This is a genomic window from Acidimicrobiales bacterium, from assembly GCA_033344915.1.
Classification (GTDB): Bacteria; Actinomycetota; Acidimicrobiia; order Acidimicrobiales; family Aldehydirespiratoraceae; genus JAJRXC01.
In genome coordinates, this window is sequence record JAWPML010000001.1 from 1 (window position 1) to 55756 (window position 55756).

60 protein-coding genes (1 of these 60 cut by a window edge) are annotated in these 55756 nt (G+C 70.7%); 30 read left to right on the plus strand and 30 right to left on the minus strand.

The genetic code is table 11. The features are described from left to right. Window positions 1-585, plus strand: a 585-nt coding sequence (locus R8F63_00005; GenBank protein MDW3216962.1) for an alpha/beta hydrolase fold domain-containing protein, incomplete at its 5' end; no start/stop codon positions are given. 19 nt (window positions 586-604) lie between these two features. Here R8F63_00005 and R8F63_00010 read toward each other — a convergent pair. Further along, window positions 605-1333 (minus strand): DUF429 domain-containing protein, encoded by a 729-nt coding sequence (locus tag R8F63_00010; protein MDW3216963.1) that lies wholly within the window; start codon window positions 1331-1333, stop codon window positions 605-607. Window positions 1334-1378: 45 nt separating this feature from the next. Here R8F63_00010 and R8F63_00015 point away from each other — a divergent pair, with 45 nt between their 5' ends. Further along, window positions 1379-1807, plus strand: coding sequence for a nitroreductase/quinone reductase family protein (locus R8F63_00015; protein ID MDW3216964.1), 429 nt, complete (start codon window positions 1379-1381; stop codon window positions 1805-1807). A 3-nt stretch (window positions 1808-1810) separates the two neighbouring features. On the opposite strand, the gene R8F63_00020 is transcribed toward R8F63_00015, so the two are convergent. Continuing rightward, a complete protein-coding gene (locus R8F63_00020) occupies window positions 1811-3031 on the minus strand; it encodes an MFS transporter (GenBank protein ID MDW3216965.1) in 1221 nt (406 codons plus the stop codon). 52 nt (window positions 3032-3083) lie between these two features. After that, window positions 3084-3575 (minus strand): hypothetical protein, encoded by a 492-nt coding sequence (locus R8F63_00025; protein ID MDW3216966.1) that lies wholly within the window; start codon window positions 3573-3575, stop codon window positions 3084-3086. A gap of 65 nt (window positions 3576-3640) precedes the next feature. On the opposite strand from R8F63_00025, the gene R8F63_00030 reads away from it, so the two are divergent. From R8F63_00030 to R8F63_00050, 5 genes are all read left to right on the plus strand, one after another. Next, a complete protein-coding gene (locus tag R8F63_00030) occupies window positions 3641-5233 on the plus strand; it encodes a glycerol-3-phosphate dehydrogenase/oxidase (protein MDW3216967.1) in 1593 nt (530 codons plus the stop codon). Further along, window positions 5233-6624: an FAD-binding oxidoreductase gene (locus tag R8F63_00035; GenBank protein MDW3216968.1), complete on the plus strand. Its 1392-nt coding sequence runs from the start codon at window positions 5233-5235 to the stop codon at window positions 6622-6624. Before R8F63_00030 ends, R8F63_00035 begins: the two co-directional genes overlap by 1 nt. Then, on the plus strand, window positions 6621-7913 hold the full coding sequence (locus R8F63_00040; GenBank protein ID MDW3216969.1) for an FGGY family carbohydrate kinase: 1293 nt from the start codon (window positions 6621-6623) through the stop codon (window positions 7911-7913). The genes R8F63_00035 and R8F63_00040 overlap by 4 nt, the downstream gene beginning before the upstream one ends. 62 nt (window positions 7914-7975) lie before the next feature. Beyond that, window positions 7976-10300, plus strand: coding sequence for a CocE/NonD family hydrolase (locus R8F63_00045; protein ID MDW3216970.1), 2325 nt, complete (start codon window positions 7976-7978; stop codon window positions 10298-10300). 37 nt (window positions 10301-10337) lie between these two features. After that, a complete protein-coding gene (locus R8F63_00050; GenBank protein ID MDW3216971.1) occupies window positions 10338-11312 on the plus strand; it encodes a TerC family protein in 975 nt (324 codons plus the stop codon). Here the strand turns inward: R8F63_00050 and R8F63_00055 are convergent, their stop codons facing one another. From R8F63_00055 to R8F63_00065, 3 genes are all read right to left on the minus strand, one after another. After that, entirely contained in the window at window positions 11313-12413 is a 1101-nt protein-coding gene (locus tag R8F63_00055) for a magnesium transporter CorA family protein (protein ID MDW3216972.1), read from the minus strand. Between the two features lie 139 nt (window positions 12414-12552). After that, window positions 12553-13449 (minus strand): hypothetical protein, encoded by an 897-nt coding sequence (locus tag R8F63_00060; protein MDW3216973.1) that lies wholly within the window; start codon window positions 13447-13449, stop codon window positions 12553-12555. 107 nt (window positions 13450-13556) lie between these two features. After that, complete coding sequence (locus R8F63_00065) at window positions 13557-14471, minus strand: YihY/virulence factor BrkB family protein (protein ID MDW3216974.1); 915 nt, start codon at window positions 14469-14471, stop codon at window positions 13557-13559. 104 nt (window positions 14472-14575) lie between these two features. On the opposite strand from R8F63_00065, the gene R8F63_00070 reads away from it, so the two are divergent. Beyond that, window positions 14576-16384: a M3 family oligoendopeptidase gene (locus R8F63_00070; protein MDW3216975.1), complete on the plus strand. Its 1809-nt coding sequence runs from the start codon at window positions 14576-14578 to the stop codon at window positions 16382-16384. Here R8F63_00070 and R8F63_00075 read toward each other — a convergent pair. Further along, window positions 16381-16854 carry a hypothetical protein gene (locus tag R8F63_00075; protein ID MDW3216976.1) on the minus strand — a complete coding sequence of 158 codons (474 nt, stop codon included), beginning with the start codon at window positions 16852-16854 and terminating at the stop codon, window positions 16381-16383. The two genes, R8F63_00070 and R8F63_00075, sit on opposite strands and share 4 nt — an antisense overlap. A 68-nt stretch (window positions 16855-16922) precedes the next feature. Here R8F63_00075 and R8F63_00080 point away from each other — a divergent pair, with 68 nt between their 5' ends. Continuing rightward, the gene (locus tag R8F63_00080; GenBank protein MDW3216977.1) at window positions 16923-17819 is read left to right on the plus strand and encodes a TIGR03564 family F420-dependent LLM class oxidoreductase; all 897 of its coding nucleotides are present in this window, start codon (window positions 16923-16925) and stop codon (window positions 17817-17819) included. Between the two features lie 93 nt (window positions 17820-17912). Next, window positions 17913-18356, plus strand: coding sequence for a DUF4262 domain-containing protein (locus R8F63_00085; GenBank protein ID MDW3216978.1), 444 nt, complete (start codon window positions 17913-17915; stop codon window positions 18354-18356). A 66-nt stretch (window positions 18357-18422) separates the two neighbouring features. On the opposite strand, the gene R8F63_00090 is transcribed toward R8F63_00085, so the two are convergent. Continuing rightward, entirely contained in the window at window positions 18423-19256 is an 834-nt protein-coding gene (locus tag R8F63_00090; GenBank protein MDW3216979.1) for a DUF1932 domain-containing protein, read from the minus strand. A gap of 53 nt (window positions 19257-19309) precedes the next feature. On the opposite strand from R8F63_00090, the gene R8F63_00095 reads away from it, so the two are divergent. The 4 genes from R8F63_00095 to R8F63_00110 all read left to right on the plus strand — a co-directional run bounded on the left by R8F63_00095 (window position 19310) and on the right by R8F63_00110 (window position 23580). Then, complete coding sequence (locus tag R8F63_00095) at window positions 19310-19726, plus strand: hypothetical protein (GenBank protein ID MDW3216980.1); 417 nt, start codon at window positions 19310-19312, stop codon at window positions 19724-19726. Between the two features lie 119 nt (window positions 19727-19845). Next, the gene (locus tag R8F63_00100; protein ID MDW3216981.1) at window positions 19846-20004 is read left to right on the plus strand and encodes a hypothetical protein; all 159 of its coding nucleotides are present in this window, start codon (window positions 19846-19848) and stop codon (window positions 20002-20004) included. A gap of 50 nt (window positions 20005-20054) precedes the next feature. Then, window positions 20055-22163, plus strand: coding sequence for a hypothetical protein (locus tag R8F63_00105; GenBank protein ID MDW3216982.1), 2109 nt, complete (start codon window positions 20055-20057; stop codon window positions 22161-22163). A 49-nt stretch (window positions 22164-22212) separates the two neighbouring features. Then, the gene (locus tag R8F63_00110) at window positions 22213-23580 is read left to right on the plus strand and encodes a hypothetical protein (protein ID MDW3216983.1); all 1368 of its coding nucleotides are present in this window, start codon (window positions 22213-22215) and stop codon (window positions 23578-23580) included. A gap of 13 nt (window positions 23581-23593) precedes the next feature. Here R8F63_00110 and R8F63_00115 read toward each other — a convergent pair whose 3' ends face one another. From R8F63_00115 to R8F63_00125, 3 genes are read right to left on the minus strand one after another with little or no spacing between them, the layout of a single operon-like run. Further along, on the minus strand, window positions 23594-25126 hold the full coding sequence (locus R8F63_00115) for an AMP-binding protein (protein ID MDW3216984.1): 1533 nt from the start codon (window positions 25124-25126) through the stop codon (window positions 23594-23596). 24 nt (window positions 25127-25150) lie between these two features. Further along, window positions 25151-25741, minus strand: a complete 591-nt coding sequence (locus tag R8F63_00120; protein ID MDW3216985.1) for a hypothetical protein — start codon at window positions 25739-25741, stop codon at window positions 25151-25153. Then, on the minus strand, window positions 25738-26676 hold the full coding sequence (locus R8F63_00125; GenBank protein MDW3216986.1) for a carbon-nitrogen hydrolase family protein: 939 nt from the start codon (window positions 26674-26676) through the stop codon (window positions 25738-25740). The genes R8F63_00120 and R8F63_00125 overlap by 4 nt, the downstream gene beginning before the upstream one ends. Window positions 26677-26701: 25 nt before the next feature. On the opposite strand from R8F63_00125, the gene R8F63_00130 reads away from it, so the two are divergent. From R8F63_00130 to R8F63_00145, 4 genes are all read left to right on the plus strand, one after another. Beyond that, entirely contained in the window at window positions 26702-27070 is a 369-nt protein-coding gene (locus R8F63_00130; protein ID MDW3216987.1) for a S4 domain-containing protein, read from the plus strand. Window positions 27071-27143: 73 nt separating this feature from the next. Then, window positions 27144-27539, plus strand: coding sequence for a hypothetical protein (locus R8F63_00135; GenBank protein MDW3216988.1), 396 nt, complete (start codon window positions 27144-27146; stop codon window positions 27537-27539). Further along, window positions 27536-27754, plus strand: a complete 219-nt coding sequence (locus R8F63_00140; protein ID MDW3216989.1) for a helix-turn-helix transcriptional regulator — start codon at window positions 27536-27538, stop codon at window positions 27752-27754. Before R8F63_00135 ends, R8F63_00140 begins: the two co-directional genes overlap by 4 nt. Then, entirely contained in the window at window positions 27751-28605 is an 855-nt protein-coding gene (locus R8F63_00145; protein ID MDW3216990.1) for a penicillin-binding transpeptidase domain-containing protein, read from the plus strand. Before R8F63_00140 ends, R8F63_00145 begins: the two co-directional genes overlap by 4 nt. Here the strand turns inward: R8F63_00145 and R8F63_00150 are convergent. The 4 genes from R8F63_00150 to R8F63_00165 form a co-directional block, all read right to left on the minus strand. Then, window positions 28602-30893 carry an MMPL family transporter gene (locus tag R8F63_00150; protein MDW3216991.1) on the minus strand — a complete coding sequence of 764 codons (2292 nt, stop codon included), beginning with the start codon at window positions 30891-30893 and terminating at the stop codon, window positions 28602-28604. The two genes, R8F63_00145 and R8F63_00150, sit on opposite strands and share 4 nt — an antisense overlap. A gap of 75 nt (window positions 30894-30968) precedes the next feature. Continuing rightward, window positions 30969-32372, minus strand: coding sequence for an HAD-IG family 5'-nucleotidase (locus R8F63_00155; protein ID MDW3216992.1), 1404 nt, complete (start codon window positions 32370-32372; stop codon window positions 30969-30971). Beyond that, entirely contained in the window at window positions 32369-32821 is a 453-nt protein-coding gene (locus R8F63_00160) for a hypothetical protein (protein MDW3216993.1), read from the minus strand. The genes R8F63_00155 and R8F63_00160 overlap by 4 nt, the downstream gene beginning before the upstream one ends. Window position 32822: 1 nt before the next feature. Beyond that, window positions 32823-33242, minus strand: a complete 420-nt coding sequence (locus R8F63_00165) for a PPOX class F420-dependent oxidoreductase (protein ID MDW3216994.1) — start codon at window positions 33240-33242, stop codon at window positions 32823-32825. Window positions 33243-33325: 83 nt separating this feature from the next. Between R8F63_00165 and R8F63_00170 the strand changes: the two genes are divergently transcribed. Both R8F63_00170 and R8F63_00175 read left to right on the plus strand, forming a co-directional pair. Further along, entirely contained in the window at window positions 33326-33802 is a 477-nt protein-coding gene (locus R8F63_00170; GenBank protein MDW3216995.1) for a hypothetical protein, read from the plus strand. Continuing rightward, the gene (locus R8F63_00175; protein ID MDW3216996.1) at window positions 33802-34176 is read left to right on the plus strand and encodes a hypothetical protein; all 375 of its coding nucleotides are present in this window, start codon (window positions 33802-33804) and stop codon (window positions 34174-34176) included. Before R8F63_00170 ends, R8F63_00175 begins: the two co-directional genes overlap by 1 nt. A gap of 5 nt (window positions 34177-34181) precedes the next feature. Here the strand turns inward: R8F63_00175 and dinB are convergent, their stop codons facing one another. Then, window positions 34182-35423: a DNA polymerase IV gene (gene dinB / locus R8F63_00180; protein MDW3216997.1), complete on the minus strand. Its 1242-nt coding sequence runs from the start codon at window positions 35421-35423 to the stop codon at window positions 34182-34184. A gap of 90 nt (window positions 35424-35513) precedes the next feature. Here dinB and R8F63_00185 point away from each other — a divergent pair, with 90 nt between their 5' ends. From R8F63_00185 to R8F63_00195, 3 genes are read left to right on the plus strand one after another with little or no spacing between them, the layout of a single operon-like run. Beyond that, the gene (locus tag R8F63_00185; protein ID MDW3216998.1) at window positions 35514-36065 is read left to right on the plus strand and encodes a hypothetical protein; all 552 of its coding nucleotides are present in this window, start codon (window positions 35514-35516) and stop codon (window positions 36063-36065) included. A 28-nt stretch (window positions 36066-36093) separates the two neighbouring features. Beyond that, window positions 36094-36753, plus strand: a complete 660-nt coding sequence (locus R8F63_00190; protein MDW3216999.1) for a hypothetical protein — start codon at window positions 36094-36096, stop codon at window positions 36751-36753. A gap of 15 nt (window positions 36754-36768) precedes the next feature. Continuing rightward, window positions 36769-37125, plus strand: coding sequence for a hypothetical protein (locus R8F63_00195; GenBank protein MDW3217000.1), 357 nt, complete (start codon window positions 36769-36771; stop codon window positions 37123-37125). Between the two features lie 14 nt (window positions 37126-37139). Here R8F63_00195 and R8F63_00200 read toward each other — a convergent pair whose 3' ends face one another. Genes R8F63_00200 through R8F63_00210 form a run of 3 tightly spaced genes read right to left on the minus strand, consistent with a single transcriptional unit; the run spans window position 37140 to window position 41684 of the window. Next, window positions 37140-37391: a DUF2277 domain-containing protein gene (locus R8F63_00200; GenBank protein MDW3217001.1), complete on the minus strand. Its 252-nt coding sequence runs from the start codon at window positions 37389-37391 to the stop codon at window positions 37140-37142. A 15-nt stretch (window positions 37392-37406) separates the two neighbouring features. Further along, a complete protein-coding gene (locus R8F63_00205) occupies window positions 37407-40250 on the minus strand; it encodes an ATP-dependent DNA helicase UvrD2 (GenBank protein ID MDW3217002.1) in 2844 nt (947 codons plus the stop codon). Window positions 40251-40307: 57 nt separating this feature from the next. After that, window positions 40308-41684 carry an MFS transporter gene (locus R8F63_00210; protein ID MDW3217003.1) on the minus strand — a complete coding sequence of 459 codons (1377 nt, stop codon included), beginning with the start codon at window positions 41682-41684 and terminating at the stop codon, window positions 40308-40310. 69 nt (window positions 41685-41753) lie between these two features. Here R8F63_00210 and R8F63_00215 point away from each other — a divergent pair, with 69 nt between their 5' ends. Genes R8F63_00215 through R8F63_00225 form a run of 3 tightly spaced genes read left to right on the plus strand, consistent with a single transcriptional unit; the run spans window position 41754 to window position 43176 of the window. Next, on the plus strand, window positions 41754-42491 hold the full coding sequence (locus R8F63_00215) for a 3-hydroxyacyl-CoA dehydrogenase family protein (GenBank protein ID MDW3217004.1): 738 nt from the start codon (window positions 41754-41756) through the stop codon (window positions 42489-42491). Next, the gene (locus R8F63_00220) at window positions 42491-42748 is read left to right on the plus strand and encodes a GlsB/YeaQ/YmgE family stress response membrane protein (protein MDW3217005.1); all 258 of its coding nucleotides are present in this window, start codon (window positions 42491-42493) and stop codon (window positions 42746-42748) included. The genes R8F63_00215 and R8F63_00220 overlap by 1 nt, the downstream gene beginning before the upstream one ends. After that, window positions 42745-43176 carry a nitroreductase family deazaflavin-dependent oxidoreductase gene (locus R8F63_00225; protein ID MDW3217006.1) on the plus strand — a complete coding sequence of 144 codons (432 nt, stop codon included), beginning with the start codon at window positions 42745-42747 and terminating at the stop codon, window positions 43174-43176. The genes R8F63_00220 and R8F63_00225 overlap by 4 nt, the downstream gene beginning before the upstream one ends. A 16-nt stretch (window positions 43177-43192) precedes the next feature. Here R8F63_00225 and R8F63_00230 read toward each other — a convergent pair whose 3' ends face one another. Further along, the gene (locus R8F63_00230) at window positions 43193-43762 is read right to left on the minus strand and encodes a hypothetical protein (protein MDW3217007.1); all 570 of its coding nucleotides are present in this window, start codon (window positions 43760-43762) and stop codon (window positions 43193-43195) included. Window positions 43763-43900: 138 nt separating this feature from the next. Between R8F63_00230 and R8F63_00235 the strand changes: the two genes are divergently transcribed. Continuing rightward, window positions 43901-44536 (plus strand): DM13 domain-containing protein, encoded by a 636-nt coding sequence (locus tag R8F63_00235; protein ID MDW3217008.1) that lies wholly within the window; start codon window positions 43901-43903, stop codon window positions 44534-44536. Between the two features lie 32 nt (window positions 44537-44568). After that, window positions 44569-45258: a DNA alkylation repair protein gene (locus R8F63_00240; protein ID MDW3217009.1), complete on the plus strand. Its 690-nt coding sequence runs from the start codon at window positions 44569-44571 to the stop codon at window positions 45256-45258. Here R8F63_00240 and R8F63_00245 read toward each other — a convergent pair. The 8 genes from R8F63_00245 to R8F63_00280 form a co-directional block, all read right to left on the minus strand. Continuing rightward, window positions 45245-46141 carry a hypothetical protein gene (locus R8F63_00245; GenBank protein MDW3217010.1) on the minus strand — a complete coding sequence of 299 codons (897 nt, stop codon included), beginning with the start codon at window positions 46139-46141 and terminating at the stop codon, window positions 45245-45247. The two genes, R8F63_00240 and R8F63_00245, sit on opposite strands and share 14 nt — an antisense overlap. A 52-nt stretch (window positions 46142-46193) precedes the next feature. Further along, window positions 46194-46583, minus strand: a complete 390-nt coding sequence (locus R8F63_00250) for a hypothetical protein (GenBank protein MDW3217011.1) — start codon at window positions 46581-46583, stop codon at window positions 46194-46196. A 108-nt stretch (window positions 46584-46691) separates the two neighbouring features. Further along, window positions 46692-47774 (minus strand): hypothetical protein, encoded by a 1083-nt coding sequence (locus R8F63_00255; protein ID MDW3217012.1) that lies wholly within the window; start codon window positions 47772-47774, stop codon window positions 46692-46694. Then, window positions 47771-48217, minus strand: a complete 447-nt coding sequence (locus tag R8F63_00260; protein ID MDW3217013.1) for a hypothetical protein — start codon at window positions 48215-48217, stop codon at window positions 47771-47773. The genes R8F63_00255 and R8F63_00260 overlap by 4 nt, the downstream gene beginning before the upstream one ends. Before the next feature lie 73 nt (window positions 48218-48290). Beyond that, entirely contained in the window at window positions 48291-50075 is a 1785-nt protein-coding gene (locus R8F63_00265; protein ID MDW3217014.1) for a GGDEF domain-containing protein, read from the minus strand. Window positions 50076-50110: 35 nt separating this feature from the next. After that, the gene (locus tag R8F63_00270; GenBank protein MDW3217015.1) at window positions 50111-51028 is read right to left on the minus strand and encodes a TIGR03564 family F420-dependent LLM class oxidoreductase; all 918 of its coding nucleotides are present in this window, start codon (window positions 51026-51028) and stop codon (window positions 50111-50113) included. 31 nt (window positions 51029-51059) lie between these two features. Further along, window positions 51060-51317, minus strand: a complete 258-nt coding sequence (locus R8F63_00275) for a DUF3039 domain-containing protein (protein ID MDW3217016.1) — start codon at window positions 51315-51317, stop codon at window positions 51060-51062. Between the two features lie 49 nt (window positions 51318-51366). Further along, window positions 51367-52866 carry an ATP-dependent DNA ligase gene (locus R8F63_00280; GenBank protein MDW3217017.1) on the minus strand — a complete coding sequence of 500 codons (1500 nt, stop codon included), beginning with the start codon at window positions 52864-52866 and terminating at the stop codon, window positions 51367-51369. A gap of 82 nt (window positions 52867-52948) precedes the next feature. Here R8F63_00280 and R8F63_00285 point away from each other — a divergent pair, with 82 nt between their 5' ends. Further along, entirely contained in the window at window positions 52949-53491 is a 543-nt protein-coding gene (locus R8F63_00285; protein ID MDW3217018.1) for a disulfide bond formation protein B, read from the plus strand. Continuing rightward, window positions 53488-54135 (plus strand): hypothetical protein, encoded by a 648-nt coding sequence (locus R8F63_00290; GenBank protein MDW3217019.1) that lies wholly within the window; start codon window positions 53488-53490, stop codon window positions 54133-54135. Before R8F63_00285 ends, R8F63_00290 begins: the two co-directional genes overlap by 4 nt. Window positions 54136-54151: 16 nt before the next feature. Here the strand turns inward: R8F63_00290 and R8F63_00295 are convergent, their stop codons facing one another. Together R8F63_00295 and R8F63_00300 are read right to left on the minus strand one after the other, a co-directional pair. Next, window positions 54152-54598, minus strand: a complete 447-nt coding sequence (locus R8F63_00295; GenBank protein ID MDW3217020.1) for a helix-turn-helix domain-containing protein — start codon at window positions 54596-54598, stop codon at window positions 54152-54154. Next, window positions 54595-55756, minus strand: the 3' portion of a protein-coding gene (locus R8F63_00300) for a molybdopterin-dependent oxidoreductase (protein MDW3217021.1). 1097 nt of this gene lie beyond the right edge of the window; the window shows 1162 of its 2259 coding nt (coding positions 1098-2259); its start codon lies beyond the right edge, outside the window; the stop codon is at window positions 54595-54597. The genes R8F63_00295 and R8F63_00300 overlap by 4 nt, the downstream gene beginning before the upstream one ends.

Sequence of the window (55756 nt, forward strand, 5' to 3'; positions counted from 1 at the left end):
GTCGTGAAGTACCCGGGCGGCCTGAACGACTGCGTCTCCGGTTTCCACTGGGTCGTCGAGAACGCTGCGGATCTCGGTATCGACACGTCCCGGCTGATCGTCGCCGGGGAGAGCGGCGGCGGCAATCTGTCGATCGCGACGACGATGCGGCTGAAGGCATCGGGCGATCTCGACAAGGTCCACGGCCTCTACGCGCTCTGCCCCTACATCTCCGGTGAATGGCCGCGCGACGAGTTCCCGTCCTCCATCGACAACGACGGCTACCTGCTGTCACTGCACAGCAACCAGGGGCGCATGGGCTACGGCATCGAGGCCTTCGAGGCGAAGGACCCGATGGCGTGGCCGTCGTTCGCCAGCGTCGCCGACGTGGAAGGGTTCCCGAAGACGATGGTCAGCGTGAACGAGCTCGACCCGTTGCGCGACGAGGGCATCGAGTTCTACCGGCTGTTGATGGAGGCCGGGGTGCCGGCCCGCTGTCGCCAGGTCATGGGCACGACCCACGGCGCGGAGATCTTCCCGATGGTCTGCACCGAGATCTCGCGCGACACCGCACGCGACCTCGCCGCGTTCGCCACGGAGGCCTGACCGGCCCGTCCCCGGGCGGTCAGAAGGCGACGGTCGCGAGCTCGTCGAGGCCGATCGTGGGCACGTGGATCCAGCCTTCGATCGCGGCCGCCCGCCGGTGCTCGGCCGGGGGACGGGTCGTGTGGCGGGCCCGGCCGAGCCCTGCGATCACGGCCGTCAGCACGGCGTCGAGGTCGTCGTCGCTGTCGACCATTGCGTCACGATGGCCGCCGAGGTCGATCGCGCCGTCGAGGGCGTCGACGATCTCCGCTCGCTTCGCGCGGCCGTCGGCGCCCTTGTAGCCGGTGGCCGGAAGGCCCCAGACGGCGAGGGTGCCGCCGGGGTACGCCTCGTAGACGTTGCGGCGTCCGGAGCGGTCGCCGGACGGCCCGAGGAGGCGCTCGAGGATGCCGATGCCCCGCAGGGCGACGATCGCGAGCCGGTCCGTGGACACGCTGAGCGGGTCGCGGGGCACGTGGTGCTCGCGCAGCCACCGGTCGGTCGTGCGCAGTCGCAGCTCGCGGGGCGTCGCCGTCGTGGCGGCGGCCGACTCGCCGCGGTGCCAGTGGGTCACCTTGTCGACGAAGTCCGACGGCCAGCCGAACGGACAGTCGATCCCGACGCCCATCGCGTCGAGCGCGGCGGTGACGATCGCGTCGTCGGTCGCGGGTCGCACGATGTCGACGACCGTCGGGGTGTGCCGCCATTCCAGGAGGCACATGCTCGACTTCTCGGGTTGAGAGGCGAGGTCCACTCCGACGAACCGCATGCCCGACCGTAGGTCATTCGCTGCGCCCCGCACTACGGTTGCCCCATGCCGAGCGACGTCGTCCTGAAAACCATGAACACCATCCACCGCGGTCTGCTGAAGGTGAGCGGTGGCCGGATCGGGTGGACGGCCGGGAAGATGCCCGTCCTCGAACTCACGACGACGGGTCGCAAGTCCGGCGCGAAGCGCTCCGTCATGCTCACGTCGCCGCACCAGGACGGCGACTCCCTCCTGATCGTGGCGTCCCGCGGGGGCGACGACCAGCATCCGGCCTGGTTCCTCAACCTCCGCGACGATCCGGCCGTCGAGGTGGCCCGCAACGGGGAGGCGGCGAAGCCCCACACCGCCCGGATCCTCTCCTCGGAGGAGCGGGCCGAGCTGTGGGAAACGGTCACGAGCGCCTACAAGAACTACGCGGGCTACCAGGAGAAGACGGATCGGGAGATCCCGCTCGTCTTCCTCGATCCCGTCTGATCGTCAGGCCGCGGCGACCGGTTCGACCGGCGGGGCCGTGTACCGCTCGGTGCGGCCGCGGATGAACGGCCACGCGAGCACGACGCCGATGAGTGCCAGCACGACCATCGCGATCGAGGCGGTGGCGTACGCGGCGGCGCGACCGGGCCCCTCGTAGATCGCGCCGATCGTCCCGGCGGTGATCGCCGCGACCAGGGCCTGGGCGGCCCCCATGACCCCCTGCGCGCCGGCCTGGCGTTCCGGCGGTACGGACATGGAGATCGCGATGCCGGTCGACGCGAACGTCAACGCGTCCGTGAATGCGTGGAACATCGTGAAGGTGAAGATCCACCCACCCGACGGCAACTGTCCGTAGATGAACATGAACGTCGCCCCGAACGCGATGCCGGCCGCGCCGACCCGGAACGGCCCGACGCGCTGGGCGAGTCGACCACCGGTCGGTCCGAGGATCACGAGCGGCACCGCGAAGAGCGTGATGCCGAGGTTTGCAAGCCAGGTCTGGGTGTCGAGGTCCTCGTGCACGACGTCCCACAGGGCGTCGAAGGCGCCGATCATCAGGAACACGGCGGCGCCGAGGACGACGGCACCCGCGACGACGCGCGACTTCAGGAGGTCGAGCGCGAGCCGTTTCGGCGCCTCGTCCCGGGTCTCCGTGATCTGCAGGGTGAACACCGGGATGACGAAGATGACGGTGACGGCGCTCACCACGAGGAAGGGTGCGGCGAGGCCGAAGGGCCCGGCGAGGACCGCGCTGATGGCCGGCCCCATGGCGAAGCCGAAGACGTCGGCGGAGAGCAGGCGTCCGAGGTTCGTGCCGAGGTTGTCCGGGTCGGCGACGATCACGATGCGGCGGATCGCGGGGAGCGAGGTGCCGATCCCGATGCCGGAGATCACCCGTCCGATCATCAGCGGCTCGAGCGAGGTGCCGAACCCCATCAGGAGGAGGCCGGCGACATTGCCGAGCACGCCGGCCACGATCAGGACGCGGGCGTACCCCCGGTCCGCGAGCGGCGCGATCAGGATCTGGGCGAAGAAGGCGCTGAGGAACCCGGCGCCGATGAGCATGCCGATGTTCGTCTCGCTGATGCCGTACTCGTCGCGATAGTCGCCGACGAGGGTGAAGAGCACGCCGTAGCCGGACGCGAGCGCGGCCGACAGGGCGCTGAACACCCAGGCGGTGGGAAGGCGCCGTGCGGGCCGAGACATTCGTGCGGGCCGAGACATCCGTGCAGGCTACGACCTCCCGGGCGGCGCGGCCCGTTCTTTCCCGCGCCGATCAGCCGGGCGGGCCGAGCTCGTTGAGTTCGTCGTCGGCGGCCTCCAGCAGATCGAGACGCTCGTGCAGTTCGCCGAGGCTGATCAGCTCCGTGCGGCCGCGTTCCTCGACCCGACGGACGAGGTCCTCGATGTCTCGGACCCGTTCCTCGACCACCTTCCGGTCGGCCCGCCGAGCCTGGGTCGGACGGCGGGAAACGACGACCAGATAGCCGTCGAGCTCGACGAGTTCGACCCGGAGGCGGGCGATGATGTCGCTCACGTCGTCGGTCGGGGGAACGAGCGCGAGCCGGCGGCCGCTCGAACGGAGGCGGCGGTGCAGCCGCGCCTCGCGGCGGTTCGACGTGAGCCATCCGAGCGGCGCCGGTGACCGGACGCCGGCCACCACCTGGTTGCGGCGCCGGAGCGAGATCGTCGTCGCCGTGACGGCACCCGCGCCCACGAGCACGCCGCCGCCGATGACGACGGCGAGGATGTCGAACAGGGAGCCCACGCGTGGACGGTAGCAACCGCGTCCGGCGGCGAACAGGGCGCAGCCGGTGGGCTAGAACGTCTCCCATGACCGCCCCCTCGCTCACGCCGTCGTCGCGCGCCGATCGGCTCGACGAGCTCGAGGCGGACCGCTTCGACGTCGTGATCGTCGGCGGCGGCATCACCGGCGCCGGCATCGCCCGGGATGCTGCAGGACGCGGCCTGCGCGTCGCCGTGCTCGAGGCGAACGACTACGCAGCCGGCACCAGCAGCCGGAGCTCCAAGCTCATCCATGGTGGGCTGCGCTACCTCGCGAGTGGCGAGGTCGACCTCGTACGCAAGACGGCACGGGAACGCACGGCCGTGCACGCGATGGCCCCCCACCTCGCCGAGCCCTGCTGGATGGTGGTCCCAGCGAGGAACTGGGCGAGCGTCACCACGTTCCGGGCCGGGATCGGCACCTACGAGAAGTTGGGAGGCGTGGCGGACGCCGACCGCCACGAGGTCTGGAAGGGCGACGAGATCACGGCCCACGAGCCGCATCTGCGCACCGATCCCTACGGATACGCCGTCGCCTACCGGGAGTACCTCACCGATGACGCGCGCCTCGTCCTCGCCGTGCTGCGCGCCGCGGTCACCGACGGTGCGGTCGTCGCGAACCGGGCCCCGGTCGTCGACGTCGCCCGCGCCGGTGAACGCATCGACGGGGTGGTCGTCCGCTGCGCCGCCACCGATCGGGAGGTCGTCGTGCGGGGCGACGTGGTCATCAACGCCGCCGGGCCGTGGGTCGAGTCGATCGCGCGGATGGAGCAGGATCCGCCGGCGACGCCGCTGCATCTCTCGAAAGGCGTGCACGTGGTCGTGGCGCGCGAGCGGTTCCCGGCGAATCATCTGGTGATCGCCAACACGCCGGACAAGCGCTCGATCTTCGTCATCCCCCGGGGTGACATCGTGTACATCGGCACGACCGACACGAGCTACCACGGCGACCGCCCGTTGTGGCCCGAGATCGAGCTCGACGACGTCTCGTACCTCCTCGACCCGATGGCCCGCTACTTCGACATCGACCCGCTCGGGCCCGCCGACGTCGTTGCCGCCTGGTCCGGCGTGCGGCCGCTCATCGCCCAGGAGGGCAAGGAGGCGAAGGAGATGAGCCGCAAGGACGAGGTCACGGTCGGGGCGGGCGGCATGATCTCCATCGCGGGCGGCAAGCTGACCGGCTTCCGCAAGCTCGCCGAAGAAGTGATGGACGTGGTGGCGAAGCAGCTCGGTCGGCGGCTCCCGGAGGGGCCGGGGACGGCCGCTGTGCCCGGCGGCGAACCGGCCCCGGATGGCGACGACCGGCAGGCCACCCGCCTGCGCCGGTTGTACGGCTCCGAGGTTGACGAGGTGCTGGCCCTCGGGTCCGCACCCCTCGTTGACGGCGAGCCGGTGGTCGCCGGCGAGGTCGACTGGGCGATCGACGTGGAGGCCGCCACGACGCTGGTGGACGTGGTCTACCGCCGAACCCGGGTTGCCTGGTACGTGCCGGCCCGGCGTGACGAGATCGCGATCGCCATCGCCGACCGCATGGCCGATCGGCTCGGCTGGTCGAGCGACGATCGGGCCGGTCAGATCGACGAGGTACGAGCGAGGTTCGCCGACGAACTCGCGTTTCGGACAACCGCCGGGGAGGCGTGATGGGACTGACGGACGATCTGGCGAGCGTGCTGGGAGAGGGACTCCTGCTCGGCGATACGGAGCGAGCCGAACGGGCGCGCGACACGTGGATGCGATCGCAGATACCGATCTCCGCGGGCGAGCCCGTGGTGGCACCGGTGGCGGTGTGTGCCCCCGGAACCACCGAGGAACTCGCGGAGGCCGTCCGGATCTGTGTCTCCCACGGCGCGCCGATGATCCCGCGGGGCGGCGGCTCCGGTGTCGTCGGTGGCGTCCTGGCCGCGCCGGACTCGGTCGTGCTCTCCACGGAACGGATGACCGGGCTCCGCTCGTTCTCGTCGTCGGACCTCCTCGCCTCGTTCCGGGCCGGCACCAACGGCCTCGAGGCCGAGCAGCGCATGGCGGCGGAGGGACTGACGATCGGGCACTGGCCCCAGTCGATCGAGCTCTCGACCGTCGGTGGCTGGGTCGCCACCCGGGCGTCGGGCCAGTACTCGACGGCATACGGCAACATCGAGGACGTGGTCTACGGCCTCGAGGCGGTGCTGGCCGATGGCACGATCTATCGCAGTCGCGACACGCCGCGAGCGGCCGCCGGGCCGGATCTCCGGCACCTCCTCATGGGCGCCGAGGGCACCCTCGGCATCGTGACCGACGTGACCTTCTCGGTGCGCGAGCAACCGGAGCCCGGCGTCCGCCAGGCGTTCCACTTCGCCGAGTTCGCCGACGGCATCGAGGCGATCCGCCGGGTCATGCGGGCGGGTTGGCGGCCGCCGGTGGTGCGGCTCTACGACGGGCGCGAGTCCTGGCGGCACTTCCGCGACCAGATGCCCAAGGGCAACGCGATGCTGATCTTCCTGCACGAGGGCCCGCCCGGCGTCGCGCCCCTCGAAGCCGCCGCCGTGGCGGACATCTGCGGGGCAGGCGGTGGCGCCGCCGCACCCACGGAGGCCGTGGACGGCTGGTTCGCCCACCGCAACACGGTGCCGAGTTGGGACGAGCTGCTCCGGTCCGGCGTGGTCGCCGACACGATCGAGGTCGCGGCGGACTGGTCGCGGCTCCCGGCGCTCTACGACGCCGTGGTCGCGGCGTTGAACGGCGTGGCCGGCGTCGTGGCCGCATCCGCGCATTCCTCGCACGCCTACCGCAGCGGTGCCAACCTCTACTTCACGCTGGCGGCGACGCCCGGCGACCCCGCGGACTACGCGGCGACCTATGACGCGTGCTGGAACGCGGCGCTACGGGCCGCCGACGACCTCGGCGCGGGGTTGGCCCATCACCACGGCGTCGGGCGGGTCCGGCGCGAGTGGATGGCATCGGAGGTCGGGGCCGGCGGCGTCGCCATGCTGCGGGGCGTGAAGGCGGCGCTCGATCCCGCTGGTCTGATGAATCCCGGGGTGCTGATCCCGTGAGCCTCGTGGCGGGGCTCGACGTCGGCACCACGACGATCCGGGTCGCCCTGTTCGACGGTGAGCAGCGGGTCGCGATCGCCCGGGAGCAGTTGCCGCTCGACGTCCCGTTCGCGGGTGCGGTCGAGCAGAACGCCGCGGGATTCGTGGAGGCCGCGGAACGGCTCTGGGCCGTGGCCCTCGCCGAGGCCGGTGCCGTCGCAGCCGATGTCTCCCGTCTCGGCATCGCCAACCAGCGAGCGACCATCGTCTGCTGGTCGAGCGCGACCGGCGAACCGCTGCGCCCGGCCGTGGGCTGGCAGGACACCCGCACGAAGGTGGAGGTCGCCCGCTTCGTCGACCAGGGCATCCCGGTCAACACGAACGCATCGTGCACCAAGATGACCTGGCTGCTGGAGCACGATCTGGCGGTCGCCGCGGCGGCCGCCGACGGCACGCTGCGCATGGGAACGGTGGACGCCTGGATGACGTGGGCGCTCTCCGGCGGTGAGGCATGTGTGACGGAGCCGGGCAACGCGGCGGCGACCGGTCTGTACGACGCCCGCTCGGGTGACTGGTCCGACGGCGCGCTCGATCTCTTCGCCGTGCCCCGTGACCCGCTGCCGAGCGTCGTTGCGTCCGACGCCGTCGTCGGTTCCGCGAGCCGGCTGGGCGGCGAGGTGCTCCTGGCCGGGCGGCTCGGCGACCAGATGGCGGCGTGCGCGGCACACGGCATCCGTGCGGGCGAGGCGAAGTTGACCCTCGGCACGTCGGCGATGCTCGATGTGCACGCCGGCCCCGAGCCGGGCGCGGCGCCGGAGGGCTGTTACATGCTTCCGCTGTGGCGGCGGGGCGAGGGCGATACCGCGGTCGACGAGTTCCTGTTCGAAGGGTCGATCAACACGGCCGGTTCGGTCATCGAGTGGCTGGTCCGTGTCGGTCTGCTGGACCGGGTCGAGGATCTCGATGCGGTCGCGACGGCGGGGCGGGTCGGGAGCGTCGCGTTCGTCCCCGCGCTCGCCGGTCGCGGATCGCCCCGCCACGAGCCCGACGCTCGGGCGACGTGGACCGGGCTCGCCCTCGACACGACCCGCGAGGACATGGTGCGTGCCGCCGTCGAGGGCATCGCCGAGCGCGTCGCGGAACTTGCGGCGCACATGGGCGTCGCGGCCCTGGCGGTCGACGGTGGACTCAGTCGTTCCGACGTGCTCCTCGCCGCGATCGAGGCCCGTGGCCTCGCGGTGACCCGGGGCGAGCCCGAGGCGACCGTGCGGGGCGCGGCGCTCATCGCGACACCCCGCTCGTCGGGCTGAGGCTCGCCGGGCTGCACAGCCTCCGTTTTCCCGCGCAGGTTACCCATGGGTAGGGTTCTCGGATGCGCCGCCTCCGTCTTCCCCTCGCTCTCCTGCTCGTCCTGAGCCTTCTCGCCGCCGCATGCGGCGACGACTCGGGGGACAACGCCGACGAAACGCCCGATGACGGCGCCTCGTCCGACGACGGTGGCGACGACGGCGGTGACGATGGCAACGACGACGGTGGCGACGACACCGCGGCCGGCGACGACAGCGACGACGCCCGCGATCGCGTCCCGGCGACGTTCACCACCCACGTCAGCGCCGGCCAGGTCACCGTCACCGGCGCGGACCCGGGCACCGAACTCGGCCTGAGCGGCCGTGAGGGCGTCGTGCAGACCGGCATCGTGGACGACCTCGGCAACCTGCTGTTCCGCCAGGTCGAGCCGGGTGAGGGGTGGTTCGTGCTCGACGAGACGCAGGATCCGGTGGCGACCAGTGATCCGCTCACCGTGCCGTCCCTCGACGACCATCCCGACGCCGAGTGGTTCGCGGCCCAGACCTTCCCGTCCGAGTTCGCCATCGATGACACCGGCACGTGGGAGGGCTACGGCTACATCGAGACGCGCGACGGCACACTGCTCGCCGCCACCGTGCGCCTCCCGGGGCCCCCGGAGGACGGTCCGTACCCGACCGTGGTCGAGTACTCGGGCTACGACCCGGCGAGTCCGTACGCGGTCGAACCGGCGATCAACATCTACGGCCTGCTCGGGTGGGCGACCGTCGGCGTCAACATGCGCGGGTCCGGTTGTTCGGGCGGGGCCTACGACTACTTCGAGCCGCTCCAGACCATCGACGGCTACGACATGATCGAGACGATCGCCGCCCAGGACTGGGTGTACGAGAACAAGGTCGGCATGGTCGGCATCTCCTACTCGGGCATCAGCCAGCTCTTCGTCGCCCAGACCCAGCCACCGAGCCTGGCGGCGATCACGCCGATCTCGGTGATCGAGGACTCGTACCGCTCGGTCGTCTACCCGGGCGGCATCTACAACAACGGCTTCGCGAAGAGCTGGGGCGACTCGCGTCAGGGAGCGAACGACGCCTACGGCCAGGGCTGGGTCAACGACCGGATCGCCGAGGGCGACACGATCTGCGACGAGAACCAACTCCTCCGCAGCCAGAACCAGGACCTCGCCACGACGACGTCGGAGTTCTCGTACTACCCCGGCGAGGACATCGACTACCTCTCGCCCCGCCTGTTCGTCGACCAGATCACGGTGCCGACCTTCCTGGCCGGCGCCTGGCAGGACGAGCAGACCGGCGGCCGGTTCCCGACGATGCTCGACGAGTTCACCGGGACGGACGTGTTCCACGCCCATCTCTACAACGGCGCCCACGCCGACTCGCTGGGCCCGGCGTCGTTGCTCGCGGCGACGGAGTTGCTGAGCGTCTACGTCGCCGACCGCGATCCGACCTTCGATCCCGTCCTGCGTCTGGGTGCGCCCCTGCTCTACGCGGACGTGTTCGGCGTCGCAGCCCAACTCCCACCCGACAACTTCGGGAGCTACGAGGAGGCGAAGGCCGCGTTCGAGGCCGGTACCACCATCACCGTCTTCCTCGAGAACGGCGGCAACCCGGACGCGCTCGGTGCGCCGGTGCCCCGTGGGCAGGTCGTGTTCGACGAGTGGCCGGTCGCAGAGGCCGAGTTGCAGACCTGGTCGCTCGCCGACCTCGCCGGTGGCGAAGCGGTCGGCGAGTTCACCGTCGACGTCGAGCAGAGCCAGGAACTGACGAAGGCCGCCGACGAGGACGGCGACGAGTTCGAGAACCTCGACTGGGCCCTGCTGGAGGACGGCGAGGCGCTCGTGTTCGAGACGGACGCCTTCACCGAGGACCTCCTCCTCATCGGCACCGGCCGGGTGTCGCTCTCGATCATGGCCGACGAAGCGGACGCCGACATCGAGGTGACCGTCACCGAGGTGCGCCCCGACGGCTACGAGATGTACGTGCAGTCCGGCTGGCTCCGCGCGTCGCACCGGGCGCTCGACGACACCGAGACGACGGAGAACCTCCCCTGGCACCTCCACAGTGAGGAGGCCGCCGAGGAGCTGCCCGCGGGCGAGTTCACCCAGATCGACGTGGAGATCTTCCCCGCCGGCCACGTCTTCCGGGCCGGCTCGAAGCTGCGGCTCATCGTGGACCCGCCCGGTGGGAACCGGAACCTGTGGGCCTTCGACGTGCTCCCCAACGACGGGACCGCGGTGCAGGTCGACCCGGCGGCCAGCACGCTGACGTTGCCCTTCGTCTCCGGCGTCGATGTGCCGGACGGGCTGTCCGACTGTGAGCACACACGCAGCCAGCCGTGTCGCATGTACGTCGCCTACGAGAACCGGATGGTGAGCTGACGGTCTCCTTTCGCCCTGCGGCGGTAGCTTCGCGTTCGTGAACCTGCTCGCCGCGGCGTCCGCCCGCGACAACTTCGTCGATCTCGACGTCGGCCTCGGCTGGTGGGTCGGTCTGGCCATCGCGATCGGCGTCCTGCTCGCCGTCGACCTCTATCGTCACCGCGAGGACCACGAGCCGACCACCCGCAGCGCCCTGGTCGAGACGCTCGTCTGGATCAGCTTCGGCGTCGCGTTCTCGGCGGTGGTGGCCATCGGGTTCGGCAGCGAGGCGTTCGGCGAGTACATCTCGGGCTACCTCATCGAGAAGTCGCTCAGCATCGACAACGTCTTCGTCTGGTCGATCATCTTCTCGACGATGTGGATCCCGCTGCGGTTCCAGCACCGGGTGCTGTTCTGGGGCATCTTCGGTGCGCTGGTGCTCCGCCTCGTCTTCATTCTCGTGGGAGCCGCGCTCATCAGTCGGTTCGCGGCCGTGCTCGTGGTGTTCGGCGCCTTCCTGGTCATCACCGGCCTGCGGATCATCCGCCATCGCGAGGACGAGGGCGAGAATGCCTCCACCGCCGGACTCGGCCTGCTCCGGCGCGTCATGCCCGTCACCGACGACTACGACGGGCACAAGTTCTTCACGGTGAAGAACGGTGTGCGGACGGCGACTCCGCTGTTCGCCGCGCTGGTGGTGATCGAGGTGACGGACGTGATCTTCGCCCTCGACTCGGTGCCGGCGGTGCTCGCCGTGTCCAACGAGCCGTACATCGTCTTCGCGTCCAACGCGTTCGCGATCCTCGGCCTGCGGGCGATGTACTTCCTGCTCGCCGACGCCCGCCAGCGCTTCCACTATCTGTCCCACGCTCTCGGAGCGATCCTCGTCTTCGTCGGGGTGAAGATGGCTCTCAGCCAGTGGCATCACCTGGACACGTTCGTGTCGCTCGGCGTGATCCTCGCGATCCTCGTGGCGGCGATCGTGTTCAGCGAGCTCCGCACCCGCCGTGAGGCCGCCGCCCTCGTCGACTGATCAGTCGCGGCGGTGACTGTCGCGGCCGGGAATGTCGCGGATGGTCTTCGTGGACACCTCGAACACCCCGCCCACCAGACTCGCCGGGGTGCGTGCGGCTTCCATCAGCCCCCGACCGATCATCTGGCCGGTGCCCCGCGCCGTGGGCCGTCGGATCCAACCGACCGAGACGAACATCCCGAGCGAGACCAGCGCCATGCCGGCCATGATGCCGCTGACGATCAACCAACCGTTCTCGCTCTCCACCCAGGGAAGATTCGAGAAGTTCATGCCGAAGATGCCGGCGACCAGGGTCAACGGCAGCATCACCGCGGCGTAGACGGTCAGCACCTTGCTCACTTCTGTCGCCTGGCCGGCCTCCGCACCGCGGTAGGCGTCGAGGGTCTCGGCCAGGGATGTGCGTGCGTTGTCGATGCCGCCGGCGGCGCGGCCGGCGACGTCGAAAGCGTCGGAGAACCGGCGCCGGGCCTGGTCCGAGAGCAGCGGCGAGGTGGAGGAACGCATCTGGTCGAACGCCTCGCGTTGGGGGTGGGCGACCCGGCGGATCTGGCCGAGATCGCGCCGCATCGCCGTGACGTCCGCGACGATCGTGGGGTCGGCGCCGAGCGCCCGGTCGATCAGTGTCTCCACGCGCTGGTCGAACTCGTCGATGACGGCGACGAAGCGACGGGTGGCGACGTCGGCGAGACGGGCGAGGAGATCGTCGGCGCCACCGCTCGCGAGCTGCGGGTACCGCTGTACCTGGTCCCACAGCGTGTCGATCGCGGGCGACGGACGTTCGTGGACGGTGATCAGCGTGCGTTCCTCCGTCAGGAAGCAGTCGATCTCATAGCTTTCGATGCGGTCGTCGGCGAGGCCGTGGATGATGGCGAGGAGATGGCTGCCGAAGTCGTCCAGCTTCGGCAGGTCGAAGTCGTCCACCGCGTCACGGACCGCGATCGGGTCCAGTTCGTAGGCCGAGGTGAAGTCGATGAGCTCGGCGACATCGGCGCTGCCCACGGTGATGTCGACCCACAACCAACCGTCCGCCGGTGCGGCCGCGCTGCGAGCCGGCACCACGCTGACACTGCCGTCGCTCGCGGCCAGGGCGCGTGTCTCCATGCGGCAATGTTGACCACATCCCGGACGGTCCCGGTGGATGCCGGGGGCGGGGCCGGACGCGGCGAACTCGGAGACCGGCACCAAGGTGCGCGGCCTCCGAGTCCGGGATCGGGGGATTCGGGGATTTCCCGTGCGGTGGTCAGCTTCCGAAGTCGAAGTCCGGGATGACCACGACCTCACCGAGGAAGTCGGTCGGGAAGACCGGGGGCACCGGATCCGGGCCCGGGGGGATGGTCGGGATCACGATGTCGAGGGGGAAGTCGAACGGGGGCTCCGGGATGGTCGGCACCGGGAGGATTTCGCCCGGGGGCTCCCACGGCGGGATGGTCGGGAGGGGCAGGATCTCGCCGGGGAAGTCCCAGCCGGGGAACGGGTCGGGATCGTCGTCATCGTCCTCGGGATCGGCCTCGGGATCCTCCTCGGGCTCGGGATCGGCTTCCGGGTCCGCTTCGGGATCGGCGTCGCCTTCGTCGGCATCGCCTTCGTCGGCATCGCCCTCGTCGGCATCGCCTTCGTCGGCGTCACCTTCGTCGGCATCGCCTTCGTCGGCGGCATCGTCATCCGTGTCGGTGTCGGCGTCACCTTCGTCAGCGGCATCGTCATCCGTGTCGGTGTCGTCCGTGTCGGTATCGGATGCGTCGGCCTCTCCGGCGGTCTCACCGTCGGTGGAGATGACCGGTTCGTCGACGTCGGGGAGCTCGGTGTCGCCGAGCACCTCGGTTGCGGCGGTGTCGGTCTCGACGACCGCGTCGCCGACCGTCGGGTTGTCACTCGAGCCGCCCGACGCCGCGAGGGCGGCACCGAGGAAGCCGAGCACGCCGGCTGCGGCGGCGGCGAGCATCCACAGCCGCGAGGGGCGCTCGTCGGCCGGAGCGGCCACGTGGGCGGCGGGGGCCGCGGTCGCGGCGGTCGCTGCGGGGACCGTGGGCACGGTCTGGGTGGGCTGGTGGGTGGGAACGTCGATGGCGTCGAAGACCGAGGTCTCGTTGCCGATCATGGGTTCGTGGTTCTGGTTGTCGGGGGTTTCCTGGTGCATCGCTGGACTCCGTGTTCGAGGCGACCGGTTGTCGCCGTTCACGGGTCCTGAGCACCGTCGGGCCCGGTCCTGGACACTTTCTCCGAGAAATTCTCGGGTTTTCGGGTTCAGGGCGGGTCAGCGGGGCCGTTTTCCTCTGGAATCCGGCCGAAACTGCCGTTTCGGGGCTCGGTGCCGTTCCGGTGGAATCGGGCGCCGTCGATCTCCGCACCGATCAGGGCGGCGAGGGCGGTGAGGTACAACCAGGCGAGAAGGGCCGCGATCGCCCCGAGCGAACCGAACGTGCTCTCGATCTGGCCGATCATGGCGTAGATCTGCGCCAGCCCGATCGTGCTCAGGACCCAAATCACCGTGGCGACCAGCGCGCCCCACGAGATGAAGTGGAAGCGGCCCGTGCGATGGCCGACGACGGATCGGTACAAGAGGGCGAGCGCCACGCTCGAGACGAGCAACACGACCGGCCACCGACCGATCGACACGGCGAGGTGGTAGGCGCCGCCGAGGTTCCAGTCCTCCAGCACCGGCGGGAGCACGACGACGAGCCAGATCATCGCGGCGACGGCCAGCACCGCCACCACACTCAACTTCAGGGCGAAGATGCGACCCTGGATCCAGTTGTGCGGACTCGGGACCTCGTGGGCGATGCGAATCGCCATGACGATCGAGTTGAGCGCGCTCGAGATCGCCCACGCCACGCCGACGAGGCCGAGCACGAGGCCGACGGTGACGCCCGCGCCGTCGACGGCGGTGACGTTCTCGAGCTGTTCGATCAGGAGATTGCCCGCATCCTCGGGAAGGACGTCGACCAGCGGACGGAGGTTCGACTCCACGTCGGCGGGCTCCGCGACGAGGCCGTAGACGGAGACGACGGCGATCATCGCCGGGATCAGACCGAACACGCAGGTGAACGCGACCCCGCTGGCGACGAGGAGCGTGTGGTGGGCCGTGATGTTGTCGATGAGGACCCGCAAGCGCACGCGGGGGAGCCGCGTCCGCTCGTCTTCCGCGGCAGGTTCAGTCACGCGCAGGGGCCTCCGACCGACATGAAAGGGACGCTAACGGTCGGCGTGATGTTGTCCGGTGATCGTGGCCCACCGGGCGGAATCGCCCGCCCTACACTCCCGCCATGACCAGTTCGGACACCACCATGACGGCGACCGGCGCGGAAGACGCGGCGTGGGATGTCGAAACCCTCGTCGACGGCAGCGGTCCTGACGGCGCCCGGGCCCTGCTCGACCGGGCCGCCGCGATGGCTGCTGCGCTGATCGAGGACGCCAAAGGCGAGGTCGCGACCGCGAGCGCGGCCCAGCTCGCCGAGTGGCTGGACCGGCAGGCCGAGATGTTCGATGCGACCCACCGGGCCGCGAACTACGCCCAGCTGCGGTTCTCGACCGACGTGGCCGATCCGGCCAACGGGGCCCTGATGGCCGAGTTCCAGGAGCGCACCGCCGCGCTCGCCGCCGAACTCGTGTGGTTCGAACTCGAGTGGCTCGCGATCGACGACGACGCCGCGACGGCGCTGCTCGACAGTCCGGAGCTCGCTGCGCACCGCCATCATCTCGAGACGAGCCGGCTGCGCCGTCCCCACGTCCTGAGCGAGCCCGAGGAGCGACTGCTGGCCACGAAGTCGCCCACGGGTCGGAGCGCGTGGGTCCGTCTCTTCACGGAACTGACGTCGTCGATCCGCGTCGAGCTCGACGGCGGTTCCCAGCCCCTGGAGGCCGGGCTCAGCCGCCTCCTGCACCCCGACCGCGCCGTTCGTCAGGAGGCCGCCGCTGCGGTCACCGCCGGACTCGAGCCGGGCCTGCGGACCCGCGCCTTCGTCTTCAACACGCTGCTGGCGGACAAGTCGACCGACGATCGGCTGCGTGGCTATCCGACCTGGATCACGGCGTGGAACCAGGGCAACGAGGCCAGCGACGCGTCGGTCGACGCGCTCGTGGAGGCGGTCGTGTCCCGCTACGACCTTCCGCAGCGGTGGTACCGCCTCAAGGCGCAGGTGCTCGGGGTCGACCGGCTCGCCGACTACGACCGGGGGTCGTCCGTCGCCGAGACGAACCAGCACGTGCCGTGGGAGACCGCGAAGTCGACCGTCCGCGACGCCTACGCCAGCTTCAGCGACGAGCTCGCGGCGATCGTCGACCGCTTCTACGACGAGAACTGGATCGACGCACCCGTCCGGGACAACAAGCGGGGCGGGGCGTTCTGCGCCTACACCGTGCCGAGCCATCACCCCTACGTGTTCCTCAACTACACAGCGACACCGGGTGACGTCCTCACGCTCGCCCATGAGCTCGGCCACGCGGTGCACGGCTACCTGGCTCGACCCCAGGGGATCTTCCACCAGTCGACGCCGCTGACGCTGGCGGAGACGGCGTCGGTGTTCGGCGAGACGGTCACCTTCGAGCGGCTGCTCGACCAGACCGACGATGCCGGGGAGCGCTTCGCCCTGCTCGCCCAGCAGGTGGAGGGCAACCTCGCGACCGTGTTCCGTCAGGTCGCCATGAACCGGTTCGAGGATGCGGTCCACACCCACCGGCGCGAGGTGGGCGAGCTCAGTACGGACGACTTCGCCGACCACTGGGCCCGCACCCAGACCGACCTGTTCGGCGACACGGTCGAGGTCACCGACGGCTACCGGAGCTGGTGGAGCTACATCCCGCACTTCATCGGCACGCCCGGCTACGTCTACGCCTACGCGTACGGCCAGCTGTTGGCCCTCTCCGTCTATGCCCAGTACGAGGCGCAGGGCGCCGCCTTCGTGCCGAGCTATCTCGAGCTGCTCGGTGCCGGAGGCTCGCGGTGGCCCGAGGAACTCGCGTCGATCGTCGGCTGTGACCTCACCGACCCCGGGTTCTGGGCGGCCGGTCTCGACATCGTCGATGCACAGATCGGTCGGGCGGAGGACGCCGCCCGCGCGGCCGGCCGGGTCTAGCAACCCGCCGAGAAGGCGGTCGCCAGCAGCGCCGGCTTCGCCGTCACGATCGACTCCATCTGGGCGACCGAGCCGTCGACGAACTGCACGCTGACGATCTCGCTCGCCTTGCCCGGCTCCACGCCGATGGCGTGCACGTCGGCGCGGTCCCACGCACCGACCAACTCTTTCGGGCCGAAGGTGCGCAGCGACTGGGTGTAGAGCACCAGCCGACGATCCGTCACCGCGAGGATGCCCGACTTCACCGGCGGCCAGCCTGCCGCCAGGGTGCCGGTCGACGCGACGACGGCGCGATCGGCGGTGCGGCGGGCGTGGATGAGCCCGGCCGCGCCGGCGTTGGCGGCGGCCAGCGTCGTCTGGAACTGGCCCACGTAGCCCACCGCGCTCGCGGCGAGCACGGTCTCCGACGCTTCGAGAAGCGCCGGCGACTTCCTCGCTGCCTTGTGCACCTTGCGGACCATGTCGACCATGGCCGTTCCATCGACATCGCGGGGTGGGGACATGAGTCAGCGCCGAGCCGCGGCGTAGGGTCGCCCGCATGGACATCGGCATCTTCACCCAGACGGACGACATCGACGACCTCATTCGCCAGGCTCGGCAGGTCGCCGACGACGGCTTCTCCACCCTCACGATTCCGCAGATCTTCGGGGTCGACGCGATCACCATGCTCGGCGTCGTGGCCCGGGAGGTGCCGGAGCTGCACTTCGCGACGGCGGTCATCCCGACCTACCCCCGCCACCCGGCCATGCTGGCGGCCCAGACGAAGACGCTCAGCCACATCAGCGGCGGCCGGTTCACGCTCGGGATCGGGCTCTCCCACCAGATCGTGATCGAGGGCATGTTCGGCATGTCGTTCGAGAAGCCCGTGCGCCACATGCGCGAATACCTGGACGTCCTGCTGCCCCTGCTCGACAACCAGCCGGTCGATGCGGCCGGGGAGACGTTGACGTTTCGCGGCGGCCTCTCCTTCAACGCCCCGCCCACGCCGGTCGTCATCGCCGCGTTGGGTCCGGCGATGCTGAAGCTGTGCGGTTCGCGAACCGACGGGACGTCCACCTGGATGACCGGACCGAACACGATCCGCGACCATGTCGCGCCGACCCTGCGGGCGGCGGCCGAGGCGGCCGGGCGTCCCGAACCCCGGGTCATCTCCTCGGTGCCGGTGTGCGTGACCGACGACCCCGCCCCTGCACTCGAACGGGCCGCGAGCCAGTTCGAGGTGTACGGCGGGCTGCCGTCGTACCGGGCGATGATGGATCGGGAGGGCGTGACGGGTCCGGCCGACATCGCGATCGTCGGCACGCAGGACGAGGTCGTCTCCCGCGTGCGGTCGTTCGGCGACGCCGGTACGACGACCTTCAACGCGGTGCCGTTCGGCACCCAGGACGAGCAGGCGGTCACGCTGCAGACGCTCGCCCTCGCCAACCGGGGCTGACCGACCCGCCCCGGACTGTCACACCGTGGCGCCACACTGGTGCCACGCTCGCCGGCGGTGGTCGCCGGTCTCTCCGACGAAGAGAGAGAGGCCATGGCCATGTGCATGCGTTGCGACGGCTACAGCTGGGACGAGATCGACCGCCACACCGACCTGATGATCCGGGTCCACGGATACGTGATGGTCCAGGTGGAAGGTCCGTCCCCGTGGACCTACACGATCGGTGCGTTCGAGAGTTGGGACCAGCCCGAGTTGTTGGTCGTCGATCTCGAACCCGAACTCCAGAAGGTGCTCGTGCACGCGGTCGCGGACGATTACGTCCGGCGCGGCGAGATCGGGGACGACACCCTCGACCTCCTCGATCTCAAGCTGATCGCGGTCCACGAGTCGCACTTCGACGACGGCCTCGTCGGCCGCTGGGAGGACCGTTACTCGATGCGGGCCCAGGCCGGTGACTTCGTGCAGATCGTGCCGGGTGCGTCCTGGTTCTGCGGCCACCACGAGGGGGCGATGCGGCGGCTCGACGACGCGGCCTGAGCGGGTCAGGGGCCGGGCGGGCCGTTCAGCCGTCCCGCTCGACCAGACGATCCAGGGACGGGTGCCCTACGGCGGGGCGAGTCGGTCGAGCACGTCGGCGAGCTCGACGGCGTCCGCGTCGCGCAGGTCGGCCAGACGGCGATAGATGTCGCCGGCCGCGGTGTGGAATCCGGCCGGGAGGCCCGCGGCGGCGAAGGTCGAGGCGATCTCGTCCATCTCGCCGGCGAATCGCCAGGCTTTCGGCGCGGTGCCGGCAACGGTCCGGGGGAGTCGGGCGAGGAGGTCCGGGGTGAGCGTCGACCAGGCGTGTTCGAGTCCCTCGGCGACGCCCTCGTGCTCGGCGAGGGCGCGGATCGCGAGGAGCAGCGCGCTCGTGCCCTTGCTCCATGCCGCGAACGCCATCTTGACCGCTGACGCGGCACCCGGGGCGCCGTCCACGGTCTCGGTGATCACGGCGCTGCCGGCGAACGCGTCGTGCAGCGCGGCGACGGGTGCCGCGGGGCCTGCGAGGTAGAGCACGGTCGCGCCCCGCGTCGTCGCCGGCGGGCCGATGATGCCGCCGTCGACGAAGACGCCGCCCGCCGTCTCCACCTGCGCACCGATCGCCCGGGCGGTCGCCGGCGCGATCGCGTTGGCGTCAAGGTAGGTACCGGTGAACCCCGTGGCCACCACGGCCGCGGCCAACTCGACGGCGGCGGCGGGCGGACACACCGAGATCAGCGTGTCGCACGAGGCGGTGAGGTCCTCCAGCGTCGCCTCGGCCCGCAGGCCGGCGCGTCGAGCGCGAGTCACGCTGGCCGGGCTGCGGCCCGCGTCGGTCCAGCGCACGTCTCCGCCGGCGACGAGGGCGGCGCCGATCGAGGCGCCCATCGCGCCGGGGTGGAGGATGCCGATTGCCATTCCCCGAGTCTCGCGGACCGGTGAGTGTCACACCCCCTCGACATGATGGAGACATGCTCACCGAGGTCGCCACCGGACGTCCCGTCGTCTCCCTCGTCGACGCGCGAGAAATCGCCGCCGACATCGCCGCAGCGGAGGAAGCCCGCATGCTGCGACGCGACGCGACGGCACTGGTCGAGCGCATGGCCGTGCGGGCGCGCGCGGCCGGCGTCGATCATCCGGTGGCGGCCGCGGTGGCCTTGGCAAGCCGGGTCAGCTCGCTGGTCGGGCCGGAAGCGTTCGCCGAGCGTCTCGGAATCCCGCTCGATCGGTTGGTGGCGGCCGAGTCGGGTGCCGTGCGCTTCGGCGACCTCCCGGTCGCCTACGACGGGCCCTGCGCGGCGCTGGGGCTCGATCTGTTGAGTCTCGCCGACCTCGAGCGGCAGTGGTTTCTCGCGGCCGACGAGGTCGACGAATCGGCGGAAAACTGAACGAAGTATCTACCGCGCGGTCACATGCGCCACCGTGCGTGACGTGACACAGGTGTCTCGGCGCGATGTGGCACGGTGCGAGTGTCGGTCCGGCGGTGACCGGCAGCGAAGGGTTGGCGATGCTGCGAATCGAAGGAAAACACACCGAACAACACCATGATCCGTTGCGGACGCATGGCGTCGAGGGCGAGGGTCCGCTGCTGCTCGGTGCGCTCGTCTTCTCGTGGATGCTCGCGATCGGCGTCGGCTGGCTGCTCTGGCGGATGGCGCCGATCTGACGACGGCGGTCAGTTGGTCGGGCGCGGCCGACCGCGCGATGCTGCGACCCATGTCTTTCTCTCGTCGCGCACCGATCACCAGCCGCCTGACCGGACGAATCGGGGTGGCGCTGCTCGCCCTGTCCCTCCTCGCCGCGGCCTGCAGTGACGACGGTGAGGGCGGCGGGGAGGCGACGTCCACGACCGCGGCCCCGACGGACGACTCCTCGACGACCTCGTCGACCACCACCTCCGCACCGATCGGCGAGGGTGGGTTCGCCGGCTCGATCGACATCACGCTGGATCAGCCGGAGTCGTGTGAGCTGCTGGCCGCAGTGTGCCTGCTGCCCTTCCCGAGTGATGCACTCACCGTCGCCGATGACTCGACGGTGACCGGCCGGCGCGTGAACCTCCCGGCCGAGGGCACGCCGGTGAACGCGGACGGCGTGGCGATGGATCCCTCCCGCCAGAACCTCGCCGACGGGTTCTCGCCCGGGAGCGCGGCCCTGGTGGTCCTTCCGGGGGTCGATCCCGCCGGGTCCGGTCTCCCGTCCATCACCGACATCGCCGCCTCGCTCTCCGAGGACTCGGGGAGCGTCGTCGTCGACGCCACCACCGGCACGCGCTGGGCCCACTGGGCGGAGCTCGACGCCAACGCGACCGACGCCGCCCGCCAGGGCCTCTTCCTGCGGCCGGCGCAGAACTATCCGGAGGGACACCGCATCGTCATCGGCCTGCGCAACCTGGTCGACGACGACGGCGCGCCGATCGAGCCGAGCGACGTGTTCCTCGCCTACCGGGACCGGCTGGAGACGGAAAACGAGACGCTCGAAGCACGTCGAGACGACATGGAGCGGGTCTTCGCCGACCTGGCGTCGGCCGGCGTCGCCCGCGAGGAGCTGGTGCTCGCGTGGGAGTTCACGGTGATCTCCACGGAGAGCCTCACGGGTCCGCTGGTCCACATGCGCGACGACGCGTTCGCGATCCTCGGCGATGCGGCCCCGTCCTACACGATCGACAACATCGAACGTGACGGCGGCGACACCTACACGATCATCGAGGGCACCTACGACGTGCCGCTCTACCTCACCGGCGACGGCGGGCCCGGCAACGGGCTCAACCTCACCAGCGACCCGACCCTTCCCGAGGTCAACGGCACCTGGCCGTCGGTCTTCCGTTGCATGGTCCACGACAACACCACCGCTGACGAGCCCGCCGGCGGCGTCATCTACGGCCACGGCCTGCTCGGCACCCGCAACCAGGCCACGTCGGCGGGCCCGCGGCTGCTCGCGGAACACCACAACCACATCATCTGCGGCACCGACCTGATCGGCATGGCGGACGAGGACGCCGTGAACGCGATCGCGATCCTCGGCGAGGCGTCCACGTTCCACACGCTGAGCGACCGACTCCTTCAAGGTCATCTGAACACCCTGTTCCTCGGTCGGCTGCTCAAGCACCCGGACGGGTTCGCGGCGGATCCGGCGTTCCGTGACGAGAGCGGCGCTCAGTTGCTCGACACCGATCAGCTCGCCTACTACGGCATCAGCCAGGGCGGCATCATGGGTCCGGTCTCCACCGCGGTGTCGACCGACTGGGACATCGGGGTGTTCGGCGTGCCGGGCGTGAACTACTCGACCCTGCTGAACCGCAGTGTCGATTTCGACCTCTACCAGGCCTTCCTCGACCCGGCGTATCCCGACAAGCTCGACCAGGCCCAGCTCCTGTTGCTCATCCAGATGCTCTGGGACCGCGGTGAGGGCAACGGCTACGTGAACCACTATCGGGAACCGCTCGCCGGCCTCGACGAGAAGCGCGGTCTGTTGCACGGCGCACTGGGCGACTTCCAGGTGGCGAACGTGGCCATGGACGTCATGGCCCGCTCCATGGGGGCGTCCGTCGTGTGGCCCGCAGTGGGCGAGGGCCGCTCGACCGACGTCGAGCCGTTCTGGGGGATCCCGCGCATCGAGTCGTATCCCCACGACGGCAGCGCGACCGTCATGTGGGACAGCGGCACCGCGGTGCCGCCGATCGAGAACGTGCCGCCCCGCGACGGCATCGACCCCCACGAGGATCCGCGCCGCCATCTCGTGGCCGTGGAGCAGATCGACCACTTCCTGCGCACCGGGACCGTGATCGACGTGTGCGACGGCGAGCCCTGCATCTCCCCGCCGCGCTGATTCGGCACGCGCCGCTGCCGGCGCGGGTTGACGTGCGAACATGGCGGCCGTGTTTCGTCGCGTCATCGCCGGTCTGATCCTCGGCCCCGCCCTGCTGCTCGGGTCCTTCGCATGGTGGGGTTTCCTCGCCCTGCGCACGGTGTTCGACGAGAGCCGCACGAGCACCATCGCCGAGGAGTTGCTCGAGAACGACGAGGTGGTCGATCAGATCGGCAACAACATCGGCAAGGCGCTCGAGGCGGCGATGCCGGAGTCGATCCAGCTCAGCGAGGCCCAGGTGGCCGCCGGCGTGGACATCATCCTCGACGATCCGGTCGTGCGGGATCTGATCATCAACGCGTTCGGGACGACACACCGGGCCTTCCTCGGGCTCGACGACGCGCCGGCCGAGATCGACCTGGGGCCGGCCCTCGAGTCGTCACGCGAGCGGATCGGGATCTTCGCACCGACGGTCGCCGCAGAGCTGCCCGAGGAGTTCGTGGTCGAGCTGCCGACCGAGCGCATCCCGAACGCCTCGCCCGTGATCTCGTTCCTCGAGCGGACCGTCCCGCTGCTCGCCGCCCTGTCCGTGACCATGGCGTTGCTGGCGTTCCTCACCACCAGCGACCGGTCGCAGGTGCTCGGCAAGGCGGCCCGGTGGGCGATCGGAACAACGGCGTTCTATCTGATCATCGGGCTCGGGGTTCCCTATCTGCTCCGCCTCCTGGCCCCCGATGGCGCCGAGATCCTCGCCGCGTTCCTGACCGCGATCCTGCGGGCGGCCCTGATCCCGTCCATCGTGCTGGGCGGGATCGGTGCGGTGCTGCTCCTGCTCTCGATGTTCTGGCCCGACCCGGACCGCCCGCGTGACGAACCGGCCAGCCGGCGTCGGCGCGAACCGACGCCCGTCGCCGCGGGCCCGGCACCCGCGCCCCCGGTGTCCGCGCCCCCGGTGCGCGAGCCCCGCCCCCGTCCCGCCCCCGCGCCGGCCCGGCCCGCGTCGCCCCCGGTCGCGGCCCCGGCGCCGCGACCCGATCCCGCGCCCGCCCCGGACGCAACCGCGGCCATGCCGGTGGCCCCGGTCGACCGGCCGAGCCCGGCACCGCCACCGACACCGCCTCCGGCCCCTCCGGCACCGCCGACCCCGGCGCCGGATCCCGCGGCCCCACTCGCGGCCCCCCGACCCAAGCTGCCCACGAGGGCCAAGCCTCCCGAGGCGGTCGCCTTCCCGGCCTGGACGGGTGATCCCGAGCCAGTCGCCGAGCCGGAGCCGGTCGCGAGCGATCCGCCCGCCGACGCGACGGCGAAGTGGCGCCGACCCACCTGGGTGGAGGGCCACGGCTGGGTGATGGATCCCGACGATCCGCGCGACCCGCCCAACAACGCGCGCTTCGTGGAGGGCGTCGGCTGGGTCGTCCCCGGCCCGCCGCCCTCGTGAAGCCGCGGGGCCGTCAGCCGATGGCCCGCTCCTCGTTCTCCCAGTAGGGGGCCCGCAGCTTGAACTTCTGGAGCTTGCCGGTCGCGGTGCGGGCGAGTTCGTCGCGGAACTCGACCGAGGTCGGGCACTTGTAGTGGGCCATGCGCTCGCGGCAGTGGTCGATGATGTCCTGCTCGGTCGCGGACGCGCCCGGGGCCAGCACCACCAGGGCTTTGACGGTCTCGCCCCACTTCTCGTCCGGCACGCCGATCACGGCCACCTCGGCGATCGCGTCGTGGGAGAAGACGCAGTCCTCGACCTCGATCGAGGAGACGTTCTCTCCGCCGGAGATGATCACGTCCTTCTTGCGGTCCTGGAGGTTGACGAAGTGCTCGTCGTCGATGAATCCGCCGTCGCCCGTGTGGAACCAGTCGTCGGCGAGTGCTTCGGCGGTGGCCTCGGGGTTGTCCCAGTAGCTCTTGAGGATCACGTTGCCGCGGGCCAGCACCTCACCCTCGTCGTCCGTCGCCATCGTGACCCCGAGGGCCGGGTTGCCCGCCCGTGAGAGCTTGACGGCCCGCTCGCTCGGCGCCAGCTCGTCCCATTCGGCGCGGGTGCGGTTGATCGTCAGCAGGGGTGCGGTCTCGGTGAGGCCGTAGATCTGGATGAACTCCCAGCCGAGCTCGGTCTCCACCCGTTCGATCGTGCGGGTCGGGGGCGGCGCGCCGGCGACCACGATGCGGACCCGCCCGGCCCCCGGAATCGGGCCGTCCCAGTCGGCCGCGGCGTCGAGCACGGCCGCGACGACGGCCGGTGCGCCGCACATGATGGTCACCCCGTGCTGGTCGACCCGACGGAGGATCTCGGGGCCGTCGACCTTGCGCAGGACGATCTGCTGGGCCCCCATGGCCGTCATCGCGTAGGGCATGCCCCAGCCGTTGCAGTGGAACATCGGCAGGGTGTGCAGGTAGACGTCGCGATCGCTGACACCGGTGTGCCAGCCGAACGTGGCGGCGTTGATCCACAGATTGCGGTGCGTCATCTCGACGCCCTTCGGGCGAGCCGTGGTGCCGCTCGTGTAGTTGATCGTCGCGGTCGCGCCCTCCGACGGCTCCCAGGGCCGCGGCTCGGTGCCGATGCGGTAGAGCGAGTCGCTCTCCTCGCCGGCGATGAAGCGGTGCTTCACGTCGATGTCGCCGAGGGACGGCTCGAGCTCGGGGTCGATGATGAGTGCCTCCGCGCCACAGTGCTGGACGATGTAGTCGACCTCGTCCCGACTGAGCCGGAAGTTGATCGGCACGGCAACCCGTCCGAACGCGCTCGTACCGAACAGGTGCACGAGGACGCGGGCCGCGTTCTGCGACACGATGCCGACGCGGGCGCCGTGTTCGAGTCCGAGATCGTCGAGACCGGCGGCCAACCCGGTCGCCAGCTCCTCGAATCGCCGGTACGTGATGTCGCCGAGGGACGGGGCCGGCTGATCCGGTTCGTCGACGATTCCCACGCGGTCGCCGTAGACGAGCGACGCCCGGCGCAGATGATCAGCGATGGTCAGCGGTACTTCCATGGAACCCCCTCGAAGACGCCGAAACTACCGCGCCAGTTCACCGCGGTCGAAGGGCGGCAACATCCACTGGACGGCGGGGCCGATGGCGAGGAGCCACCAGACCGTCCCCCACCCGACGGTGCCGCCGAGCACCACACCGACCGCGAACGCGGTCGCCTCGATCAGGAAGCGGGCCCGCCGAATCGTCATGCCCCGCGCGTGGAGACCGGTCATGAGACCGTCGCGGGGACCCGGTCCGAGCCGCACCCCGAGGTAAAGGCCCGATCCGAGGGCGGTGACGAGGGGTCCGGCGATGGTGAGCGCGGCGCGCGCCGCGGTTGCGTCCGGGGTCTCGATGAGCCAGATGGCCAGATCGGTTGACGGCCCGATGATCGCGACGTTGGCGACCGTGCCCAGGCCGATCCGCACGCCGAGCGCCAGGGTCGCCACCAGCAACCCGACGCCGGTGACGATCGTCGCCGTGCCGATGCTCAACGGCGTGTGGTCGGCGAGGCCGTCGTGGAAGACCGTCCAGGGCCCCTGTCCGTAGCCGCCCTGGACGATGAAGCCGAGGCCGAACCCGAACAGGACGAGACCGAGGACGAGTTGGGGGACCCGGCGAAGCCGGGCGGTCACCCGTCGCCGTCGAGCAGGGCGGCGAACTCGCGACGCACGAGATCGGTGATCGGCCGCTGTTCGCCGAGCCGCCATTCGGTCCACGGGAGCCAGCCGTGCCACTGGGCGACATGGTCGAAGTCCAGGTCCGCCACGATGACCTCCTCGCTCGCGCCGGCCGTTGCGAGGGCCACGGCGAACCCGGGGAACTCCGGCCCGCCGATGACGCTTCCGCCGGCCCACGACGAGTCGCCGTGCTCACTGCCGACCCGGTTGGACGACACCGCGTAGACGAGGTTCTCCTGGGCTCGCACCAGCGTCGCGTGGGTCAGGTTCTCGCGGGCCTGGGGCAGATCGGATCGCCCGGTGGGGTTCACGAGGAGACGGGCGCCCTTCAGGCACTGGAGACGGGCCAGCTCGGGGTTGTTGTAGAAGTCGTAGCAGATCGAGATCGCGATCGGTCCGAGGGCCGTCTCGAACACGGGCAACTCGGTGCCGGGGGTGAAGCGGTCCGTTTCGAGCGGGATGCCGAGATGGAGCTTGCGATACGTCTGGATCGAGCCATCCGGGGCGACGAGGTTCGCGCTGTTGTGGATCGTGCCGGGCGTGTCGCCGGTCTCCTCGAACCCGTAGATCACGTGGATCGGGTGCCGCGCCGCTTCCGCCGCGAGTCGCGTCGCCGACGGGCCGTCGGCGGCCTCCGCCTGGCCGAGATGCCAGTCGCACGGCGCGTGGGCGGACGCGCAGCTCTCGCAGGATCCCCAGGTGTTCAGCGCGAGCTCCGGGAACACCACGAGATCGGCGCCCTGAGCGGCCGCCTCGCCGATCGCGTCGGCCATCTTCTCGAGGGTCGCAGCCTTGTCGCGGGGCACGGCAGCGAAGTTGACCGACGCCACGCGGATCGACGTCGGCCACCTGGGGTCGTTGATGCGGTGCGATGCGGGGCTGTCGGTCATCCGGTCATACTGCCAGACTCGACCGATGGCGGTTCGCGTCGACAAGTGGCTGTGGTCGGTCCGGGTCTACAAGACCCGCACGAAGGCCGCGGACGCGTGCAGTGACGGCAAGGTGCTCGTCAACGACACGACGGCGAAGCCGGCGACCCGGGTCGATGTCGGCGATGTCGTCGTCGCCCACCGGCGCGATCGCATCGTGGTCTATGTGGTGAAGGAGACGATCGAGAAACGGGTGTCGGCGGCGCGAGCGGCGGCGTGCGTGGAGGACCGTTCACCACCTCCCGAGCCGCGGGAGGCGCCGGCCGCGGCCGTGTTCGCCCGCCGGGACCGGGGAGCGGGACGGCCGACGAAGCGGGAGCGGCGCGACATCGACCGTCTCCGGCGTCGCTCCTGAGGCCGTCCCGAGGTCGAGATGGTGTGGTAAAGGTCACTTGTCATTTTATCAAGGTCGCTTTACCCTCCGATCCATGAGCGAATCGGCGACAGACATCCGCAACCGCATCGAGTACCGCCGGGACATGGTGCCCGCGATCGCCGGCTATGGCGCATTGCTCGCCGTGGCCCTGGCGGTCGTCGGCGACGAGGTGGACTCCGTCTTCGAGTGGGCCCTGATGCTCTCGCCCCTGCTTCCTGCGATGTGGGGCGTGCGGGCCGTCGTCCGTCAGCTCCGGCGGGTGGACGAGTACCAGCGCACCCTGCAACTCGAGGCGATGGCGGCCGGCTTCGCGGCGGCGATGATCGCCGCCCTCACGCTCGGCTTCCTCGGTGTGGCCGGCGTGGCGAGCCGGTCCACGGGCTGGATCGTCTATGGCGCGGGCATGGCCACGTGGGCCGTCGTCGCGTTCGGTCAGGCTCGGGCGTGAAGAGCCGGCTGCGGGCGATGCGGGCGGAGGTGGGATGGAGCCAGGCTGCGCTCGCCGACGTCCTCGGGGTGTCGCGCCAGACGGTCAACGCCATCGAGACCGGCCGCTACGACCCGAGCCTGCCGGTCGCCTTCGCCATCGCGGCGGCGTTCGACACGACGATCGAGGACATCTTCATTCCGGAGCCGGCCGACCGGGAGAACCCCGCGCGGTGATCGTCCGGTGGGCCGTGTGCACGGCGATGGTCATGGTGCTCGCGGCGTGCGCCGACCGCGGCACGGGCACCGCGCCCGCGACCGGCACCGAACCGAGCCTCGTCGAGGAACCCGACTGGGCCAATCTGTTCGAGGAGCACGGCGTCGAGGGCACCTTCGTCCTCCGCGAGATCGGCGACACCACGATCCGGGTCCACGATCCTGCCCGGGCCCGACGGGCGGAGATCCCGGCCTCCACGTTCAAGATCCTGAACTCGCTCATCGCCCTGGAGACGGGCGTCGTCGCCGACGTCGACACGGCGATTGATTGGGACGGCGTCGAACGGTCCGTCGCCGCATGGAATCGGGACCACTCGCTGCGGACCGGGATCGAGGTCTCGGCGGTGTGGCTGTACCAGGAGATCGCGCGTGAGGTCGGATCCGTCCGCATGGCGGAGATGGTGGACGCCGCGGACTACGGAAACGCCGACATCGGCGGACCGATCGACGAGTTCTGGCTGCGTGGTGCGCTGCGGATCTCGCCGGTCGAGCAGATCGACTTCCTCGCTCGTCTCGTCACCGGTGATCTGCCCTTCGACCTCGCCCACGTCGATGCGGTGCGCGAGATCCTCGTGCGGGAGTCAGGCCCCGGCTGGGTGTGGGCCCACAAGACCGGCACTGCGCTCGCTGCGGAGCCCGTGCTCGGCTGGCTCGTCGGGTTCACCGAGTACGAGGGGCGGGAGTGGGTGTACGCGATGAACCTCGATCTCGGCACGATCGATCTGCCCGAGGAGATCGAACCCGAGGTCCGACAACTCGTCGCCCGGAGCATCCTCGAACGGGCCGGGGCCCTGCCCGCCGGCTCCGGTTAGGCGCCGACGATCTCCCGGTCGCTCCGGTGCGCCGCGGCACCCTCGAGTTCGATGTGGGGGAGGATCCGGTCGAGCCACCGGGGGATCCACCAGTTGCGCGATCCCAGCAGCTCCATGGTGGCCGGAACGAGCAGCATGCGGACGAGGGTGGCGTCGAGAATGATCGCCGACGCGAGCCCGGTGCCGAAGACCTGGATGATCCGGTCGTCCTCCAGCAGGAAGCTGCCGAACACGACCGCCATGATCGCGGCGGCGGCGGTGATCACCCGGGCGGTGCCGGCCAAACCGTCGGCGACGGATTCGACGGGGTCGCCGGTGCGGTCGTACTCCTCGCGGATCCGCGAGATCAGGAAGACCTCGTAGTCCATCGAGAGACCGAAGACGATGGCGAACATCATCATCGGGATGAAGGGCTCGATCGGCGCCGGTTCGATGCCGGTCAGATCGCTCAGCCAACCCCACTGGAAGATCGCCACCACCACGCCGTAGGCGGCGCTGATCGACAGCAGGTTCATGATCACAGCCTTGAGCGGCACCAGCAGCGAGCGGAACACCGCCATCAGCAGGAGGAACGACACCGTGAGGACGGCGGCGAAGAAGATCGGGGTCCGCCCCGCGAGATAGTCGCTGAAGTCGATGCTCGCCGCCGTGCCTCCGGTGAGGAAGACCTCGAGGGTGGAGTCGCCGACGGCGACCGGGATGACGTCGTCGCGCAGATGGTTGACGAGGCGTTCGGTGGCGAGGTCCTGGGGTGCGGTCGTCGGCACCACCCGGAGGATGAACGCTTCGGCGGCCGCCGGATCGTTCGGGATCGGCCCGAAGGTGGCCGCCACGCCCGGATCGGCCGCGAGGGCGTCCACGACCGTGGACAGCTGGGCGACGTCGGCGGCCGAGCCGGCTCGGGCGGTGACCAGGAACGGCCCGTTGAATCCGGGGCCGAAGCCCTCGGCGACCAGCTCGTACGCCTTGCGTGTGGTGCTCTCCTCGGGATAGTTGCTCTCGTCGGAGAATCCGAGTCGGAGCCCGAGGACCGGTGCGGTGAGCACGAGCAACAGCGCCGTGCCCACCAGGGCGACCGACCACGGACGGGACTGGACGAGCCGGCTCCAGCGATAGGCGAACGTCTCGCGGAGCGGTTTGATCTCGCGGGCGGCCAGCGGGCGCTTGAGCACGGGGACGAACAGGCCGGCGACCAGCACGACGAGCGCGGCGACGAACGCGCCGGCGAGCGGCGCGATGCCGAGGCCGACGCCGAGGAGTCCGACGGCGACGAGCCCGGCCGCGAGCACGCCGCGCACCCGGGTCACCTCGAGACGTCCGGCGCCGAAACCGAGCAGTGCGGGCAGCAGGGTGAGCGAGGAGATGAGCGTGACGAGCACCGTCGCCGCCATGCTCATGCCGATGCCCGTCACGAAGGGCAGACCGATGGCGAGCAGGCCGAGTAGCGACAGCACGACGGTGAGGCCGGCGAAGAGCACGGCGCGACCGCTGGTGGCCATGGCCCGGGTGATCGCCCCGAGCGGGTCCTCGCCCTCGTGGATGAGATCGCGGTAGCGGTTGATGATGAAGAGGGCGTAGTCGATGCCCACGCCGAGCCCGACCATCACGGCGAGCGTGGTCGCGAACTGGGGGCCGTGGGTGAGATTCGAGACGAGCAGCGTGAGGGTGAGGCCGCCGGCCACGCCGAGCACGGCCCCGCCGATCGAGAGCCCCATCGCGATGACCGATCCGGTCGCGAGGATGAGGATCACCACGGCGAACGCGACGCCGATGAGCTCGGTCTCGGGCGGCTCGAACGCGGCGAGCGCCTGTCCGCCCAGCTCGACCGTGAGCCCGTCGACCTCCGGGATGAGCTCGGCGAGCTCCTCGCCGATCAGACCGGACTCCTCCTGGCTGACCTCCCGATCGAGGTTCACATCGGCGAAGCCGATCGTCCCGTCCGGGTTGATCGCGCCGCCGCTGCCCTCGTAGGGCGAGGCGACCGTGACGAACTCGATCTCGTTCGCGGCGGCGAACATGGCGGTCAGCTCCTCGACGATCGCCGGGTCGTCGACGCCCTGCTCGGCCGTGAAGACGATCTGACCCGTCAACCCGTTGCCGAGACCGCCGAAGTACTCGTCGACCACCTCGAAACCGGCTTCGGTCTCCGATCCCGGGATCTCCTGTTCGGCATCGAAACCGCTGCCGAGCGTCGCGACCGCGATGCCCATCAGGGCGAGAGCGGCGAACCAGAACCCCACCGCTTTGCCGCGATTCTGATGACACCAGCGTCCGATTCGAGCGACCATCTCGCCAGTCTGGTGGGGGGACGGACCGTTGGTCGTGATCGGGTGGTGTGACGTCGGCCACGCGGCCGAGGTCGGTCAGTCCGTGGCTGCGTCGTGGGGGAGCGACCCCCGCGCGGCGCGGATGTAGCCGTAGGGGGTCTCGGCGCGGAAGTTGCTGACCCGGCTCGTGTACACGTCGGCGTACTTCTCCACCTGACGGGCGAAGAGGCTCTTGTCGATACCGGCCCGCATGAGCGGGCCCCAGGTGCGGTTTCCCTGCTCGGTGGCGGCGCGGGCGAGGGGCGCGATCCGGCCGTCGATCTCGGTCACCGCGGCCGCGGCCGCCTCGACCTCGGCATCCAGCTCGCTGTGGTCCTCGCCCTGCACCACCTTGTGCCGTCGGGCCATACGCAACGCCGAGTGGGCCCGTTCCCGAGCGATCTTGACGTCCATCATCTCGCGGAGCCGAGTGCTGTCGTCGGCGAACGCGGCGGCGGCGGCGACTTCCGCCTCGAGCTCGCGTGCGATCAGGGCGGTGCGCCACCGCAGCACGTCCTTGGTGACGTGGACGTCGCCGAAGAGGTGGTCGCCGACATAGAGGAACTGGGCCGGATCGTGCTCCAGGCTGTCCTCGACCATGCGGGCGTTGCCGCCGTGGTACACCTCGCCGGGCACCAGCGGGCCGAGGTGGGGTTCGAGCAGCCCGCGCCGTTCGTCGACCACCCGGAAGATCGGGCCCGGCTCGGAGAAGAACCGGGGCTTCGCGGCGGCCACGATGACGATGTCGAAGAGGTCCCGCCAGGTCTCGCCGTCCGGCATGAAGCGGTCGACGGCCCAGTTCATCATGTGCTGGGTGTAGGACCATTCGGAGTTCGTGATGAGCAGCAGCTGTTTCCCGGCGAGGCGCTGTTCCTGCAGCGTCGGGACCAGCTCGGGATCGGGGTCGACGAAGCGCTCGGGGTCGGCGACGATCGCGGCCTTCAGCGAACCGTCGCGGTGCACCGTGCCGAGGGCATGGTCGATGGCGCGGTACAGCGACGCGTAGGAGGTGATCCCCGGCAGCGGTTTCACGTCGTGACGGGCCACCAGCTGGCACCACAGCGAGGCCCGGCTCAGCTCGAACAGGGTGTTCATGAACTCGAAGCGATCGTCGCTCAGCTCCACGACGGTGCCGTAGTAGGTGTCGCGCAGGTCACGGAAGCCCAGGTGGGAATCGCCGTGCTGGGCCCGCACGGCGTAGCCGAATCGGGTGGCCTTCACGAGGTTGCCGAGGTCGAGGTCGAACGTGAGCCCGAGGGTGAAGGCGTCGGGATCGAACGTGAGGTCCTCGACCGGCCATCCCTGGTCGGCGAGCACGCCGCGGGCGTGTTCGAACGCGGCGCGCTCCCACTCGTCCACGAAGTAGTGGATCAGCGTGTAGTCCATGTCGTAGCCGATGGCCCGCACGCCGCGGAGGTTGAGGGTGCGGTTGGAGAAAACGCCGCGGGCCGGATCGGTCACGTCGTCAGTGTCGCACGTCGTACCGGCTCGATCGCGTCCACATAGTCGGCGAGTCGCGCCGCGATCTCGATCGGGGCTTCGGGGTCGTCGGGGTCCGGCGGTTCCCAGACCTCGGAGATCCGACGCCATCCCTCCATGCCGAGGAACGGTCCGGCTTCGGCGTCCTTGCCCAGCGCCTTGCGCCACGCGCCCGTGCCCGTGAGCCGGTCCAGGGCGGCTTGGTTCTCGGCTTCCTTCGGGTACTCGGCGTGGTAGCCGATCTCGAGGGCGGCCTCGCCGTCCACGCGGATGAGTTGCGCCTCGTAGTGCTCGCGAGCGGCGCGCCCCTCGGCGTCGCCGAACCAGACCTTCAGCCCCCGGCGGTGCGATGTCGCCTGCGGCTCGCCCAGTTCGTCGTCGACGAACCCCTCGAAGGCGTCGAGCACGTGCTCGAAGAAGTTGCGCTCCACGTCAGCCGTTGATCATGCCGGTGACGGACCGGGGCGTGAGCCGGATCACGCATCGGCCGTCGGCGACCATCGCCCGGCGGTACTCGTCCCAGTCGTCGTGGTCGCCGGCGACCGCCCGGTAGACCTCGATCAGCTCCTCGACGGCGGCGTCGTCGGGAGCCGTCGCGACGTCCGACAGTTCGGCGGTGGCGTCGATGGAGACGTAGGAGTAGGCGGCGGGGTTCGTGACGTGCAGCAGTACCCGTCCGTCGCGGGCGATGTTGCGGGTCTTCGCCCGGTCGTGGGTGACGCTGATCTTGATCGTGTCGCCCATCACCGCGTAGGCGATGTCCGAGGACTGGGCCCGGCCGTCGCGGCGCAGCGTGATGAGCACCCCGTTGCGTCGTCCGGCGGCCCACTCGAGTGCTTCGGCGATCTCCATGCGTCGGGTCTAGCACCCGAGGCGAGCCCGCGAAACCGGCCGTGGGGCTCACACACCCACCGTCGGATCCGACAGGGAGCGTCATGCATCTGCTGCGATCACGACGTCGACGCGTCCGCTCGATCGCCGTCGCCGGCGCGGTCGTGCTCGCCGCCATCGGCCCGGTCCCGCTCGCCGGGGCCGCGGACTCCACCGGCGACCTCGACGACGGGATGTCGCACGAACGGGTCTCCGAGCTCGTCGCCGACCTCCTCGCGGGGCTGGGCGTGCCCGAGGACGAGGTCGACGCGGTGGTGGCCGAGGTCCTCGCCGGCGTGGCGGGTCGGCTGAACCGGATGGTGGACGAGGGTTTCGTCACCGTCCCGCAGATCGAGGAGCGCCACGAGGGGCGGGCCGACGTCGGGTCGCCGCCGCCGGAGCCCTACCCAACGAACGCACCACCGGCGCCGACCGCCCCGCCGCCTGCGGTCTCCTACCCCGACACCGGGCCGACCCTCGGCGATCCGCCGCCCCCGCCCCCGGCTGCCGGTCCGACCGCCGTGATGGAGGCGCCGCAGTGATGTCCATCCCGATCTCCCGCCGGCTCGCGCCGGTCGTGTGTCTCTTGACCGTGGTGCTCGCGGCGTGCGGCGGCGAGTCGGCCCCGGCCCCCGGGGCGGAACGCTCGGTCGACCCGACGACGACGGTCGCCGCCGAACCGGTGGCCGCCCCGCCCGTCGCGGAGACCGGCGCGGACGGCGAGATCGCAGACGGCAGTGCGGAGGTTGACGACGCCTCGCCCGACCCCGCCGGCGTGGTCGCGGCCATGATCCTCGTGGTGAGCGGCGGCGACCTCGACGGTGCGGTTGGCGCTGGCATCGTGACCGAGGCGGAGGCGGAGGCGGCGGTCGCCGCGCTCGAGTCCGGCGATCCGGAGATCGTCCTCGCCGGCTGACACCGCTAGTCGGCGTCCAATGCCGTCGGCCGGGTGAGGGCGGGGATGCCGCCCGCATGGTCGATCAGCGAGGCCCGGGCCACCGCCGACTTCCCCCAGCGCCCGCGGATGTCGTCCATCATCTCATCCAGCGCGGTGGTCTCCCGACCCTCCTCGGGAAACCGGAGGGCGAGCTGGATCGCGTCGGGACGGCCGAGCCCGGAGAACGTGATGCCGATCAGGGTGCAACCCTTGCGGCCGAGCGCGCCGCCGGGGCCATGGGGACCGTCGACCAGGTCGAGCAGGAGCTCATCGGCGGTCGCGGTCAGGACGCCGGTGTTCTGGCTCGGCTCGATCAGGGTGCGGGACCGACTCTCGTAGCGCATCTCCTGGGTGCGATAGCGCACGGTGACGGTGCGGGCGACCCGGTCCGCCTTGCGCAGGCGGGCGGCGACCTTCTCGGCGAGCGCCAGCAGCTCGCGACGCAGTTCCTCTCGGGTGCGGATCCGGTTGCCGAGGGCCCGCTGCGCGCCCATGGACCGGTCCCGGCGACCGGTGTCGACCCGGCGTGGATCGAGGTTGTGGGCGAGATCGCGGAGGTGGCGGCCGGCGTGGGGGCCCAGGTAGCCCTGGAGGTCGGCCCGACCGCTGGAGGCCAGATCACCCACGGTGTCGACACCGTGATCGTGGAGTTTCCCCGCCGTGACCGGACCGACGCCCCACAGCACCTCGACCGGCAGCGGGTGCAGGAACGCCAGCTCCTGGCCCGGCTCGACGTAGAGGAGACCGTCCGGCTTGGCCTGCGCGCTGGCGACCTTGGCGAGGAACTTCGTGCGGGCGACACCGACGGACAGGGGCAGGCCGACGTCTACGAGGACGCGGGTGCGCAACTGGGCCGCGATCTCGCGGGCCGGGCCGAACAGGTGCTCCGCCCCGGTCACGTCGAGAAACGCTTCGTCCACCGAGATCGGTTCGACGAAGGGCGTGAAGTCGTGGAAGCGCTCGAAGACGGCGTCGCTCGCCTCGGAGTAGGCGTCCATTCTCGGCTCGACCACGATCGCGTTGGGGCACAGCAGGCGTGCCTGCCCGCCGTTCATGGCGGACCGCACGCCGCAGCGCTTCGCCTCGTAGCTGCATGCGAGAACGACCCCGCCGCCGACGATCACCGGGCGGCCCCGGAGGCGGGGATCGTCTCGCTGCTCGACGGAGGCGTAGAACGCGTCGAGGTCCGCGTGGAGGATGGTGGCCCGGCGGGTCTCGGTCGACATGGGTGCATCGTAGGACGAACATCTGTTCGTCTGCCACCGCATCGACACCGGATCGCCGTCGCTGTCACACCGGCCGGGCAGACTGCCGCCATGGCCACTCGGCGCTACGGCACCATCGTGAAGCATCTGACCGACGATCCCGACACCGCGGTCGAGCTCGCCGCGAAGCTGAACGACGAGGTGCTCCACCACCTGGCCGAGGCGCTGCACGACGAAGCGCGCCGGCGGGCGATCGCGGCGGGCGACCACGCGGCGCTGATCGCCGAAGTGTTCGAGACCGGGTTCGGCCGCGACGGCCTCGGCGTCGATCCGTGGATCGAGGGCGACGTGGTCGTGTGCCCCGGGGCGATGGTCGCGAAGAGCAAGAGCAGCCATCGGTGCCGGTTCGTCAGCGTGGACGACGTGTGGATCTGGGAGTCCGGCGAGCTGATCCAGGAGGACAAGCGGTCCAACCCCGGTCCGGAGGACGGTTTCCGGGCGGTCGCCCTGCTGCCGATCCTCAACGGCATGACCCTCGATGTCGTCACCGGGCGCGCCCGGGGCGGCCAGCACAGCGTCGACCGGGCAACGTCCTATGTCGTGCGCCGGGGCAAGCTCGTCGAGGTCAGCCAACGCAACGTGAGCGGGCGGGGCATGCAGTGAGCCCGCCGCCCGGGTGACAGACTCGGGCATGGGTCTCGACCGACACACGACCGTCGATGCCGCCGTCGAGGAGGCATGGAGCGGCCTCGCCCGGGCCGGTGCCTGGTGGACCGGCGCCCAACGGGTGGCGATCGCCGCGGCGACCCGCGCCGCCGCGCCCCGCCCGCTGTGGGAGAAGGCTCCGGACCTGGCGGCCCTGTCCCGTGAGGCCGCCGGCGCCGCCCTGTCCCCGTTCGTCGCCGGGCTCGTCGAGCGCATCGCGGTCGAGCCGTCCTCGCTGACGCGCGACGACGTGAGGGTGATCACCGCCGAACTCGGTGATGCGGCGTACGCCGAGCTCGCCTCGGTCGTCTGCCAGGTCGTGGCCGTCGACCAGCTGGCCGCGGCCCTCGGTGCCGACGTTCGCCCCCTGCCGGAGCCCGTCGCGGGCGACCCGAGTCGGCTGCGGCCCGAGGGCATGGCCGACGTCGGCGGACACATCGACATGACCGCCGACGCGGTGGGGCCGAACGTCGCCCGCTCCTTGAGCCTCGCGGGCGACGATCACATTCGCTGGCGCAACCTCGTGTTCGCCATGTACTCCGGCGATCGGTTCGCCGACATGGTGTGGACCACGGGGGCGCTCAGCCGCCCGCAGGTCGAGCTGCTCGCGGCGCGCACGAGCGCGCTCAACGAGTGCTTCTATTGAACGTCCGCCCACACGATGCTGCTCGGTCTGAGTAGTGGTGCGATCGACGAGACCCCCGACATGAGCGCGGTCGTCGGCGCCGCGGGCGGCGACGCCGGCGTGGCCGCGGCCGCCGCGCTCTCGTCCTTCGCCGAGGCGGCATGGCGGCGCGACGAGTCGCTGACCACGGCACGAGAGGCCCTGCGGGCGGCCGTCGGCGATGCCGGTGTCGTGGAGGCCGCCCAGACGGTCGCGATCTTCCGCTCGCTCAACATCGCCGCCGACGCGTCGGGCATTCCGCTCGACGAGGACTGGCGGGGATTCGCGACGGAGTTCGTCGGTGCGCTCGGGTTGGATGAGTTCCGCACCGCGGCGAACACGCCGGGGTTCTGACGGTCAGCTGACGGTCAGCCCTGACGGGCGAGGCGCCGAAGCGGCGGTTCCGTCTTCGGGGGAACCTTGCGGGGTGGGAGCGCGGCGATCAGGTCGCGGGTCGCCTCGGCGACGAGTTCGACAGCCCGCTCGAAGGCCTCCTCCGTCGCCGCGGACGTCTTCTGCACGCCGCTGACCTTGCGGCAGTACTGACGGGCGGCGGCGACGATCTCTTCCTCGGTGGCGACGGGTTCGAGCCCGCGCAGCGTGGTGATGTTGCGGCACATGCCCGCGACGCTAGTTCAGACGGACTCGTCGTCCTCGGGGGCGAGCGCGTCCTCGATGATCGCCAGGATCTCCTCGCCGTACTTCTCGATCTTCACCGGGCCGATGCCGGGCACCGCGAGCAGCTCGTCGTCGTCGATCGGCCGCAGCCGGGCGAGGTCGTAGAGGGTGGCATCGTTGAAGACCACGTAGGCGGGCATCCCGGTCGCCTTGGCGGTCTCACTGCGCCACGCCTTCAGCGACTCCCGCAGGCTCGCCTCGGCGAGGCTGCCCACCTCGGGCACGTCGCGGGATTTCCGCTCGGTCGGGCGGGCTCGGGCCGGGCGCAGCTCCGGCTCCGGTTCGGCATCGGGGTCGCGCGGGGTGGTCAGCTGGGCGACGAACGGCGACGGCGGTTCGCCGGTGGTCACCAGGGCGCGCCGGCTGGCGCGGGTGACGGCGACATGGAAGACCCGGCGCTCCTCCTCGCGATCGGCGGCCAGACGATGAGGCATCAGCCCGGCGGTCGCGTCGTGGACGATGACGTGGGGCCACTCGCGTCCCTTCACGCGGTGGATGGTGCTGAGCCGGACGCCGGCCCAGTCCGGCTCGCGGTCGGTGAGCCGTTCGGCGAGCCATGGTCCGAACCGGTTCGGGTCCGGCTGGGCGCCGGCGACTGCGAGCAGGGCGGCGAGATCGTCGCCGTGGGCCGATCGGTCGACGGAGCGGCGGCTCGCGTCGAGCCGGTTGTCGAGGGCCTGGCCGAGCCCCACGCGGTCGCGGATCGCGGCGAGGAGGGTGGCGGTGTCGGCCCCGTCGTCGGCGAGCCCGCGGATCATCCGCACGTCCTCGGCGAACGCGAGGATCTTGTCCTGATCGCGGGCGTTGTTGAGCCGGCCCGCCAGCTGGTCCAGCTGGCGGGGGCTTCGCTGCTCGCCTACCCACTCGGCGAGCCGCCGGCTGATGCCGCGCGGCGGTCGGCGGACCGCGGTCTCCAGTGCCGTAGCCGGGAGCGCCTGCTCCGGGGCGACCGCCACCCGCAGCCAGGCGAGCGCGCCCGCCACGCCGGTGCGTTCGAGGAAATTGGCGTCGACCGGCGCGCTCGTGGCGATGCCCGCCTCGCCGAGTAGCAGCATCGGGCCGAGCAGCGTGGCGTTGACCCGGGTGAGCACCGCGATGTCGGCCGGGGCCACGCCGTGCTCGACGAGGCGGGTGACCTCGGCCACTGTTGCCCCGAGCGGATCGGGGGACGACGCGATCTCCAGGGCGTCGCCGCCGTCCTCGCGGCCCTTCGCCGCGGTGATGGTCTTGTCGACCCGTCGTCGGTTGTGGGTGAGCAGCGTCGCGGCGCCGCTCACGACGGCGGGCGGACAGCGATAGTTGATCGTCAGGTCGTGGGCGCCGCTCCCGGGGAAGAGGTCGGCGAAGTCGATGAGCCACGAGGGGGAGGCGCCGGCGTAGCCGTAGATCGTCTGGTCGTCGTCGCCCACACCGAACACGTCCGCCCGCGGGCCGGCCAGCAGCCGCAGCAGCAGCACATGGGCCGGGGTGAGGTCCTGGAACTCGTCGACGAGCAGCACGCCGCAGGCCTGCCGGGCTGCTCGTCGCGCTGCCGGGTCGGTGCAGAGCACCTCGATGGCCCCGAGGATCTGTTCGTCGAAGTCCACCACGCCGGCTCCCCGCAGGCGACGACGGAACTCGGGGAGCACCGAGGCGAACTCCTTCACGTCGCCGCCGAATTCCTTCTCGACGGCGGCCGGGGATCGCAGGCCGAGTCGGGACGCGGTGAGCGCTTCGATCCAGACCGCCATCGGATCGGCCATCGCCTGGCGGCGTCCGCCGACCAGGTCGTCGAGCACACGGCGGACCTCGCGTTCGTCGATCACCCGAGGGGCCGACCGGTCGGCCGGCGACGCGAACGGCCCTCGCCCGCTCAGGATCGCGAGCGCAAGAGAGTTGAGTGTGCGGATCTCGAGCCCGGCGAGATCGGTGGTGCGCTCCTGCATCTCCTCGCGGGCGCGCACGTTGAAGGCGACGAGGCAGATCGTGGACGGGTCGATGCCGCGATCGCGCACGAGATGGCGGGCCCGCTCGGTGAGGACGCGGGTCTTGCCGGAGCCGGCCGGTGCGATGATGCGGGCACCACCTCCGCCGTGGGCGACGGCGGCGAGCTGATCGGGGGCGAGGTCTGCGTCCGGGGGCGTGTGGCGCAGCGGGGCGAGCGAGCCGATGCCGAGATGGGCGGCCGGCACGACGGGCGCGCCGAGATCGATGTCGTCGAACCAGTCGAGCGGGCCGCCGTCCACCCAGGCCGGGCCGTCGGGGGTGTCGACGTCGCCCGGCCCGGCGGTACGCGGGGTCGCCCCGGCGGCGACGGCCGCCGAGACGGCGGCGATGGTGGGGGCGTCGGGCCGGCGCGCATCGACGCTGTGGTCGAGCACGAGGAGGCGGAGGATGTCACCCTCGAGGTCGGTTTCGGGCGACAGGTGCCAGTAGTCGACCGCGAGGACGGGATCGGGCTCCGGCAGGTCGGTCGCCAACTCGATGACGACCCGCTCGCGGTCGGCCCGTGCCGCGCGCAGCTTCGCGATCGCGTCGGGGCCGTCGTCCACCGTGATGCGGGGCGCGTCGGCCCAGGGCGCCGGCGCGGTCTGGCCGGGGAGCACCACCACGTTGCGGCCGAGGGCGGCCGGCCCGGCCAGATGGTCCCAGGCGGCAGTCAGCTCGACCGGGGCGACGGCGTCGGGCGCCCGCCGGGCGGCTCGCGGCTCGTCGAACATCGTCGGCTCTTCGGCCGTCGCGGCGCCCGCCGGTGCGCCGGAGCAGGACCGCACCTCGGCCACCGTGGGGTGGCGGTCGCCGCAGTGTCCGCAGGAGATCATCCTCCGCACCGTAGGCGCGGCCACTGACAGTCCCGTGTCCGGGTCGCCGTCACCGGGTCAGGCCGGTTGGCCGCGATGGCGGAGCTGGGCGGCGAGCGGTGCCGCGAGCAGGCTCATCACGAGCAGCAGGATCATGGACGCCTTCACCCCGTCGACCACGCCGTAGCGGGCGAGCAGGGCGATGACGATGGCCGCGCAGAGCGTCTGTCCGATCTCCTGGGAGATCCGGTTCATCGATCCGCCGATACCGAGCCGATCGCCGGTGACGTTCGTGAGTGCGGCGGCCTGCGTTGCCGCGTGGGCGCAACCGACCCCGAAGCCGTAGAGCACGACGAAGGGAACCCACACGGCGAGGATCTGTCGTTCCTCGGTCACCTGGGTGTACATCCACAGGGCGGATCCGGCGAGGAGGAGCGAACCGGGCAGGATGACGGCCCGATGGCCGTAGCGGTCGGCCAGGCGGCCCGCCACCACCGACATCGGGCCCGCGATCGCCGGGATCATCCCCACGGCCAGGCCGGACCACATCAGCGAGAGCCCCCACGACTGGCTCATGAGCTGGACCATCGCGAGGAACGTGCCCGCGAACGTGCCCGCGACCAGGAACGACAGCGAGCTGCCGACCCGGAAGTCGTGGTCGCCGAACAGTGGCAGGTACAGGATCGGTTCGGGGTGACGGGCCGACCGCGCGATCAGGATCGGCAGGACGACGAGCGCGACCGCGATGGCGGCCAGCGTGCGCCCATCGGTGTACCCCCAGTCGTCGCTCTGCACGATGCCCATCGCCAGCGCGGCGATGCCGAGCATCAGTAGCACCACCCCGACGAGATCGGGGGGCTGACGACGCCGCCGACTGGCGAAGTCGTCTCGCGGCAGCCGCGGGGCGACCAGGACGAACACGATGATGCCGAGCGGGACGTTGACGAAGAACGCCCAGCGCCACGTCAGGTTGTCGATCAGGGCGCCACCGACCGCGGGACCGACCGCCGTCGCCACGCCGCCGACGGCCCCCATCGCGCCGACCGCCGTCGAGCGTCGCTCGGGCGGAAACGCATCGAGCACGAGCGCCAACGAGGCCGGCGACTCGATGGCGAGACCGGCGGCCTGCACCATGCGGGCGGCGATCAGGAACTCGACGGTCGGCGAGATGCTGACGAGGGCGCTGCCGACGATGAAGAGTCCGAAGCCGGTGAGGAACATCCGGGCCCGTCCGAAGCGGTCGGCGGCCCAGCCGGCCGGGACGAAGACGGCCGCGGTCGTGATCGAGAACGCGGTCAGCGCCCAGGAAACCGTCTCCTTGCTGACGTCGAACGTCGCCTCGATCTCGCCGAACGCGACGAAGACCAGGGAGAAGTTCAGCGTGGCGAGTCCGATCGCCCCGGCGATCAACCCGTAGATGCGCCACGGTGACGCGGCGAGCGAGGTCTCGTTCACCACGGATGGCTACACCGCGAGATGCATCCGAACGAAATCGTTGCGAGACTCCGCCCATGAGGCAGAACAGTGAGTGAACGCATCGGGGTCATGGGTGCCGGGGTCATGGGCTCGGGCATCGCGCAGGTGATGGCGATCGCCGGGCACGAGGTCGTGTGCCGGGATCTGAGCGAGGACGTGCTCGCCGCGGCCCGCGAGGGGGTGGACACCGGTCGTTTCGGCGTCCGCGGCGCCGTCGAGCGCGGCAAGTTGACGACGGAAGAGGCGGACGCGGCACTCGCGCGGCTGACGTTCACGACCGATCTCGAACCGGCGGTCGACGTCGACGTCATCATCGAGGCCGTGCCGGAGAACCTCGGGCTGAAGATCCGGTTCTGGCGGGATCTCGACGCCCTCGCGCCGGAGCACACGATCTTCGCGAGCAACTCGTCGGGCTTTCCCATCGCCGCGATGGCGGCGGGAACCGACCGGCCCGACCGGTTCGTCGGCTGGCACTGGGCCTCACCTGCCCCGGTCATGAAGCTCGCCGAGATCGTGAAGGGCCCCGAGACGAGCGACGAGACCGTCGACACGATCGTCCGGCTCGCCGGTGCCGCGGGCAAGAACCCGGTCGTCGTCAACGACACCGACCAGTCGTGGGGGTATGTCGCCAACCGGGTGTACTTCGCGATGGTGCGCGAGGCGAACCGCGTCGTCAGTGAGGGCGTCGCCACCCGCGAACAGGTCGACCAGCTGATGCGCGACTGTTTCCGGTGGCCGTCGGGGCCCTACGGCATGGTGGCCGGCGCCGGATCCGGGTGGTCGTGATGGACTGGCTCGGACTGGTCGGGATCGGCTTCCTGGCCGGCCTGATCGCCCGGATGTTCATCCACACCGGTCGCAGCTTCGGCTGCCTCGGCACGATCCTGCTCGGCATCGCCGGCTCCTTCGTGGGCGGCCTGCTCGGATCGCTGCTGTCCGACGGTTCGTTCGACATCTCGACCTCGAGTTGGATCGGTTCGGTCATCGGCGCGATCGTCATCCTCGTCGTCGTCCGCTTCGTCGACTCCGGAGGCAACACGTGAGCGAACAGGACTACGAGGCCAGCCCCTACGACTGGGTGGCCGACCATGTCGAGCGCTACGAGCGCACGGGCGGCAAGGAGGGCGGGGAGTTCAACGGTGTCCCGTGCATCATCCTCACCACCACCGGCCGGAAGTCGGGGGTGCAGCGCAAGACCCCGCTCGTGCGGGTGCCCCACGGCGACACCTACCTCGTGGTGGCGTCGATGGGTGGCCAGCCGACGCACCCCGCCTGGTACCTCAACCTGCTCGCCGACCCGAACGTCACCCTCCAGGACGGCGCCGAGGTCCGGGACTTCACGGCTCGCCCCACCGAGGGCGACGAACACGCCGAGCTCTGGCAGACCGCCGTGGCCGTCTACCCGGAGTACGAGGAGTACCAGGCTCGGTGCGAACGCACGATCCCGGTCGTGAAGCTCGAGCCTCGCTGAACCGGCGCGTCGACGCCTACGTGAAGTCCACGCTCGTGGCCATGCACGCCGCCGCGTCGTGGTCGGCCGCGTCGTCGTAGCGGACCCAGAACGCGAGCGCGTCCTGCGCGCCGTTCGCGCCGCCCGGGATCGGCACGTAGAGCGCGACCAGGAACGGCCTGTCGGCGTCCGGGTCGGCCGACACGTCCACCTGGACGAAGTCGGCGGTCAGGCCATCGATCGTGATCGACTCGGCCTCGTCGGGATAGCGCTGCGTCTCGTTGCCGGAGTACCAGCCGAAGTCGAACCCGGCGGTCATCCCGTCGCGCTCGTAGAACCCGACGAGCGAGTCGATGCCCTGCACCTCCTGGTCCACGAGATCGGGGGGTCGGTGGAAGCTGAAGGGTCCGGCGTCGACGGCCACCCAGTCGGCGCCGACACAGTCGGGTGCGTCGGCCCCCGGTGTCGTCGTGGTCGTGGTGGTCGACGTCGGTCCGGGGTCATCCGGTGTGCCTTCGACGGTTTGTCCGGTCCCGTTCGTCTCCGCGGCGGGCGTCTCGTCGTCGTCACCGCACGCGGCCAGCACCAGGGAAGCGGCGAGCGCCACGGCGCACGCTCGACGAAATGTTGCAATCATGGGGCTCCTCGGAGTCTGTCGTTCCTCAGACGCCGGACGGGGGTGATCGGTTCCCGCGGTTGCAGAGGTTTCCGGGAACGATCGCGAGGAGATCGACGTTGGAGGGTCATGCGCTCGCTTCTGTCCTGGGTCCGTGAGAACTGGAAGGTCACGCTCCCCGCCGGGCTCGTGGTCGGCGTGGTGCTGTTCTGGCTCGTGTTCGTCTATTTCGGATTCCAGACGCTCTTCTTCGACGACAAGGTCGACGAGGAGGGACCGGTGTTCGCCAGCGGTGCCGGTGCGTCCGGCCTGGAAGTCGACGCGCTCTCGCAGGACGACGCGGCGGCGATGAACGACGCCATGGACGAGCTCGGCACCGAGCTGGTGGACGAGGCGGACGATCCGATGCCCGACATGCCCGAACCGGAGATCGTCACGCTCGTCAGCGGCTCGTTCGTCGACCGCAGTCATCCGGCCGAGGGCACCGCTCTGGTCCTCAACGACGGCACCGAGCAGCGCTTCCTGCGCTTCGAGGACTTCGCCACCGACAACGGCCCCGACCTCAACGTGTACCTGTCGACCGCGCCCGCCGACGCGCCGCCCGGTGACTTCGACGACGAGTTCGTCGACCTCGGGGACCTCAAGGGCAACATCGGCGACCAGAACTACGAGATCCCGCCGGACGTCGATCTCGACCGCTTCACGACCGTCGTCATCTGGTGTGTGCGCTTCGGTGTGGCGTTCGGCGCCGCCGACCTCGCCTGATCGGCGTCCGTCGACGGGCTACCGTCGGCCACATGGAACTCGACAAGGTCATGTCGACTCTCGAACGCGAGGGCACCGCCCAGAACCGGAAGATCTACGCGCGCCACGGCGCGCAGGAGCCGATGTTCGGCGTGAGCTACGGCGCCCTCGGCAAGCTGGAGAAGAAGATCAAGACCGACCACGACCTCGGGCTCGCGCTCTGGGCGACCGGGAACCACGATGCCCGGATGCTCGCCGCCAAGATCGTCGAGCCGCAGGAATTCACCGCGAAGCTGGCGGATCAGTGGGCCCGTGACGCGGTCTGCTACCAGACGGCCGGCGCGGTCGCCGACGTCGTTGGGGCCTCGTCGGTCGCCCGGTCCCGCAGCGATGCATGGCGCGACCGCAAGGGCGAGTGGGTCGCGAGTGCCGGGTGGGGCGTGTTGGCCCGCACCTGCGAGGACGAGGACCTGTGGGACATCGCGGAGTTGCGGGGGCTCGTGCGCCAGATCGAGGACGAGATCCACGACCGCCCGAATCGGGTGCGCCACGAGATGAACATGGCCCTCATCTGCATCGCGCTGCGCAACGCCGCCCTCCAGCGGCTCGCGATGAGCGCCGGCCGCCGGATCGGGGCGGTCGACGTCGATCACGGCGAGACGAACTGCACCACGCCGGACGCCTGCGACTACATCGAGAAGACGGTCGGCTACCGGCAACGGCGGGTGGTCAGATCCGGCTGATGTCGTAGCGGAACGGGTGGGGCCGGTGCTGTTCCTTGCCGCCACCCCCGAGTTTCACCATGCGCACCACGCGTTGGCGGTGGCCGGCGAACGGCTCGAGGGCCTCGAGCATCGCCTGGTCGTCGCCCTCGACTCCCGTCAGCGCGAAGCTGACCATCCGCGGGATGTGGAGATCGCCGACCGGCACCGCGTCGGCATCGCCGCCGGCCACGGCGGTGGTGAGGCCGGTGGTCCACGGCCCGATGCCCGGGAGTCGCTGGAGCCACTCGGTGGCATCGGCGGCCGGGATCTCGTGGAGCCGCTCGATCCGGTCGGCGTACTTCGCCGCCACTCGCAGGACCCGGGCCCGGCTGCGTTCGATGCCGACGGCGTGGAAGTCGTGGTCGGTGAGGCGCAGCAGGGCCGCGGGAGTCGGGAAACACGCGGACGGACCGACCGGCGCGGGAGTGCCGTAGCGCGCACAGAGGTGGCGGCGGCTGGCCTCGGCGTCGGCGGTCACGACCCGTTGTCCGATGGCGGCGGTGGCGAGCGACTCGTACCAGCGGCCGGTCGCGCCGATACGCACCGATGCGAACCGTTCACCCAGGGCCCGCACGGTCGGGTGGTCGGTGCGGAACTCGGACGGGTCGTCGTCGGCGCCGAGCAGCGCCGGCAGTCGGGTGAACGCCCAGTCCGTACCCGGACCCCACCCGTCCGCTCGCACGACGCCGGATCCGCTGCGGAACGCGACGACGGCGCTCCCCTCGGGCGTTTCGGTCGTCCACCAGTACACGCCGGCTCGCCGGCGGACCGTCTTCGCCCCCATCACCGCGAACCCGATGTCGAGCGGGTGCGACGGACGGTAGGTCATCGCCGCGGTCGGCTCGGGAGGCGAACTGCTCACGGCCTCATCATGGCCGCGATCCGTCGACTCGGCGGACCCGAACCCGACGGGCTCAGCCGGGGAGGAACTCCTGCTGGGCGTAGAGCAGCTCCGCGTGTTCGTAGAGCTCCCGATCGCTCGGCTCGTCGAGGCCCCATGCCGTGGCGGCCTCGGCCATCTTCGCCCGGGTGTTGACCCCGAGATAGCCGTCCACGGCGCCGAGGTCCTCGAAGAACCCGGCCCGCAGCAGGTTGAACTGGAGGCGGGTGACCTCCTCGAACGACAGGGGTGCATCGGGCACGGCGTCGGTGGTCAGATCGACCGTGTCCTCGCTCGATTCGGCCTGCAACGCACCGTCCTCGCCCAACGCCTCGCTGAGCGCCGGCGACGCGAGCCGGACCGCGCCCCAGATGGCAGCGATCAGCAGTGCAAGGAGGGCGAAGCCCTGGATGTGAGTACGCATGGGGGAGATGCCTCGAAGAGAAGGGTTGCACTCTTGACGTGTGGGACACCCTCGTGGTTCCCGATCGTCACGAAGCTGAAACCTTTCGCCGCAGTACCGGAATCGGTACTAGGCGGGGAGGTGACCGCCGAGCCCTCCGCCGACCACCGGCGGGAGATCGAGCGTGCCCTTGACCCCCGGGGTGGCGTCGACCAGCGCTGGGATCACATTGACGAGGCGGGCGGCCGCCGTGGCGTTGCCGCCGTCCGCCGGATTGTCGGTGCCGTCGGTGGCATGGATCGACACCTCCAGACGGGGACGCCCTTCGACCACGAGGCGATGCTCGCCAGTCTTGCCGGGCGCCGGCATCGGCCAGTCCGGAGCGATGTGGGGCGCGATCCGGGTGATGTGCTCGACGACGAGCCGCGGTTGACCGCCGATGTGCCCGGTCACCGCGAAGCGGAACGCGCCCTGGGTGTCGGCGTCGAAACGACCTTGGACGGTGTCGACCGGCTCGCTCAGGGGCAGGCGTTCGATCGATTCGGTGATGTCGTCGACCTCCACGCCGAGTCCGTCGGCCACCGTGCGGATCATGGGACCCCAGATCATCGTGGGTACCGAGGGGATGAGCATGGGTGGGAGGTAGTCCATCGGCTTGCCGAAGCCGATCACCTCACGAACGATCTCCGGCGCGTCGTAGGTCGAGTAGTCGAAGAGCTCCTGCATCCGGATCTCGTCGATCTGACCGGCGACACCGGACACGAGCAGGGGCAGGATGTCCTGCGCCCAACCCGGGTCGATGCCGGACACGTAGAAGCTCGACCCCCCGGTCTGGCACGCCCCGTCCACCTTGGCCCGCAACCGGGCATCGGCGGTGGCGGGGTGCAGGAGTCCGTAGATCGCCGGCGTGACGACGCTGGCTCCGGCGCGCAGGCAGGCCAGCACGTCCTCGAGCGCCTCGGTCGGTCGGGTGTCGCCACTCGCGGCGTACACGACTGCATCCGGGTGTCGGCCCAGCACGGCTTCGACATCGTCGGTGGCGAGCACCCCGGTGGTGCCGATCGAGGCGAGGTCGCCGGCGTCCTGCCCGACCTTGGCCGCGCTGTGCACGACGACGTCGGCGAGCTCCAGGTCCCGGTGGGCGAGCACCGTGCGGATGGCGGTACGTCCGACGTTGCCCGTGCCCCAGACGACGACCCGCCGCGCGGTCATGCGTCGGCGGCGGTGCCGAGGCGCACGCCGGCCTCATCGAGCGCGGCCACGACGAACCCGGCGATGCCCTCGGGGAGCTTGTGGCGTTTGAAGACGTTGCCACCGATCCAGTCGCCGCCCCGCAGTCTCACGACGTCGGCGAGTCCGTCGACGACCTTGCCGGCGTGGACGGCGTAGGTGAGGAACCCGGCGGTGGGTTTGCCCCAGATGCCCGGGAGATCGAGCAGGCGACCGGCATCGCCGGGGCGGTGACCCCCGATGATGAGTCCGTCGGTCCAGGTGCCCACGAACACCATGTCCGCGTCGCGCAGGAAGTCGAGGTTGGCTTTTCGTGACTCCCACACGCCGACCTCGTGGCCCAGCGATTCCGCGGCGGCACCGACTATTTCGGCGGCGCGCGCGGTGTTGCCGGTGCGGCTCTCGTAGACGACGGCGACCTTCACGAGTGACTCCTGGTTGAACGATACGAAGCGTCCTGATCCTCGCAGGTCCGGCGCTGCCACGCACGGTTCGCCGTCAGGCGAGAACGCTGCAGTTCCGACCCATCGCCTTCGCCCGGTACAGGGCGCCGTCGGCTCGGGTCTTGAGGCTCTCGGCCGGACCCGCCTCCAGCGTCGAGATGCCGACGGAGACGGTCAGGCGCCCCCCGGGTTGGGTCTCGCCGCCGGTGATCTCTGCGTGCTCGACCGCACTTCGGATCCGCTCCCCGGCCTCACGGGCCTCCGCGACCGTCGCGGTCGGGAGGAGAACGGAGAACTCCTCGCCGCCGTAGCGATAGACGACATCGGTGGCGCGGACGTTGTTCTCGATCACTCGGGCCACGGTCTGGAGCGCGACGTCACCGGCCTCGTGGCCATGGGTGTCGTTGAACTGCTTGAAGTGGTCCACGTCGATCATGGCGAACGCCACCGGCGTGTCGTTCGCCACGGCGGCCGCGAGTGTCGTCTCGAGATCGCCGTCGAGGCGGCGTCGGTTGCCGAGCGAGGTGAGCCCGTCGACCATCGCCAGGTTCTCGAACGAGTCGAGCTGGTCGGCGGACAGCAGGGCGCCGGCCAGCGCGGGGGCGAGGAGTTCGAGTCGGTGGCGGTCGTCGTTGCCGTAGGGCCGCTCCAGCTCCCGGCGAGCGACGAGGATGCCGGCCATGGTCGCGTCGCTCACGAGGGGGACGGCGCACACCGCGGCGGTCCCGATCGCGGCGTCGCCGGAGAGCTCGGTGAGCAGAGGCTGTGCCGTCTCCGCAACGCGCTGGAGCGCGGACGTCGTGGTCACGCTGTCCGTACCGGCCCGGCGCAGGCCGTCGTCGGTGGCGCGGAAGACATAGGCACTGGTCGAGTCGGTGATCGCGGCCGCCGTGCTCGCGCCGATGGCGACGACGTCCTCCTCCTCGGTCGCGCCGGAGAGCCGCCGGTGGGCCTCCCAGATCAGTTCGGTGACGCGGTCGCGGCTCGCCGGCCGATCGCCGCGCCGGCGCCGCAACAGCAGCATCGTGAGGGCGACACCGACCAGCAGCCCGAGGCCGGCGATGGCGAGGATGGTCACCCACGGCGCTCCGCCGTCACCGGGCTCGCCGTCGAGGGCGTCGAGGCGGGCCTGGATGCCGGTGGGCTGGGCCGCAACCTGGCTGTCGCCGAGGCGTAGTTGGTTGATGTCCGCCGGATCCGCCAGGATCTCGAGGGCCAGCGGCAGCTCGTCGGCAACGACGGCATCGAGGATCCCGGCCGTGCGCAACGCACGGGCGTCGCCGAAGGTCAGCAGGTCGTGGAACGCGGCGATGTACAGCTCGCTCGGCACGACCCTGACGTCGCCGTTCGCGATGCGGGCCTTCTCGACCGCGGGGATGTCGTCGAGCGGCTGTTCGAGCGTCGCCGGGCTCCCGAGCGCAGCGAAGATCGCCGTCTTGGTATCGGCCAATCGGGCATCGACCTCGTAGAGCATGTCGACGATCTCTTCGCGCGGGACCTCCGCGGGCCACGGGCCGTAGGCGTCGTGGATGGCGGTGAACGCCGGGGTGTCGCCGCCCGCGAACGCGTCGAGGTGCTCGAGGAGGGCGATCTCGAGGAAGAGGAGTTCGAGGGCTTGGTCGTTGAGATCGGGATCCCACACCGCGCCTGGCGGGCCGGGAGACTGGCCCGGAGCGGGGCTGTCGGTGAACGCGTCGTTCGGGCTCTGGAGCTCGAGTTCTCCCTGATCACCCTCCTGCGCGCCGACGGGTGAGCTGAGCAGGACGAGTGCGAGCAGCGCGACGACGAGCAGCACCGATGCGAGCGGCGTCGCGGTGGCACGGCGGGCGCGGGAGAGCATTGCTCTCCATCGGCAGCTTCAGTCCGAAGTGAACCTCAGACTCGGGCGTTGATGTCCCGCAGCAGGGCACGCGTTCGAGCGAAGCCCTCGCTACTGTCGCCGATCTCGGCGGCGGCGAATTCGGTGGCCCCGGCGGCGGCGAGAGCGCCCAGCTGCTGGCGAACCGATTCCTCGTCGCCACAGACCATCGCGTCGCCCGGCCCGGCGTGGCCGTCGAGGTCGAGCATCGCCCGATAGGACGGCAGGTCGCCGTAGCCGGCGAGCACCTGTCCGACGAAGTCGCGCATGCCACCCTCGTCGTCGGTGACGGCGATCGGCAGGGAGCAGATCACCCGCGGGCCGGGGCGGTCGGCCGCAGCGGCCGCCTCGTTGAGCCTGGGCGCGATCTGGCCGGCGATCGCCTTCTCGCCGGTCATCCAGAGGATCGTGCCGTCGGTACGGGCGCCGGCGAGCTTCAGCATCTGCGGACCCATCGCCGCGATCACGAGTCCCGGCGTGTCCTGGGTCGGGCGCACACCGTCGAAGCGGGCGGTGTAGTCCTCGCCGGCATAGTCGACGGCGCCGGTCTCGAGGAGCGGCTGGAGGGAGCTGAGATAGTCGCGCATGTGCCGGATCGGCTTCTCGAAGGCCATGCCCCAGGTGTGATCCACGACCGGTGCATGGTTGACCCCGAGCCCGAGCGTGAGGCGTCCACCGACCGCCGCCTGGGCGGTGAGCGCCTTCGCGGCCAGCGCGGTCGGATGGATCGGGAACGTGGCGTTGACGGCGGTGCCGAGCTCCATGTCGCCCGTGCCCTCACCGGCGAGCGCGAGGACGGTCAACGCGTCGACCAGCCCGGTTTGGGCCAACCACCAGCCGGCCATGCCGTCGTCAGCCGCGGCCCGAGCGTGGGCCACGAGCCGGGGCACGTCCGCGTGCATCAGCTCGGAGCTGCCGTTGATCGAGATCCTCATGGTTCGGTCCTGTCTGCTGTCGATCGTGGATTCAGTTGTTGTTGCGGGCGTCCAGCTTGGCCTTGATCTCGGCGCACGTCTTGCAGACCGGGTACTTCGACGGATCCCGGCTCGGCACCCAGACCTTCCCGCAGATGGCCATGACCGGGGTGCCCTCGACGCTGGCGCGGGTGATGTCGGCCTTGCGGGCGTAGTGGGCGAAGCGATCGTGGTCGCCGTCCTCGGTCACCGGATTGGTGACGGTCTCCTCGGTGGTGGTGGTCGTTTCGAGGGGGGCGAGATCCGGCATGACGTTCAGTCTGCCCGTTCCCCGCAGGGTCGACACGTTGCGCGTCGACTCAGCCGAGCATCGCCTGGACGGTCGCGATCGTGTCGGCCTCCTCGGGCGTCTTGTCGTCGCGGTAGCGCACGACGCGGGCGAAGCGCAGGGCGACGCCGCCCGGGTACCTCGTCGAGCGCTGTACGCCGTCGAGCGCGATCTCGACCACCTGCTCGGGGCGCACGGTGACCTGTCGACCGTCGTCGTCGATGGCGAGCTCGCGGAACCGCGCCGTCTGCCACCGGAGCATGTCGTCCGTCATCCCCTTGAACGTCTTGCCGACCATGACGAGGCCACCGGTGTCGGGGTCGCGGGCACCCATGTGGATGTTGGACAGCCATCCCTCCCGTCGGCCACTGCCGTGCTCGACGCCGATGACGACGAGGTCGAGCGTGTGGACGGGCTTCACCTTGCGCCAGGTCTTCCCCCGCCGACCCGCCTGATACGGCGAGTCCGCCGCCTTCACGACCACGCCTTCGTGGTGCCGGGCGAGCGCCTCGTCGAGCACGGCCCGGCCTGCCGCCCCGTCATCCGTGATGATGCCGGGCACTTTGCGTTGCCCGGCGATCTCGCCGAGCCGGATGAGGCGTTCCTCCAGGGGTGTGTCGAGCAGGTCCTCGCCGTCGTGATGAAGCAGGTCGAAGAAGAACGGCGCGATGGTCGAGTCGTTGCTCCCGGCCGTCTGCGCCATCGTGTCCTGGAACGTCAGCGGATCGCCCTCGTCGGTCACGCCGAGCACCTCGCCGTCGAGCACGAGCGACCGGGCGGGGAGGGCGCGCACGACCCGCACGACCTCGGGGACCCCGCCCGTGATCTCGTTCAGGTTCCGGGTCCAGACCCGGACCGCGTCGTCGTCCTTGTGCACCTGGATGCGCACGCCATCGAGCTTCCACTCGACGGACGCCCTGCCGATGTCCGCGATCGCCTCGTCGACGCTCTTCGCCGTGGACGCGAGCATCGGCTGGATCGGTCGCTGGAGTTCGAGGCCAACCGCCTCGAGGCCGGGGCGGCCGTCACGGACCGCGATCTCGGCAGCGGCACCGAGGTCGCCGGACAGCATCACCGCCCGGCGCAGGACCGTGGCGGGCACCTCCGTCGCCTTGGCGACGGCGTCGGTGACGATGCCGGCGTTCGCGCCCTGGCGGAGCTCGCCGATGAGCAGACGGCGCACGAAGTCGGCCTCGGCCGCGGTGGTCCGGGACAGGAAGTCGACGAGCAGATCATGGCGGGTCCCTTGGGAACCCTCCCCGTGGGTCGAGGCGATCTCGTCGAGGAGGGCGTCGAGATCGGCCACGGTGCGGCTGGGTTCCGGGGCGGTCCCGGACACGGCGTCGCGCACCGTCGCCCAGCCGACGCCGATCCGTCCTTGACGCGGATCACCGGAGACGAGGCCGACCACGACGGCGATCTCGCCGGCCGACGCGGTGCGCAGGAGATCGGCGAGCCGGGCGATCTTCTCCGTGCGGGCCCGGGTCGCGGCGACGTCCGCGGTGGCGGCGACGAGATCGACGAGACGCATGTCACCAGTCTGGCGGGCGAGACCGGGCCTTAGGTCCCTGGCCGCCGGCCCCGGGCTTCGTTGGAGTGGAGGGGTGATGTCCGTGAACGACGTCGCCGCGCTCACGGCGACCCTGGCACTGCTGGCGAATGCGGCGACGATCCTCCTCGTCGTGGGCCTGCTCGCCGGTCCGCGGTCGGTCACCCTCGACCGATTCGTCTGGTGGACGCGCGACCGGGCGCTCCCGTTGATCGCCGTCGTCGCGCTCGCGTCCACACTCGGCTCGCTCTACTACTCCGAGATCGCGCACTTCGAGCCCTGTCGCTACTGCTGGTTCCAGCGGATCGCGATGTACCCGATCGTGGTTGTCGCCGGCGTCGCGGCGCTGCGACGGGAGGGAAGCGCCCGCCTGACCGTTGCGGTGCTGGCCGGGACGGGCCTTCTCGTCTCGACCTGGCACTGGCTGATCCAGCACAACCCCGACTGGGCATCCGAGGCGTCGTGCAGTCTCACGGCGCCGTGCACCTCGGCGTATGTCGAGGAGTTCGGTTTCGTCACGATCCCGTGGATGGCGGGGAGCGGGTTCGTCCTGATCCTCGCCCTCGCCGCCCTTCCGACCATCCTCCGAGAGGGGACCCCCCGATGAACACCCGCCCGCGCTCCCGCCGTCGACCGACGCCGTCGCAAGGAGGTCTCCCGCCCTGGTTGCCGATCGCCATCATCGGTGTCGTCGTACTGGTGATCGCGGTCGCGGTCATTGCCGCGTCCCAGGGCGACGACGGGGATGACCCGTTCGCCTTCGGCGATGTCGAGTACGACGGGGCGTCGCTCCCGCTGCGGCCGGCGACCGGCGCCGACCCCGCGGTCGGCATGACGATCGGGACCGTGTCCGGCTCCGACACGACGGGCACGGCGATTGAGTTCGCCAACGGTTCCCCGCGGGCGTTGATGCTGCTCGCCCACTGGTGCAGCCACTGTCAGGACGAGCTCGACGCCCTCAACGCGTGGTTGGCGGCCGGCAACGAGTTTCCCGCCGGCGTCGAGATCCAGGTGATCGCGACATGGTCGGATCCCGCCCGGCCCAACTTCCCGCCCGGCGACTGGTTGGCCGACAACGACTGGGACCATCCGACGATCGTCGATGACCGCGCGTTCACGCTCGCGACCGAACTGGGTCTCTCGGGCACACCGATGTGGATCTTCGTCGCCGCCGACGGCACGATCCTGGAGCGCGCCGGCGCCCTGTCGGCCGAGCAGCTCGCCGCCCGCCTCGCCGCCCTCGCGGCCTGACCTCCGTCGCCCCGCGTCAGCGGCGGCTGCGGATGCGGATCTGGTCGAGCGTGACCGGCCGCCCGGTGGCCTCGTCGACGACGACCGGGCGCACCGGCTCGCGGGTGTCGCGAAACGCCAGCTCGACGAGGGGTTGCTCACCGTCGTCCCACAGGTGATCCTCGCCGAAGCGCCACATGACGGCCAGGACGTCCCACATGGCGCGGCCCTTGTCCGTGAGGACGTACTCGTGGCGAACCGGCCGGTCCTGATAGGGGACCTTCTCCATGTAGCCCTCGTCCACGAGCCGGGTGAGCCGAGCGGTGAGCACGGCGCGGCTCACCCCGAGCTCGTGCTGGAAGTCCTCGAACCGGGTGATGCCGTACATGGCGTCGCGCAGCACGAGCGGCGTCCACCAGTCGCCGAAGAGATCGGTCACCCGGGCGATCGGGCACTCGGCGTCGTCGAAGCGCGTGCGCCTCACACCCGCTCCAGGCGGGCCCGCACGTGCTTGTGGTGGGGGGTGCCCGCGAACCAGTCGCGGTCCTCGATCGAGGTCAGCTCGTTGGGGCTCACGCCGAGGTCGATCTCGGGATCGGCGTCGGGGTAGGAGAGGCCCTGACCGTTCGGCAGCGAGATGTGGCCGGGCCGCATCGAGTCGGAGATCTCGACGCTGCTGACCGTTTCGCCCCGCTTCGTGACGATGCGGATCTTGGCGCCGTCCTCGACGCCGAGCTTCGCTGCGTCCTCCGTGCACAGTCGCAGACCGGTGGTCGGGTGCTTGCGGCGCCACTCCGGATCGCGCATCGCCGTGTTGGCGGTGGACGATCGGCGCTCGCCCGCGGCGAGGATGAAGGGGAACTCGTCGTCGTGCACCCGGGGGTCCTCGTCGGCCAACGAGCGGAACTCGTCGACCAGCTCGTCGACCACGAGGTCGATCTTCTTGTCCTCGTGGCGCATGCGCTCCCAGGTGACGTCGTAGGGATCGCGTGAGAACGCAACGCCGCTCGGGGAGGTCACGATCGCCTCGAAGAGCTCGTTCCCGGTCGTGAAGCCGGCCCGGGCCGCGGAGTCCGCGTTGCCGGCGACGAAGGTCTGCGAGAGTCCCCAGATGGCCGCGGCGGACTCCATGCCCTCCGGCATCACGGGGGCGAGCGTCTCGTAGAGCACCACCGGCAGGAGCTTCCCGAGGCCCGGGTTGTCCCCGAGCACGGTGAAGAACGCGTCGGCGTAGGCGTCGAGGCCCTCCGCTGCGGCTGCATGCAGCGGCGCGAGGTCGTCGTCGGTGTAGGCGCCGAGCTCCCGGCACAGCCGGCGGTGGATCTCCGGTTCGGGCAGGGTGCCCTCCAGCGGAGCGACCAGTGGCTTGCGCAGGTGGAAGTAGTTCTCGGGGAACTCCAACGTGAAGAAGGTCGCCTCGGCCTTCTCGTACTGGGAGCTCGCGGGGAGGACGTAGTCCGCACAGCGCGCCGTCTCGGTCATCGCGACGTCGATCACGACGGAGAACTCGAGCGCCTCGAACGCCTCACGCCAGCGGGGCGAGTCGGCGAGCGAGTGGATCGGGTTGGACGACTCCACGAACGCGGCACGGAACCGGTCGGGATGCGTCGTCAGGATCTCGTCCGGGATGCCGTTGCAGGGC

Bases quoted from the DNA above. Each gene is read 5' to 3' on its own strand.
- R8F63_00275 (MDW3217016.1), bottom strand. From the start codon at position 51,317: ATGCCGGATCTCGCCCCCCTCGAAACGACCACCACCACCGAGGAGACC.
- dinB (MDW3216997.1), bottom strand. From the start codon at position 35,423: ATGTCGACCGAGACCCGCCGGGCCACCATCCTCCACGCGGACCTCGAC.
- R8F63_00290 (MDW3217019.1), top strand. From the start codon at position 53,488: ATGAACACCCGCCCGCGCTCCCGCCGTCGACCGACGCCGTCGCAAGGA.
- R8F63_00015 (MDW3216964.1), top strand. From the start codon at position 1,379: ATGCCGAGCGACGTCGTCCTGAAAACCATGAACACCATCCACCGCGGT.
- R8F63_00095 (MDW3216980.1), top strand. From the start codon at position 19,310: ATGCTCACCGAGGTCGCCACCGGACGTCCCGTCGTCTCCCTCGTCGAC.
- R8F63_00075 (MDW3216976.1), bottom strand. From the start codon at position 16,854: ATGGTCGACATGGTCCGCAAGGTGCACAAGGCAGCGAGGAAGTCGCCG.
- R8F63_00070 (MDW3216975.1), top strand. From the start codon at position 14,576: ATGACCAGTTCGGACACCACCATGACGGCGACCGGCGCGGAAGACGCG.
- R8F63_00010 (MDW3216963.1), bottom strand. From the start codon at position 1,333: ATGCGGTTCGTCGGAGTGGACCTCGCCTCTCAACCCGAGAAGTCGAGC.
- R8F63_00115 (MDW3216984.1), bottom strand. From the start codon at position 25,126: ATGGAAGTACCGCTGACCATCGCTGATCATCTGCGCCGGGCGTCGCTC.
- R8F63_00030 (MDW3216967.1), top strand. From the start codon at position 3,641: ATGACCGCCCCCTCGCTCACGCCGTCGTCGCGCGCCGATCGGCTCGAC.
- R8F63_00255 (MDW3217012.1), bottom strand. From the start codon at position 47,774: ATGACCGCGCGGCGGGTCGTCGTCTGGGGCACGGGCAACGTCGGACGT.
- R8F63_00020 (MDW3216965.1), bottom strand. From the start codon at position 3,031: ATGTCTCGGCCCGCACGAATGTCTCGGCCCGCACGGCGCCTTCCCACC.
- R8F63_00265 (MDW3217014.1), bottom strand. From the start codon at position 50,075: ATGCTCTCCCGCGCCCGCCGTGCCACCGCGACGCCGCTCGCATCGGTG.
- R8F63_00200 (MDW3217001.1), bottom strand. From the start codon at position 37,391: ATGTGCCGCAACATCACCACGCTGCGCGGGCTCGAACCCGTCGCCACC.
- R8F63_00135 (MDW3216988.1), top strand. From the start codon at position 27,144: ATGAGCGAATCGGCGACAGACATCCGCAACCGCATCGAGTACCGCCGG.
- R8F63_00055 (MDW3216972.1), bottom strand. From the start codon at position 12,413: ATGGAGACACGCGCCCTGGCCGCGAGCGACGGCAGTGTCAGCGTGGTG.
- R8F63_00090 (MDW3216979.1), bottom strand. From the start codon at position 19,256: ATGGCAATCGGCATCCTCCACCCCGGCGCGATGGGCGCCTCGATCGGC.
- R8F63_00190 (MDW3216999.1), top strand. From the start codon at position 36,094: ATGGGTCTCGACCGACACACGACCGTCGATGCCGCCGTCGAGGAGGCA.
- R8F63_00235 (MDW3217008.1), top strand. From the start codon at position 43,901: ATGCGCTCGCTTCTGTCCTGGGTCCGTGAGAACTGGAAGGTCACGCTC.
- R8F63_00130 (MDW3216987.1), top strand. From the start codon at position 26,702: ATGGCGGTTCGCGTCGACAAGTGGCTGTGGTCGGTCCGGGTCTACAAG.
- R8F63_00150 (MDW3216991.1), bottom strand. From the start codon at position 30,893: ATGGTCGCTCGAATCGGACGCTGGTGTCATCAGAATCGCGGCAAAGCG.
- R8F63_00170 (MDW3216995.1), top strand. From the start codon at position 33,326: ATGCATCTGCTGCGATCACGACGTCGACGCGTCCGCTCGATCGCCGTC.
- R8F63_00035 (MDW3216968.1), top strand. From the start codon at position 5,233: ATGGGACTGACGGACGATCTGGCGAGCGTGCTGGGAGAGGGACTCCTG.
- R8F63_00045 (MDW3216970.1), top strand. From the start codon at position 7,976: ATGCGCCGCCTCCGTCTTCCCCTCGCTCTCCTGCTCGTCCTGAGCCTT.
- R8F63_00105 (MDW3216982.1), top strand. From the start codon at position 20,055: ATGTCTTTCTCTCGTCGCGCACCGATCACCAGCCGCCTGACCGGACGA.
- R8F63_00060 (MDW3216973.1), bottom strand. From the start codon at position 13,449: ATGCACCAGGAAACCCCCGACAACCAGAACCACGAACCCATGATCGGC.
- R8F63_00250 (MDW3217011.1), bottom strand. From the start codon at position 46,583: ATGCGTACTCACATCCAGGGCTTCGCCCTCCTTGCACTGCTGATCGCT.
- R8F63_00080 (MDW3216977.1), top strand. From the start codon at position 16,923: ATGGACATCGGCATCTTCACCCAGACGGACGACATCGACGACCTCATT.
- R8F63_00175 (MDW3216996.1), top strand. From the start codon at position 33,802: ATGTCCATCCCGATCTCCCGCCGGCTCGCGCCGGTCGTGTGTCTCTTG.
- R8F63_00100 (MDW3216981.1), top strand. From the start codon at position 19,846: ATGCTGCGAATCGAAGGAAAACACACCGAACAACACCATGATCCGTTG.
- R8F63_00085 (MDW3216978.1), top strand. From the start codon at position 17,913: ATGGCCATGTGCATGCGTTGCGACGGCTACAGCTGGGACGAGATCGAC.
- R8F63_00220 (MDW3217005.1), top strand. From the start codon at position 42,491: ATGGACTGGCTCGGACTGGTCGGGATCGGCTTCCTGGCCGGCCTGATC.
- R8F63_00205 (MDW3217002.1), bottom strand. From the start codon at position 40,250: ATGATCTCCTGCGGACACTGCGGCGACCGCCACCCCACGGTGGCCGAG.
- R8F63_00195 (MDW3217000.1), top strand. From the start codon at position 36,769: ATGCTGCTCGGTCTGAGTAGTGGTGCGATCGACGAGACCCCCGACATG.
- R8F63_00165 (MDW3216994.1), bottom strand. From the start codon at position 33,242: ATGGAGATCGCCGAAGCACTCGAGTGGGCCGCCGGACGACGCAACGGG.
- R8F63_00280 (MDW3217017.1), bottom strand. From the start codon at position 52,866: ATGCGTCTCGTCGATCTCGTCGCCGCCACCGCGGACGTCGCCGCGACC.
- R8F63_00270 (MDW3217015.1), bottom strand. From the start codon at position 51,028: ATGAGGATCTCGATCAACGGCAGCTCCGAGCTGATGCACGCGGACGTG.
- R8F63_00185 (MDW3216998.1), top strand. From the start codon at position 35,514: ATGGCCACTCGGCGCTACGGCACCATCGTGAAGCATCTGACCGACGAT.
- R8F63_00240 (MDW3217009.1), top strand. From the start codon at position 44,569: ATGGAACTCGACAAGGTCATGTCGACTCTCGAACGCGAGGGCACCGCC.
- R8F63_00125 (MDW3216986.1), bottom strand. From the start codon at position 26,676: ATGACCGACAGCCCCGCATCGCACCGCATCAACGACCCCAGGTGGCCG.